The sequence below is a fragment of the Pseudomarimonas salicorniae genome, from assembly GCF_023156535.1.
Taxonomy (GTDB): Bacteria; Pseudomonadota; Gammaproteobacteria; order Xanthomonadales; family Xanthomonadaceae; genus Pseudomarimonas; species Pseudomarimonas salicorniae.
The window spans coordinates 111456-169126 of the sequence record NZ_JALNMH010000009.1 but is presented as its reverse complement, the minus strand read 5'-3'; the positions used below and the strand labels follow the sequence as shown (position 1 = coordinate 169126).

Sequence of the window (57671 nt, the reverse complement as noted above, 5' to 3'; positions counted from 1 at the left end):
AGAGCCGGACCCGAACCTGCTCTGCGGCGCCCGCGCCCCGGCGCACGGCGAGGGCTACGCGACGGCCTATGCCGGGCATCAGTTCGGCCACTTCGTGCCACAGCTCGGCGACGGACGGGCCCTGCTGCTGGGCGACCTGCAGCTGCCCGCAGGCCGGGCCGAGCTGCAGCTCAAGGGCAGCGGGCGGACGCCTTTCTCGCGCGGTGGCGACGGCAAGGCGGCGCTGGGGCCGGTCCTGCGCGAGGTGATCGTGGCCGAGTCCATGCATGCGCTGGGCGTGCCGAGCACGCGCTCCCTGGCCGCTGTGGCGACCGGCGACCACGTCATGCGCGAGGCCGGACCCCAGCCGGCCGCGGTGCTGGCCAGGGTGGCGCGAAGCCATGTCCGGGTCGGCACCTTCGAGTACTTTGCCGCCCGCCGGGACCTGCCCTCGCTGCGCGCGCTGACCGACTGGGTGATCGATCGCCACGATCCGGACTGCCGCCAGGCCGAGATTCCCCCGCTGGCGCTGCTGGAGCGGGTCTGCGCCCGCCAGGCCGACCTCGTCGCGCGCTGGCTTTCGATCGGCTTCGTCCACGGGGTGATGAACACGGACAATATGGCCCTCTCCGGCGAGACCATCGACTACGGCCCCTGCGCCTTCCTTGACGAGTACCAGTCGAACAAGGTGTTCAGCTCGATCGATCGCGGCGGCCGGTATGCCTTCAGCAACCAGCCGGCCATCGCGCAGTGGAACCTGGCCCGGCTGGCCGAATGCCTGTTGCCCCTTATCGACGCCGACGAGGAACGCGCCATCGCCCTCGGACGCGCGCCGATCGACGACTTTCCGCGGCAGTTCCAGCAAGCCTGGCTGGTCCACATTGGCCTCAAGCTCGGCTTTCAATCGCCTGTCGACGACGACCAGGCGCTGATCCAGGACCTGCTGGCCACGCTGGAGCGCGAGCAGCTCGACTACACGCTTTCCTTCAGGCAGCTCGCCCACCTGCTCGACAGCGCCCATTGGCCCGAGGCGCTGCCCCCGCTGCCCGCCGATGTCCTTGAAGCCTGGCTGCCACGCTGGCGGCAGCGGCTGGCCGCGCAGGGGACCACGCCGGAAGCGGCGGCCCGCAGGATGCGCTCGAGCAACCCAGCGGTGATTCCGCGTAATCATCGCATCGAGGCCGCGATCGCCGCGGCGACCGGCGGCGACTTCCAGTCCTTCAACAATCTGCTGGCCGCCTGTCTGCGGCCCTTCGACGACGGCCCCGAGCAGCTCGACTGGATGCGCCCGCCCAAGCCCGCCGAACGCGTCCTGCAGACCTTTTGCGGCACCTGAGCGCGGCGGCCGCGCCGTCCGGGTGGACCGGTCCGCAGCGTGTCCTCGCGCCCCGCTTGCCGACATCCAGGGCGCTTGAATAGCTAGCCCGACTGCCGCGAGTAGAAGTGGAAACCCAGCATGCCGAGGCCAGCCGAGCCGATCAGGAAGCCGTAGGTGGCCGGATCGTCAGGGCCGAGGCCGAGCAGGTCGATCAAGCCGAAGGCGAACCCGACCAGGGTCAGTACAATTCCCCACTTGAGGGCGCCCGTCCTGCGACCCTGTTCGTCGGCCACGAGCATGGCACGGACCAGATCCTCCGAGGCGTGGGTTTCCGCCAACCGGCGGCGGAAGCGGTACTCCATCACGAACTTGATCGACGCTGCGATGGCGATGAACAAGACGATCGGGATCAGGAATTCGAACTGCATGGGGCGGCCTCGCTTGTTGGGGTTTGGCCAGTCAGATACGTCCAGTGCGGTTTCGGTTGCAGGCTCCCGACCGCGGGTGCGCCGACGGGCGGGATGCAACCGGAATCGCGGTTGCCGGCTCAAACGCTGAATGGACGAAGACCGGTCGATCATCGAAGCTGTCTTGGCGCGGCGCCCCCAGGCCTTCGAGCGTCTGGTCACGCGCCATCAGCGCATGGTCTGGAGCCTGGTCTACCGGATGGTGCAGAACCGCCAGGACTGCGAGGACCTGTGCCAGGAGGTCTTTCTTCGCGTACACCGCTACCTCGGCGGATTCCGCTACGACGCGAGCCTCTCCACCTGGATTGGCCAGATCGCCTTTTCGGTCGCCGGCCGCCATCTGGAGCGCAGAAAGATCGCCATTGCCGAGCACGGCGATGACCAGGTCGACCCGCTCGATCACATCGCCGCCCCCGGCGATCTCGAAGCCGACCTGATGCGCGCCGACCTCGGCCAGCGCATCGAGGCGGCGCTCGTGCGCCTCTCACCGATCCAGCGCACGCTCATCACCCTCTATCACCTCGAGGAGCTGAGCATCACGGAGATCGCCGAGATCACCGGCCAGCCGCCGGGCACCGTCAAGAACTATCTGTTCCGCGCGCGCGCCGCGCTGCGTGGGTACATCAACCAGGACATGGGAGTGGCCGCATGAACGCTTTCCGAGATCCTCATGGGGCCGAGCACGGCCAGGACCCCCAGCATTCCTATTTCCATCGCCTGCTGCAGCAGGCGCCGTCGCCGTCGCCGCCGGCGGATTTCGCCCGGCGGATGCAGGCCCGGGTCGATGCCCGCGAATCCGGCGGCGCGCTGGACGCCTGGTTGGTGGGCCTGCTGCTCACCGCCATGCTGCTGGCCGGCCTTGGCAGCGCCACGCCCATCCTCGGCAAGGCGCTGGCCGGATGGGCCGTCCCCCCATTGAACGAACTGGCCTGGCCGGCCCTCACCCTTGCCGGCCTTGCTGGCGCCTGGATTATCGACCTCGCCCTCAGACCGCGCCTGCCGCAGGCGCTGTGAGGCGGCGGCCGGACTCGGGTTCGGGAAGGGGCCGTTCGGGTGCAAAGAAGACCTTCCACAACACCCGAATGTAGGAGCCAGCTTGCTGGCGATCGTCCCATCCGGGGCGACTATCGCCAGCAAGCTGGCTCCTACAGCGGGACCGGGGCGAATGCGAACTTCGCGCCCCTTGCTACCGTTCGGATCAGGCAAACAGCGGCAGGTACGGGTCGCTGCCGCCAAACCGACCGATGTTCGGAACCACGGTGCTGCGGATCTCGGTGTCGGAGGCGCCGAGCCAGCGGGCGAGGGTGCCGGCGTACTGGTCGACCGAGGTGGTCGGGATGATCTGGCCCCAGGCCGCATCGTCCGGGCCGTCCGACTGCAGGTTCGGCATGGTGCCGAGGAAGCGGCGACCCTGGACGCCGCCGCCGATGACGAAGTGGTGGCCGCCCCAGCCGTGATCGGTGCCGTCGCCGTTGACGCTGACCGTCCGACCGAAGTCACTGGCGGTAAAGCTGGTCACCGAATTTGCAACGCCAAGTTCCACCGTCGCGTCGTAGAAGGCGCGCAGACTGGCCGACAGGTTGGGCAGCAGGGCGGCATGATCCTCGAGCTGGTTGTCATGCGTGTCGTAGCCGCCGTCGCTGACAAAGAAGACCTGGCGGCTGACCCCTATCCGTTCGCGGGCGGCGATCATCCGCGCCACCATCGCGAGCTGCCGGCCGAGGCGCGAGGCCGGGAATGCGGTGGCCGGTGCCGGGGTCGCGTCCAGCGCGGCGGAGAGCAGGGCATGGGTGTCGCGGGCACGGCGCATGACCGACGCGTACTGGCGCTCGAAACGATGAGCGGTCGGCCGCTCGGCCAACTGCTGGAGTGCCTCGAAGCTGGCCAGGCGGTGCGCGTTCCAGCTGTTCTCGATGAAATCGATCGATTCGGTGCCCTGCACGCCCATGAAGTAGGGCTGCACGTCGCGGCCCACCTGCATGCCGTTGGCGCCGCTGAGGGAGATGCAGGTGGACAGCCTCTGCTCGGCGTTGGCGAACCTCAAAAGGTCGGCTGCGCGGCCGGCCCAGCCGGTGCGCTCGGTGGAGTCGGGCAGGGAGGTCTCCCACATGACGATCTGGTCGTTGTGCGAGAACAGCTGCGGCGGCACCGGTACGCTGCCGTTGCGGAACTGGCTGCGCGTGGTTGGCACGGTCAGCGGCCCGACATTGGCCACCACCGCGCACTGCCCGCCATTGAAAAGCTGTTGCAGGCCCTGCATGCCGGGATGCAGGCCGTACTCTCCGCCCCCCGCGGGGGCTGCCAGCGGGTTCAGCGGCAGGGCCTGCGCATCGGCGCGAGGGATCACCAGGCTGCCGCCGCGCGAGGCGGTGTAGACCGCGTGGGTGGCGGCATCACGCGGGACGATGGTGTTGAAGCTGTCGTTGCCGCCGTAGAGGAACACGCAGACCAGGGCGCGGTAGTCCGCTGCGCCCTTGTTGGCGGCCTGGGCGGCGCCGGAGATCAGCCGCAGCTGGCCCAGCGGCCCGAGCAGGGAACCCGCGCCGGCGCCGGCCAGCAGCGAAGACTTCAGCCATTCGCGTCGGTTCATGGCGGTTTCCTAGCGTTGTACCGCGTACTGCGCGGAGGTGAGGATCAGGGCGAGCGTGTCGCGCACGCGGTCGAGTCGCCAGTTGGCGTTGTACTGCGAACCGATTCCCTCGATGTGGTCGATCAGCACCTGGCGCATGGCCGGTGGCATCCGCCCATGCATGAACAGCAGGTTGTAGCGATCGACCAGGCGCGCCGGCTGGTCGGCCAGCGCCAGGTCCGCCGACAGGTCGATCAGCATGTCATCGTCCTCGGCGTAGGGATTGCCCTGGTAGGCGTAGAACACCCGCCCGGCCAGGTCATTGCTGATCGCGACGATCGCGGTATCGGTCGTGATCTGGAACTCGGGGGCGACCTGGCCGGCATCGGCGATCTCGCCCGGCGGGCTGTGGTGGGGAAAGTAGAAGTTGAAGACCGAGGGCGCGCCGAGCGGCGCCTGGCCGAAGCGTTCCTGCAGGCCCCACTCGTTGTAGCGACCGCTGGGTGAGACGGCGCCCATCGCCCGCCATAGATGGGTGCGGCGCAGCAGCGGCTCGCGCAGCTTGCCGTAGCCGGCTTGCGCGGCAGCCGCCGGATCGCGGGCCTCTGGATCGAGGAGGATCGCCCGCAGCACGGCGCCGAGGTTGCCGTAGCCGCCCGCACCGTCGTCGTTGAACACCGCGCTGATGCGCCCGATGTAGGCCGGACTGGGGTTGCTGGTGACCAGGCGCTGGATCAGCTGGCGCGAGATGAACGGGGCGACGTTCGGATGCATGGCGAGGGTGTCCAGCGCATCGTCGAGATCGCTGCGCGCGTCACCGTCGGCGGGGATCCGCAGCACGCTCCCCCTCCCGACCCCCTGATAGGAGAGCAGGTCCTTGGCGGCGCGGTCGTGCTGGTATTCGACCGGGCGCATCGGGCTCATCCAGCCGCTGCCGGCCTGTGTCTCCGGTTCCGGCCCGCAGTACTGCCATTCCCACGGATGGGTCTCGCGCGATCCCTCGCACTCCAGCCACTTCCAGCCGGTGAACACATGGGCGAAGCCGCGGATGGCGTCCTGGTCGTAGGTCGGGATGGGCTGGATGCCGGGCGTGCCCGGGTCGCCATCGCGCACGCTGCCGTCGGCCTCCAGCATCACCAGCCCGATCGAGAACAGCTGCATGATCTCGCGGGCGTAGTTCTCGTCCGGGCGGATGTTCGATGCCGGGTCGGGCTTCTGGTTGCCCATCATCGACAGGTAGACGCCCATGGTGGGATGCAGGGTGACCGCCTCGAGCAGGTCGCGGTAGTTGCCGAAGGCGTGGTCGAGCAGCAGGTCGTAGTACTGGGCCAGGGCGAACTCGCGCCCGCCGAGGCCACCCGAGGCGTCGGAGACGACGAAGATCTGCGAGAGGGCGAAGGCCATGCGCTGGCGCAGCTGGTCCGGGGCGTAGAGGGCGCGGCGGAACCAGGCATCGGTTCGCACGTTCTGATAGACCGGCTGGCCGCCGGCGCGGACTTCCTGCAGCACCGGCAGGTGAAAGGTCGGGGGCAGGCCCAGCTGGTGCTCGACCCAGCCTGCGACACCGCGCTGGCGCACCTCGTCGAGGGCCGCGGGCGAAGGGCCGAAGGTGGCCTGGCTCAGCAGCCGGGCGGCGTCGATGTCGGTGGCCGGGAAGCCTCCTTCGAAGCCGTCGCCGAACACCGACTGGGCCTCGCTGGCGGACAGCGGCAGAAGTCCCATGAGCAGGACCAGCAGGCAGCGCAGCAGAAGTGGTTTCACGTTGTCTCCCCGTCGCGACGGGCGCTCCGCAGCGGGGCGCTCGCCGATGGCGGAAGAAGTTAACGCGCCTGTGGTGGTGCGTGGGCGGTCCGGGAGGTCACACGTGCGTCCACATCGACCGTCGGTCGGCGAGATGCGGCAGGCCGTTCCAGCTGCGCAGCTGGATGCCGGTCTCTCCGGCATGAAGTTCGCACAGGGCGCTGTTGCGCAGGCTCATGTTGAGATCGATGCTGCGATGGTCAGGCAGTTCCAGCGATTCGGCGGCGAGCTGCGCGATCACCCCGGCCGAGGACACCAGCAGCACCGACTGCCGCTCGCCCGAGGCCAGCTCGGTCAGCACCGAGCGCGTGCGCTGGCGGAAGGTGGCCCAGCTCTCCGCGGCCTCGGGCAGTTCGTCACGGGTCCAGCTGAGCAGCGCCTCGCGCAGAAGGCGCAACAGAGCGGTGAGGTCGCGCGAGCGTCCCTGTTTGGCGCCCAGCGAAACGGGGTGCTGAGGAAAGGCACGAACGAAGGCGACCGCCAGCTGGCGGTGGTCGAACTCGTCCAGCCGCGGGTCGATCCGGGTCGGTGGCAGCGCGTGGCCCGAGCGGCCCAGCGCCGCGGCGATGCCGTCGAGGGTCTGGGCGTGGCGGCGCAGGCGGCCGCAGAGGACACGGTCGAAGCGTGGCTCGTGATCGGCCAGCCAGCTGCCCAATGCCTCGGCCTGGGCGCTGCCCAGTTCGGACAGCTGGTCGTAGTCCTCGGCCGAGAACGAAGCCTGGCCGTGGCGCACCGCCAGCAGGCGCAGGCTCACCTGAAGAACGGACGCGAGAAGCGCACGCTGATTGGCTGCGTGCTGCCCTCGGGGGTGACCACAAGATCGAAGCGCAGGGTGTCGCCCGGGCGCATGCGTGGCTCGGCGAGGTAGTAGATGGCATCGCCCTCGCGGATCTCGCGCACGGTGACGCGCTGCGCCTGTCCGGCATCGTTCTGCACGCTGCCGCTGATCGCGGCGCGCACCGCCACGTTGCCCGCCTCCGTATCACGGCGGATCGAAATGTTCAGCAGGGCGCGCTGCTCCGACCGCGTGATGGCGTAGCCCCGGGCCACCTCGGGGGTCAGGTCGAGGGTCGGGATGGCGCTGTAATAGACGGTGTAGCCATCGCGGGTCAGGCTGTCCTGGGCGAAGGCTTGGGAAGCGATGAACAGCAGGCAGGTGAGCAGGATGCGCATTGTCTTCAGCCTCGTGCGAGTGCCATGCCCAGGTCGGTCAGCGGTGCCACCAGCAGCGCCTGTGCCAGCAGGATGCCCAGCGTCGCGACCAGGGGTGACAGGTCGAAGGGGCCGAGCGCGGGCAGCGCCCGGCGCAGCGGCGCCAGCACCGGCTCGGTGAGCTGGGTCAGGGGCGGGATGATCGGATGGTAGCTGTCGGTGGCGAAGAAGCTCGCCACGATACGGATGATGATCAGCCAGAAATACAGGGTCAGGACGAAGTCGATCAGGCCGGCAAGCGCCAGCACCGCCAGCGCTCCGGGCGACAGCCCGAAGCCGGACAGCGCCGCCAGAAGCCAGACCTTGATCGCGCACAGCACGAGCGCGACCAGCAGGCCGGCAGTGTCCAGCGCTCGCCAGGGCTTGAACACGCGGCGCATCGGCATCAGGACCGGGTTGGTCGCTTTATAGAAGAACTGGCAGATCGGGTTGTAGAAGTTTGCCCGCACCAGCTGCAGCAGCACGCGCAGCACGAAGAGGCCGATCAACAGCCCGAACAGGACGTGGATGAGGATGGCACCGGCGTTGGCGACGTAGCCCATGGCTCAGCCCTCCGCCGCGGCGGACAGCTCGGCGCCGCGCCGCCGGGCGGCAGCGATCGCCCGGCCGACCAGGGCTTCGAAGCCGTCGGCCTGCAGCGACTCGACCGCCGCCTGGGTGGTGCCGTTCGGCGAGGTGACCCGGCGTCGCTGTTCACCCGCCTCGGTCTCGTCGGCGACCAGCATGGCCGCGGCGCCGGCCACGGTCTGCCTTGCCAGCCGGCGGGCGACGTCGGCGGGCAGGCCCTCGCGCTCGCCGGCTGCCTGCATCGCCTCGGCAAGCAGGAACAGATAGGCGGGGCCGCTGCCGGACAGCGCGGTGACCGCGTCCATCTGCGACTCCTCCTCGACCCAGGCGCAGGCGCCGACCGCGCCGAGCAGGGCCTCGGCCCGGTCACGGTCGGCCTCGTCGCAGGCTGCAGAGGCGAACAGTCCGGTGGCGCCCTGGCCGATCAGGGCCGGCGTGTTCGGCATGGCGCGCACTACGCGGCGTCCGCCGCCTGCCCAGCGGTCGATCTGGCTGCTGGTCAGGCCGGCGGCGATCGAAACCAGCAGGGCGCCGTCAGGAAGCGACGCGGCCAGATCGCCCAGCGCCTCGCGCATCACCTGCGGTTTCACTGCCAGCAGCACCACGTCGGCGTCGGCCACCGCCTCGGTGCCCGACGCGGTGGCGACAACGCCGAAGTCGGCCTTGAGCCCCTCGCGGAGTGCGGCCTGGGGTTCGGCGACCCGGATCCGCCCGGGCTCGGCGCCGCGCCGGCACAGCCCGCCGATCAGGGCGCGCGCCATGTTGCCGCCGCCGATGAAGGCGATGCGGATATCGCGGGGCAGGGCGGAGGCGGCTTCACTCATACGCGGCAGGTCCTGGTAAATCGCCCAAGCATAGCAACCGCCGGTGAGCGCCCGCCGGGTCCTGCTCAGGACTTGCCGGGGCGCGGCCCGAACAGCGCCGTGCCGATGCGGACCTGGGTGGCGCCCTCGGCGATCGCCAGCTCGAAGTCGTCGCTCATGCCCATCGACAGCGTGTCGGCGTCCCGGTGCGTGGCACGCAGCCGCTCGAACAGCTGGCGCATCGCGGCGAAGGCGCGACGCAGCGAGGCCGGGTCGCCGGGGGCCGGGATCGCCATCAGGCCGCGCAGCTTCAGCCGCGATTCGGCAGCGATCGCGGCGGCCAGCGCCTCGATCTGGTCGGGGCGGCAGCCGGACTTGCTGTCCTCATCATCGATATTGACCTGGATCAGCAGGTTCAGAGGTGCCCGATCGGCCGGCCGGAAGCGCGCCAGCGGAGCGATCAGCTTGGCGCGGTCGATGGAATCGATCCAGTCGAAGGTCTCGGCCGCCTCGCGGCACTTGTTGCTCTGCAGGTGGCCGATCAGGTGCCAGACCGGGCCGAGGTCGGCCAGCGCCTCGCGCTTGGCCATGGCCTCCTGCACATAGTTCTCGCCAAAGGCGCGCTGCCCGCTGGACTCGGCAAGCGCCCGGACCTCGATGTCGCTGCGGGTCTTGCTGACAGCGAGCAGGTCGACCTGGCGGCCGTCCGCGGCCTGGGAGATACGCTCCCGGATGCGGTCGATGGGTTGTGCGCTGGAACTCATGGATGGAGGGTTTTCGCTGCTTCCGCGACGGTGGTGGTTCGGCGCTATACTCGACAACAGCTTAACCACCGGACGGCATCCTGCCATCCGCGGGCGTGAAGGCCTTCGTCATTTTTTGGGGGTGGGCATGGATATCGCTGAGCTGTTGGCCTTCTCGGTCAAGAACAAGGCCTCGGACCTGCATCTCTCGGCCGGCCTGCCGCCGATGATCCGCGTCGATGGCGACGTCCGCCGGATCAACATCCCGGCGCTGGACCACAAGCAGGTCCACACGCTGGTCTACGACATCATGTCGGACAAGCAAAGGCGCGACTACGAGGAGTTCCTCGAGTGCGACTTCAGCTTCGAGATCGCCGGGCTCGCCCGCTTCCGCGTCAATGCCTTCAACCAGAATCGCGGCGCCGGCGCGGTGTTCCGGACGATTCCCTCCGAGGTGCTCTCGCTTGAGGACCTGGCCGCGCCGAAGGTGTTCAAGGAGCTGATCGAGCAGCCGCAGGGCCTGATCCTGGTCACCGGCCCGACCGGCTCGGGCAAGTCGACCACGCTTGCGGCGATGGTCGACCACGTCAACAAGAACGAGTATGGCCACATCCTCACCGTCGAGGATCCGATCGAGTTCGTGCACACCTCGAACAAGTGTCTGATCAACCAGCGCGAGGTGCACCGCGACACCCACGGCTTCAACGAAGCCCTGCGTTCCGCGCTGCGCGAGGATCCCGACTACATCCTCGTCGGCGAGCTGCGTGACCTCGAGACCATCCGCCTCGCGCTGACCGCGGCGGAGACCGGGCATCTGGTGTTCGGCACCCTGCATACCAGCTCGGCGGCCAAGACGATCGACCGCATCATCGACGTGTTCCCCGCCGGCGAGAAGCCGATGGTCCGCTCGATGCTGTCGGAGTCGCTGCGCGCGGTGATCTCGCAGTCGCTGCTGAAGAAGGTCGGCGGCGGGCGCATCGCTGCGCACGAGATCATGGTCGCCATCCCCGCCATCCGCAACCTGATCCGAGAGGACAAGGTGGCGCAGATGTACTCGTCCATCCAGACCGGCCAGCAGTACGGCATGCAGACCCTCGACCAGTGCCTGCAGGACCTGGTCAAGCGCGGCCAGATCATCCGCCAGCAGGCGCGTGAGTACGCCAAGGACAAGCGCTTGTTCGATTGATCGAACAAGCGGGTGATTCGTGATTCGTGATTCGTGATTCGTAAGAGCTTGGCCTCGCACGATCATGCTTTTACGAATCACGAATCACGAATCACCAATCACGGGCTTCTGACATGAGCAGCATCGACTTCACCAGCTTCCTGAAACTGATGGCGCACAAGAAGGCGTCGGACCTGTTCATCACCGCCGGCGTGCCGCCGTCGATGAAGGTCTCGGGGAGGGTGCAGCCGATCACGCAGAATCCGCTGACGCCGCAGCAGTCCCGCGACCTGGTGCTCAACGTGATGACGCCGAGCCAGCGCGAGGAGTTCGAGAAGACCCACGAGTGCAACTTCGCCATCGGCGTCTCCGGCGTCGGCCGCTTCCGCGTGTCCTGCTTCTACCAGCGCAACCAAGTCGGCATGGTGCTGCGCCGGATCGAGACCAAGATCCCCACCGTCGAAGAGCTCAACCTGCCGCCGATCATCAAGACGCTGGCGATGACCAAGCGCGGCATCATCATCTTCGTCGGCGCCACGGGCACGGGTAAGTCGACCTCGCTGGCGGCGATGATCGGCTACCGGAACCAGAACAGTTCGGGCCACATCATCACCATCGAGGACCCGATCGAGTTCGTGCACAAGCACGAGGGCTGCATCATCACCCAGCGCGAGGTCGGCATCGACACCGACAGCTGGGAGGCGGCGCTGAAGAACACCCTGCGCCAGGCGCCCGACGTGATCATGATCGGCGAGGTGCGCACCCGCGAAGGCATGGACCACGCCATCGCCTTCGCCGAAACCGGCCATCTCGTGCTCTGCACCCTGCACGCCAACAACGCCAACCAGGCGCTGGACCGCATCATCAACTTCTTCCCCGAGGACCGTCGCAGCCAGCTGCTGATGGACCTGTCGCTGAACCTCAAGGGTATCGTCGCCCAGCAGCTGGTGCCGACGCCGGATGGCAAGGCCCGCCGCTGCGCGATGGAGATCATGCTCGGCACGCCGCTGATCCAGGACTACATCCGCGACGGCGAGGTGCACAAGATCAAGGAAGTGATGAAGGAGTCGACCAACCTCGGCATGAAGACCTTCGACCAGGCCCTGTTCGAGCTGTATCAGGCCGGCGAGATCAGCTACGAGGACGCCCTGCGCCACGCCGACTCCAGCAACGAGGTCCGCCTGCGAATCAAGCTCGCCCAGGGCGGCGACGCGCACACCCTGTCGCAGGGTCTGGATGGCGTCGAGGTGATGGAGACGCGTTAGAAGCCGTGATCGGTGATTCGTGATTGGTGATTCGTCAAAGCGGGCACCGGCCCACTGAGGCGACTCTGCTCTTGCGAATCACCAATCACGAATCACGAATCACTGAAGCGTTGGCTCAAGCCAACGCTTCAAGCACCGCCATCCTCACTGCCACCCCATTGCTGACCTGCTCGCGAATCACCGACTGCGGGCCGTCGGCGACGGCATCGGCGATCTCCACGCCGCGGTTCATCGGGCCGGGATGCATGACGATGGCGTCGGGCTTGGCGAGGGCGAGGCGCTCGGGGGTGATGCCCCAGTCGCGGAAATAGGCCTCGAGCGAGGTCACCAGGCCTTCCTCCATGCGTTCGCGCTGCAGGCGCAGGGTCATCACCACGTCGGCGCCCTCCACGGCCTCGTCGGCGCTGGTGCAGAGTCGGCAGCCTTCCTGCACCGAGGACTCCGGTAGCAGCGACTCCGGCGCGGCGATGCGGATCTCGCCGGTGTTCAACAGGCGTAGCGCGCGCAGGTCCGAGCGGGCGACGCGCGAGTGGCGGATATCGCCGATCAGGGCGACGCTCAGGGTCGAGAAGTCCTGGCCCTTGTGCTGGCGGATGGTCAGCATGTCGAGCAGGCCCTGGGTCGGGTGATGGCTGCGGCCGTCGCCCGCATTGACCAGCCGGGAACGCGGCGCGCAGATCGAGGCCAGCTGGGCGACCACGCCGTCGGTGCCGTGGCGGACGACGAAGACGTCGGCGCCCATGGCCTCCAGCGTGTAGAGGGTGTCGGCCAGGGTCTCGCCCTTGCGCGTGGACGAGTTCGCCATGTCGAAGTTCAGTACGGTGGCGCCGAGCCGCTTGGCGGCCAGTTCGAAGGAGCTGCGGGTGCGGGTCGAGGGCTCGAAGAACAGGTTGACCACGGTCTTGCCGGCGAGCGGGGCCTCGGGCAGCGGCGCGCCGAGCGCGCGCTCGCGCAGCGACTGGGCACGCTGCAGCAGGCGATCGAGCTCGCTGGCACTGAGGTCGGCAAGGCTGAGCAGGTGGCGGAGCGTGGCGTGGGTCATGGCGTGGGGGCTTCCTGGGGACTGGACGGGGCGCCGGCATCCAGCCAGCGCTGCAGGATGGCGGCTGCGGCATGGGCATCGATCTGCGCGGCGTCGCGACGGCGGGCGGCGCCGCGGCTGCGTGCCCGGGCGAACTGCTCGCTGGCCTCGCGGGAGCTGTGGCGTTCGTCGACCAGGCTGACCGGCAGGCCGAGGCGGCCCTCCAGCTGACGGGCAAAGCGGCGGGCGACCAGGGTCGCTTCCTGTTCCGCGCCGTCGAGGGTCAAGGGGTCGCCCACGACCAGGGACGAGGGCCGCCATTCGTGCAGCAGGCGGGCCAGGACGGCCCAGACATCCTCGCGCTCGCGGTCGATCACGCAGAGCGGCCGGGCGCTGCCGGTGAGGCGATTGCCGATGGCCACGCCGATCCAGCGGCTGCCGACATCGAAGCCGAGCGCCGGACCAGCCTGTCCGCTCATGCGTGGCCGGAATACGGGGCGAGCTGGGAGAGATCGAGGCCGATCAGCTTGGCGGCCGCCATCCAGCGCTGGTCGATGCCGGTGTGGAAGAGCACGGTGAGATCGGCGCGCACGGTCAGCCAGGAATCCTCCTGCAGCTCGGACTCGAGCTGGCCGGCATTCCATCCGGCGTAGCCCAGCGCCACCACCGCGTGCTGCGGACCCTTGCCCTCGGCCATCGCGACCAGGATGTCCCGCGAGGTCGTCAGGCACAGCTCGCCCGAGATGCGGTAGCTGGAGTCCCACTGGTCACGATCGGGTGAGTGCAGGACGAAGCCGCGCTCGCGCTGGATCGGGCCGCCGAACAGGACCGGCGAAGCCGACAGGGCCTCGTCGCTGCATTGGATGTCCATCTGCCCGAGGATGTCGCCGAGGGTGAAGTCGGAGGCGCGATTGATCATGATCCCCATGGCGCCCTCCTCGTTGTGCTGGCACAGCAAGGTCACCCCGCGCGAGAAGTTCGGGTCGTCGAGCGCGGGCAGCGCGATCAGGAAGTGGTTGGCCAGGGAATCGGGGCTGTCCATGGCCGCATTGTAAGGCCAGCGGCCCCCACGCTGACGGGGCAGGGCGGCGACGGTTCAGCCGGCCGGCTCAGCGGTTGCGCAGCACGCCCCCCTCGAGGAACTGCCAGGTGCGGGTGATATGCAGCACGTCGACCCCCTCCCCGGCCTGCGGCAGGGCCGGGAACGGCTCGGCCAGGCGCACGGTGCGCATGGCTGCGTCGTCCAGCACGGGAAAGCCCGATGGCTGGATGATGTCGATTCTCTCGACGCTGCCGTCGCGGCGCACGGCGACGGTCATCACCAGCTGGCCATGGACATTCCGCCGCTTGGCCTCTTCCGGGTAGTTGAGGTTGCCGATCCGCTCGACCCGGGCCACCCAGGCGCGCATGTAGGCGGCGTACTCGTATTCCTTGGTGTTGGCGGAGATGAACTTGCGCTTCGGCCGTTTGGCGTAGGCCTGGCTCTGGCGTTCGATCTCGGCCGCCAGCCGGGCCATCTCGAGCGAGCGCTCCATCAGCTGCCGGCGGTCGGGCAGGGGCAGGTCGGGACGGTCCTGGGTGTTCAGGGCCACCTCGGGGCGTTCGGCGCGGGCGGTCAGCACCGGCTGGGTCGAGGCCTCGCGCGGGGCCGGAGCGCCGACCGGTTGTTCGACCGCGGCCACGCCCGGCGTCGCCTTGGGCACGTCGGCCGAGGTCGGCTCGCTCGGCCGCTTGGCCTCCTCGCTCTCGCCGCCGCCCTGCTGGCTGCTGGCGGCCAGGAAATCGGCCTTTTCCGGCGGCGTCTCGCTGCGGGTTTCGGTGAGAATGATGTCCAGCGTCGGGACCAGCGGCGCCGGATCGTCGACGGCGAAGCCGATGCCGAAGACCAGCATCGCGTGGACCAGCAGGGAGAACAGGACGGTGGCGCGCAGGCGGTCGCCCGGGGTGATGCGCGGCGCGGCACTCACCCGGTTGCGGCCTCGATGTGGTCGAAGAGCATGGTGGCGACGTTGAAGCCGGTCTGGGCGGCGATCTCGCGGATGCAGGTCGGGCTGGTGACGTTGACCTCGGTCAGCCGGTCGCCGATCACGTCGAGGCCGACGAAGACCATGCCGCGGGCACGCAGGGTCGGCCCGACCGCCTCGGCGATGGCCCGGTCGGCGTCCGAGATCGGTCGCGCCTCGCCCCGACCGCCCACCGCCAGGTTGCCGCGGAAATCCTCGCCCTGCGGGATCCGGGCGAGGCAATAGGGCGCGGGTTCGCCGTCGACCAGCAGCACGCGCTTGTCACCCTCGCTGATGGCCGGCAGGAACTGCTGGGCCATGACCAGCTCGCTGCCGCCCTGGGCCAGGGTCTCGAGGATCACGTTGAGATTGGGGTCGCCGCGACGGACCCGGAAGATCGAGCGGCCGCCCATGCCGTCCAGCGGCTTGAGCACGCACTCGCCATGCTCGGCGACGAAGGCCCTGAGAGCCACCGCGTCACGGCTGACCAGGGTGCGCGGGCAGAGCGCCGGAAAGTGCAGCGCGAACAGCTTCTCGTTCATGTCGCGCAGGCCGGTCGGGTCGTTCAGCACGCGCACGCCCAGGGTCTGGGCCTGGCTGAGGATCTGCGTCTCGTGCAGATAGCTGGCGTCGACCGGCGGGTCGCGGCGCATCAGCACCACGTCGGCCTCGGAGAGCGGCTGGCGACGGTATTCGTCCCGACGGAAGTGGCTCCCGGCCTCGTCGGCCACGGCAAGCCCGGCCAGCTCGGCCGTGGGCGTGCCCTGGTCGAGCCCGAGACTGCCGGGACGGACGTAGAGCAGCCGGTGGCCACGCCGCTGGGCTTCCAGCAGCATGGCGAAGGTCGAGTCCTTGGCGATCTTCACCGACTCGATCGGATCCATCACCACCGCGATGTTGAGCGCCATCCTTTGGTTGCTCTCGAAGGTCCTGATCGGGTCGTTGGCCGGCCACGCGCCGCGGCGCTCCGCTGCCGGCAGACAAAGGCCGCGGCTATACTAGCAAAGCATTAACGCTCGCTTGACAGCTAGAGGTAACGCTGGGATATAGCGGGGACGGGCGCGCTTTTGCGCGCAGAGCCGGGATCACCCTCGTAGGGGAAGCTGGATGGAAGATTCGGGAAGCGCAGGAAGCCTGTCCGGGCTCAAGGTCATGGTCATCGATGATTCGAAGACCATTCGCCGGACGGCCGAGACCCTGCTCAAGAAGGAAGGCTGTGACGTGGTCACCGCCACCGACGGATTCGAGGCGCTTGCCAAGATCGCCGATCACCAGCCGCAGGTGATCTTCGTCGACATCATGATGCCGCGCCTGGACGGCTACCAGACCTGCGCGCTGATCAAGAACAACCAGATGTTCAAGGGCACGCCGGTGATCATGCTCTCGAGCAAGGACGGCCTGTTCGACAAGGCCAAGGGCCGCATCGTGGGCTCCGAGGAATACCTCACCAAGCCCTTCACGCGCGACGAACTGCTGTCGGCGATCCGCCGCCACGTCGAGCGTTGAGCCGGACCGGCAAGGAACCCATGGCCACCATCCTGATCGTCGACGACTCTCCCACCGATACCCGCGTGTTCAGCAACGTGCTGGAGCGCAATGGCTTTACCGTGATCACCGCCGACAACGCGGAGGACGGCGTCGCGACCGCCAAGGCGCAACTGCCCGACCTTGTGCTGATGGATGTGATCCTGCCCGGCATGAACGGGTTCCAGGCGACCCGGGCCCTGGCCCGTGACCCCGCCACCCAGCACATCCCGGTGATCATCGTCAGCACCAAGAACATGGAAACCGATCGCGTCTGGGGCCTGCGTCAGGGCGCCAAGGATTACCTGGTCAAGCCGCCCAGCGAGCGCGAGCTGGTCAACCGGATCCGAGCATTGCTACCCGAGGGGGTCGAGTAGGTCCATGAGCAATTCGCCGCTTCCGCCGTTCGCCATCCTGGCCGATTACGAGCGCCGCAGCCTCGACCACACGCCGGGCACGCCCGAGCAGATCGATGCCGCCGGCCTCTGGCGCGGGGTCGGCTACCGGCTCGGCGACCGCCGTCTGGCCTCGATGTTCGGCGAGGTCATGGAGATCATCACCCTGCCCGGGGTCACCCCGGTGCCGGGCGGCCAGAACTGGCTGCTTGGGGTGGCCAACGTGCGCGGCACCCTGCTGCCGGTGGCCGACCTCAAGCTGTTTCTCGAGGGGGAGCGCACCGTACTGCACGAGAGCCAGCGTGCGCTGGTGGTGCGCCAGCCGGGTGGCAATGTCGCCATCCTGATTGACGAACTGCTCGGCCAGCGGCACTTCACCGACGAGCAGCGCTGCGATCCGGGTGAGATCGCGCAGGGGCGTTACGAGCAGTACGTGACGCAGGGCTACAACGTGGGCGGCGTGACCTACGGCGTGTTCAACATGGCCGTACTGGCGCGTTCCGCGGAATTCCGACAGGCCGCGGCGGCCTGATCATTCATTTCTGGGGCGAGGTTAGACAATGAGCAGTGCAGCAGCAGCCGTCGGAGGGCGCGAGCGTCGTAGCGCCTATGGTCTCTGGGTCATCATCCTGCTGGTCGGGTTGGGTGTGCTTCTGGCCAACTTCTTCCTGACCGCGCGCTACAACACGCAGGAAACCAACGCGCGCGCCATCGTCTCCGACATCCGCGTGCTCTCGCAGCAGGTGGCCAAGTTCGCCCAGGGCGCCGGCAACGGTGACCTCGACGCGTTCGACGAGCTGCAGGCGACCCGCGAGCAGGTCCGGCGCAATCTCGCCGCGCTGCAGGGGGGCGACAGCGAGCGCGGCGTGCCGGCCTACGAGGGGGTCTCCGGCGTAAGCGAGCAGCTGACCAGCCTCAATCAGACCTGGCAGCCGATCAGCGCCAATGCGCAGCGCATCCTCGACGCGCGGGACCTGATTCTCGACCTGTTCGACACTGCCTCGGCCTTCTCCGCCGCGGTGCCGCAGATGCAGACCCAGATGGATGCCGCGGTGCAGGCCATGATCGAGTCCGGCGCGCCCAGCCAGCAGATCTACATCGCCGCCCGCCAGAACCTGTTTGCCGACCGCATGATCCGCCGCGTGACGCAGATCCTGCAGGGTGGCGCCGGTGCCATCTCGGCCGCCGATGCGCTGTCCCGCGAGGCCAGCTTCTACGGCCAGATCCTCAACGCGCTGACCTCCGGCGCTTCCGATCTCAACATCCGCCGCGTTGACAGCGCCGCCGCCCGCCAGCGCCTCGAAGAGGTCGCCGAGGTGTTCAGTGGCGTGCAGAGTGACGTCGAGGCGATCATGGGCGGCAGCACCCAGCTGCTCGAGGTCAAGGAAGCCTCCGACGAGATCTTCGTGTCCTCCGAGGATCTGCTGCGCTCAGCCGAGAACCTCGACGCCGCCTTTGCCCGGCTGCCGGGCAGCCGCGCCTTCCCCTCGGTCCAGCTCGGCCTGATCGCCGGCGCCCTGACCCTGCTCGGCATCGTCGGCCTGCTGTTCACCCTGTACCGCGACCAGACCCGCCGCTTCCAGGTCACCCAGGAGCTGAACCAGCGTAACCAGGAAGCGATTCTGCGACTGCTGGACGAAATGGGCTCGCTGGCCGAAGGCGACCTGACCGTCCGCGCCACCGTCACCGAGGACATCACAGGCGCGATCGCCGACTCGATCAACTTCGCCATCGAGGCGCTGCGATCCCTCGTTACCACGATCAACGAGACCGCCGTGCAGGTGGCCGCCGCCGCCCAGGAGACCCAGGCCACCGCCATGCATCTGGCGGAAGCCGCCGAGCACCAGGCCCAGCAGATCACCTCGGCTTCGGCCGCGATCAACGAGATCGCGGTGTCCATCGACGAGGTGTCGAAGAACTCCGCCGAGTCGGCCGACGTTGCGCAGCGCTCGGTGCAGATCGCCGCCAAGGGCGCCGAGGTCGTGCGGCAGACGATTCAGGGCATGGACTCGATCCGTGACCAGATCCAGGAAACCTCGAAGCGAATCAAGCGACTGGGTGAAAGCTCGCAGGAAATCGGCTCGATCGTCGAACTGATCAACGACATCGCCGAGCAGACCAACATCCTGGCGCTGAACGCCGCCATCCAGGCGGCCTCGGCCGGTGAAGCGGGCCGCGGATTCGCGGTCGTGGCCGACGAAGTGCAGCGCCTTGCGGAACGCGCCTCGAACGCCACCAAGCGAATCGAAACCCTGGTCCAGACCATTCAGGCCGACACCAACGAAGCGGTGTCCTCGATGGAGCAGACGACGGCCGAGGTGGTCGCGGGTGCGCGTCTGGCCGAGGACGCCGGCCTCGCCCTGGGCGAGATCGAAAAGGTGTCGAACGACCTCGCCGACCTGATTCAGAACATCTCCGAGGCGGCCCGCCAGCAGTCGGCGGCGGCGACCAACATCTCCGCCACCATGAACGTGATTCAGGAGATCACCTCGCAGACCTCGATGGGCGCCAGCCAGACGGCGGAGTCGATCGGCAACCTGGCGCAGCTCGCTGCCGACCTGCGCCGCTCGGTCGCCGACTTCAAGCTGCCCGGCTGATTCGGAACGGATAGCTAAAGGAACGCGACCCGAAGCATGGGCATGGCCGCCAAATCCAGCAGCCGCGGAAGCACGCCGCCTCCGCCGATGGACGACCTTGAGTTCGCCCGTTGGGTTCGGCTGCTCGAAACGCGGACCGGGGTCACCGTGCCGCCGGAGCGCAAGCCGTTCCTGGTTACCGGCCTGCGCCGGCGGATGCGCGAGACCGGGCATACCGACTACTCGCGCTACTACGAGGAGCTGCTGGATGGCGCCCGCGGCGCGGTGGAGTGGGCGGCCCTGGTCGACCACCTCACCGTGCACGAGACCCACTTCTTCCGCCATCTGCCCTCGCTCGAGCTGATCCGCAAGGAGTGGCTGCCGCTGTGGGCGCAGGACGTGGCCGGCGACCAGCCCGTCCACGCGCTGTCGGTGGGTTGCTCCACCGGTGAGGAGGCCTACACGCTGGCCCTGGTGCTCGATCGGGCGCTGGGTGAGCACGGCGGCTACCGGCGTTTCGGCATCACTGCCACCGATGTCAGCCAGTCGGCGCTGTCGATGGCGCGCTCGGCGACCTATCCGCTGTCGCGGCTGGAGGAGATTCCGGCCGCCTACCGTGCCGAGGGCATCGAACCCGACGGCGAGGACCAGTTCCGCATCGCCGAGCGCCTGCGCAAGCGCGTCGGCTTTGCCTGCGTCAACCTGATGCATGCCTCGCGTGCGCCGTTGCGCCAGCTGGACCTGATCTACTGTCAGAACGTGCTCATCTATTTCGCTCGCGAGCGACGCGGTGAGCTGCTCGATGGCCTTGCCCGGTTGCTGCGGCCCAATGGGCTGCTGGTGCTGGGGCCGGGTGAAGTCACCGGCTGGAGCCATCCCCAACTGATGCGTTTCGGAGGCCGCCAGACCCTGGCCTTCCTCCGTCAATCGAAAGAGACCCAGGCATGAGGCTGCAAGACGACATCGATTTCACCACGCTGACCTGGGTCAAGGGCGAGCTCGACGAGACGCTGAAGCAGGCCCGCCAGGCGCTGGAGGCCTACGTCGAGGATCCGACCGACGTCAGCCAGATGCGTTTCTGCGCCACCTACCTGCACCAGGTGCAGGGCACGTTGCGCATGGTCGAGTTGTACGGCGCGGCGATGGTCACCGAGGAGATGGAGCGCCTCGCCGACGCGCTGATGCACGATGTCATCGGCAATCGCGACGAGGCCTACACCGTGCTCATGCGCGGCATCGTCCAGCTGCCCGACTACCTCGAGCGGCTGCAGTCGGGCCACAAGGACATCCCCATCGTCCTGCTGCCCCTGCTCAATGACCTGCGCGCGGCGCGTGGTGAGAAGGGGCTGTCCGAGAGCGTGCTGTTCACGCCCGACCTTGGCCGGTCCCTGCCGGGCTCGGCCAAGGGCCCCGAGCGCACCGTCGACAGCGCCGTGCTCGGCCGCCTGGCAGAGCAGTTGCGCGTCCAGTTCCAGCTGTCGCTGCTGAAGTGGTTCAAGAACGAGGACCCCGCCACCCACGTCGCGCGGCTCGCCGCGGTCTGCGACAAGCTGGTCAGCCTGATTGCCCAAGAGGACGCGCGTCGCCTGTTCTGGATCAGCGCCGGCCTGCTCACCGCGCTGCGCGAGCGCGCCTTCGATCCGCCGGTGCCGCTCAAGCAGGCCTTCGGCAAGGTCGAGCGCGAGATCAAGCGCCTGGCCGACCAGGGCGAGGCGGCCTTCCGTGTCGACCCGCCGCGCGAACTGACCCGCACCCTGCTGTACTTTGCCGCGCATGCACCGACCCAGCACGGTCGGATCGCCGAGCTGCGCCAGACCTTCGACCTCGACCGGCTGCTGCCCAGCGAGGATGAGATCCGCCATGCCCAGGGGTCGATCAGCGGTCACAACCGCGCCCTGCTCGACACCGTGGCCGCGGCGATCAAGGAGGACCTGCTGCGGGTCAAGGACGCGCTTGACCTGCATCTGCGCACGCAGAGCGACGACGTCGCCTCGCTGGCCGCCCAGGCCGAGGTCCTCGGCCGGGTTGCCGACACCCTCGGCATGCTTGGCCTCGGGGTTCCCCGGGGCGTGGTGCTCGAACAGCGCCAGGCGGTCGAGGAGGTTGCCCAGGGCAAGCGACCGGCCGATGAGTCGACCCTGCTCGACATCGCCGGCGCCCTGCTCTACGTCGAATCCTCGCTGGACGACCAGGTCCAGCACCTCGGCAGCGGCGGCGGCATCCGCGACGCCGCCCAGGCCGACTCTCGCAAGGTGCTCGATGCACTGGTCAAGGAGGCACAGGCCAATTTCGCCCAGGCCAAGCAGTGCTTCGTGGCCTTTGTGGAGAGCAGCTGGGACCACACCCAGCTGCAGGATGTGCCGCGCCTGCTCGGCGAGGTCGGCGGCGCGCTGCGTATCCTCGAGCTGGACGAGCCGCCGCGCTATCTGACCGCCATCGCACGCTTCACCGAGGTCGAGCTGCTGACCCGGCACCGCGTGCCCAACGGCCAGCAGCTGGACACCCTGGCCGACGCCCTGGCCAGCCTCGAGTACTACCTCGAGGCGCTGCGCGAGCATCGCGCCGGGCGCGAGAAGATCCTCGATGTCGCCCGTCAGCGCCTCGAAGCGCTGGGATACTGGCCGATTCCGGACAGCGCCCTGGAGGGTGTTGCGGACGGTGTGCCGGTGGCAGCGCGCGACGCCGAACTGGAGAGCGTGGTCGAGCCGCCGCGCGAAGCACCCGCGCTGGCCGCCGAGCCGGAAGCCAGCGGCGCGGATGCCGCGGCAAGCCCCGAAGTGGGTACAGAGCCCGGGCCGGAGACTGCTGAGTCCGATGCTGCCGAGCCCGCGCCCCCGATCGAGGCTTCTCCCGCTGCTCCACCTGCGCCGGTCCCGGCCGCAGCAGCGGCGCAGGCGCCGGTTGAAGGGTTCGATATCGCCGGCGAGGATATCGACGAGGAGATCCGAGAGGTCTTCATCGAGGAGGTTCAGGAGGAGATCAACAACCTCGGCGAGCTGTTCCCGGCGTGGAAAGCCAATCCCGAGTCCGCCGAGCTGCTCAAGCCGATCCGACGCGTGTTCCACACCCTCAAGGGGAGCGGACGCCTGGTCGGCGCGCTGACCCTCGGCGAGTTCAGCTGGAAGATCGAGAACATGCTCAACCGCGTGCTCGATCAGACCATCCGCCCGGACGCAGGCGTGGTGGCCATCATCGGCGCTGCCCACGAGGCGCTGCCGGGCCTGCTCGAAGCCCTGAAGGGCGAGGGCCGCATCAGCAGCAACCTGGAGGGCATCAAGCAGGCCGCCGACCGTATCGCCGCGGGCGAGTTGCTCAGCCCGCAGCAGGTCCGCGAGGCTTCTCGCTTCGAGGAATCCGCCCCGACCGAAGTCGCCGAGCAGGGGGCCGCGCCGGTCGAGCCGACGACGGAAAGTGGGCACGCCGAGGAAGCGCCGCAGGGCGAGGGGGCTCTGCTCGCCGAGACGCCTTCGGAATCCATCGAGGAGGCCCTGCAGGAGCTCGACGAGCATGCCGAGGCGGTCGAGGAAGCCGCCCCTGACCAGATCGAGGCTGGCGTCGAGGACGAGACCCTGCCTGAAGAAACCATCGATGTCTCCGACCTGGTCGACGAAGACACGCTTGCCGCGATCGAAGGCGAAGCCGAAGTGCCATCCGGCAGCCTCGACGATCTGGGCGAGGAGCTGGAGCGCGAGCTGGCCGGGCTCGAGGACGAGCTGGCCGAAGCGCCGTCCGCGGACGAGGACATCGAGCCGATCGATATCGAGTCCATGGATCTGGTCGGAGACGAGGCGGAACTGGATGCCGCGCTGGCAGCCGACGAGACGCTGGCGATGGGCGAAGACGCGGCGCGCGATGGCTCGGTGTTCGCCATCGACGCCGTACTGTTCGACATCCTGAAGGCAGAGGTGGCCGGTCATCTCGAGACCGTGGACGAGTACGTCTCGGCCAGCAGCGAACAGCCGCAGATGGTCAGCGACCCGCTGCTGCGCGCCGTGCACACCATGAGCGGCGCCTTCGCGATGACCGAAGTGCCGCACATCACCGAGGTGGTCAGCCCGCTCGAGGGCTACATCAAGCGCCTGATCGCCCAGCGCGCCGCGCCGACCGCAGAAGGCGTGACCCTGATGGGCGAGGCCGCGGAAGCCATCCGCAAGTTGATGCGCTCGCTCGAGCAGGAGCCCCCGTTCGCTCCCGCTTTCCACCCGTTGGCCGAGCGCCTTGCGGCGTTGCGCGACACCCTGCCCGAGCCGAGCGGCCCGCTGCTGCCGCTGCACACCGAGATGGACGAGCTGGCCGCGGAGGAGGACGAAGCCGCCACCGAGGTCGCGGCCGAAGCCGAGTCCCTGGACGAGGCCCCGGTCATGGCCGAGGCCGATCAGCACCCCGCGGAAGCCGAGGCAGCGGCGCAAGATGACGCCGCCGCCGAGGACGCCGCCGAGGCCGATTCCGAAGCTGCCCTGGGCGCTGGAATCGCGCAGCAGGCGCTGGAAAGCGCAGAAGCGCGGCCCGAGGAGATCGAGCTGGCCGACCCGGACGACGGCCTCATCGCGTTGGACGAAGTCCCGGAAGACGGCGCCCAAGCGCTGACCGAGGCGGACGCTGCTGACGACACCCTGGATAGCGAGTCCCTGAGCTTCGACGACCTGATGCCCGAAGCCCGGGCCGGGGAAGCCGGAGAGGACGGAGATCGCCCGACCGAAGCCGGATTCGACATCATCGAAGACGACTTCGCGTCCGAGAGCGAAGCGGAGGCCGAGACTCGGGCAGAAGCCGAGTCCGGTGCCGACACGCCGTCCGAGCCGCTGCCCGCCGCAGAAGACGATGCGGCCCTGGTCGCCCTGCTGCTTTCCGATGCGCCGGCCGAGGCCGAGGCCGGGGAGGCGGAGGTCGCCGAAGGGACCGAGCCGGGGCTTGGCGAAATGGACGAAGCCGCCATCGAGGCTGCGCTGGCCGGCGCACCTTTCGACAGTGGCGAGATCGAGAGCATTGCCGTCGAGGCCGACGACTCTCCTGCGGAGTCCTTCGAGCCCGAAGCCGACGAGGCCGTGGAAGTCGAGGCCATCGAACTGGAGTCTTCGGAAGGGATCGAACTGGAAGCGCCGACCGACGTGGCCGAGGGTGGGACCACAGAGGCCGAGGCCGAAGCGGTCGAGCCGGAGGCGGTGGAAGTTGCCGAGGTTCCGGATGAGGCCGTGGCCATCGCCGACGACCAGCCCGGCAGCGATTCCGTCGAGGCGGTCGAACCGGTGATCGAGGCAGAACCGGAATCCGAGGAGCTCGTCGAGGAGTCAGCCGAGACCGAAGCCGAGACGGAAGCCGAGACCGAAGCCGAGACCGAAGCCGAGACCGAAGCCGAGACCGAAGCCGAGACCGAAGCCGAGACGGAAGCCGAGACCGAAGCCGAGACCGAAGCCGAGACCGAAGCCGAGACGGAAGCCGAGACCGAAGCCGAGACCGAAGCCGAGACCGAAGCCGAGACCGAAGCCGAGACCGAAGCCGAAGCCGATTCGCGCGCGGCAGCGGTGGCTGCCAGCGGTCTGGCCGCGGCGCTGGCGAACGCCGACCCCGATCCGGACGGTCCGCTGCAGCTGCCGGACATGGATGAGGAGCTGCTGGACATCTTCCTTGAGGAAGGTGTCGACATCCTCGACCACAGCGACGGAATGCTGGCCCGCCTGCGCGAGAACCCGACCGACCGTGAGTTGGTGGTCGGACTGCAGCGCGACCTGCACACACTGAAGGGCGGCGCACGCATGGCCGGCCTGGTGCCGATCGGTGACCTCGGCCACGCCGCCGAATCGCTGCTCGAAGCGGTGGCCGACGGTCGCCGTGACCTGGGTGGCGCCGGCATGGAAGTGCTCGAGCGGGTGTTCGACCGCCTGCACGGCATGGTCACCCGCATTGGCGAGCGCAAGGCGCTGGCCATGCCGACGACCCTGCTCGGCTACGTCGAGGCCCTGGTCCGCGGCGAGCAGCTCGAGTTCGCGGACGCCGAGGCCGAGGTCGAGGTCGATGCGGCACCGAAGTCCCCCGCGCCGGCAGCGGCCCGTCCGGCCGAGCTGGCCAGCGTGGCCAAGCCGACCGCGCTCGATACCGCCCTGGACGAAGACGAGTCGATCACCCGCGCCCCGCAGGAGCAGATCCGCATCCGCGCCGACCTGCTCGACCGCCTGGTCAATTACGCCGGCGAGGTCGCCATCTACCGCGCCCGCCTGGAACAGCAGGTCGGTGCCTTCCGCGGCGGTCTGGTGGAGATGGACGCCACCACCAATCGTTTGCGCGAACAGCTGCGTCGCCTGGAGATCGAGACCGAGGCGCAGATCATCGCCCGCTACCAGCGCGAGCAGGACGAGGGCGAGGCGGCGAACTTCGATCCGCTCGAGCTGGATCGCTTCTCCACCCTGCAGCAGCTCTCGCGCGCCCTGGCCGAGTCGGCTGCCGACCTGACCAACCTGCAGGGCACCCTGGACGATCTGACCAGGCAGTACGAAACGCTGCTGCTGCAGCAGTCGCGGGTCAGCTCCGAGCTGCAGGAAGGGCTGATGCGCACGCGCATGGTGCCCTTCGATGCACTGGTCCCGCGGCTGCGCAGGATCCTGCGCCAAACCGCCAGCGAGCTGGGCAAGAAGGCCCAGCTCAAGGTGGAAGGTGCGCAGGGCGAAATGGACCGCAACGTCCTTGATCGCATGACCGCGCCGCTAGAGCACATGCTGCGCAACGCGCTGGCACATGGTCTTGAGTCGCCCGATACCCGCGAAGCCGCGGGCAAGCCGGCCGAGGGCACGGTCCGCATCCATGTCTCCCGCGAAGCCTCGGAAGTCGTCATCCGGGTCTCAGACGACGGCAGTGGCATGGACCGTGACGCGATCCGCCGCAAGGCGATCGAGCGCGGACTGCTCGATCCGGACGCCCAGCTGTCCGATCGCGAGCTGTTCGGCTTCGTGCTCGAGTCGGGCTTCTCCACCGCGCAGTCGGTCAGCAAGATCGCTGGCCGCGGCGTCGGCATGGACGTGGTCCACAGCGAGATCAAGCAGCTGGGCGGCTCGCTGTACATCGAGTCCGAATTCGGCAAGGGCACCGAGTTCGTGGTCCGCCTGCCGTTCACGCTCGCCGTCACCCAGGCCGTCTTCGTCAAGCTCGGCGAGACCTCCTACGCGATCCCGATCACTTCGGTGCAGGGCGTGGCGCGCATCGCCCCGGACGTGCTCGAGGCAAAGCTCGCCGAAGGCGACGCCAGTTTCGAGTATGCCGGCGAGCGCTACTCGATCCACGATCTCGGGCTGCTGCTTGGCCATGGCCAGGTCAAGGCCAGCGAGTCGCTTCAGGTGCCGCTGCTGCTCGCCCGTTCGGGCGATCTGCGCGCGGCGATCTCCATCGATCAGGTCATCGGCAGCCGCGAGATCGTGGTCAAGCCCACCGGCCCGCAGGTCAACTCCATTCCGGGCATCTTCGGTGCCACGGTGATGGGTGACGGCTCGGTGGTGATCATCCTTGACGTTGCGCCGCTGGTTCGCCGGGCCGCGGCCCTGCATGCGGTGGGAGAGGCGCCGGCGCAGGGTGTGCCGGTCGAGGCGCGCAAGATTCCCCTGGTCATGGTCGTCGACGACTCGATCACCATGCGCAAGGTGTCCTCGCGCGTGCTGGAGCGCGCCGGCTACGAGGTGCTCACAGCAAAGGACGGCGTCGACGCGATCGAGAAGATGCAGGAGCGCGTCCCGGACGCCATGCTGCTCGACATCGAAATGCCGCGCATGGACGGCTACGAGCTGGCCACCCACATGCGCAACGATGTCCGCCTGCGCGGCGTACCGATCATCATGATCACCTCGCGCACCGGCGAGAAGCATCGCCAGCGCGCGTTCGAGATCGGCGTCGACCGCTACCTCGGCAAGCCCTACCAGGAGGCCGAGCTGATGCGCAACGTGCAGGAACTGCTGAAGGTGGGCCGTGGCGGCGCAGGTTGACAGCGCGGCGCCGGAGCGGGTCGCCCTGCTGGGCCGCGATGACGAGGTCCGGGCCCAGCTTCGCGCTGCCCTGAGCGAGGTCGGCGCCGAGATCGTCCACGAGGGCGATCCTCGCGAGGTCGACACCGAGGCGCTGCGCGGGCTCGACGCAGGCACCCTCATCGTCAACCTGGACGCAGGGCTCGAGGACGCCATCGATCATCTCGACGCGCTGTTCGACGACCCCGCGGTGCAGGTCATCTTCAACGAGTCCGAGGTCACCCAGAAGCTCTCCGGCTGGGACCTTGCCCGCTGGGCGAGGCACCTGGTGGCCAAGGTGCTGCGCTGCAGCGACGCCACGCCGCCGCCGCCGCCCGGGTCGGAGTCCCTTCCGCTGCGAGACCTGCAGCCGCAGCCCCGCGGTCGGGCGCCGGACGCCGAGGCCGACGACCAGAGTGGGGCCTTCAACGACATCGCCGAGGAAGCCCGGCTCAGCGGCGAAGTGGTGCCGGCCAGCCGGCAGCTGGTTGACGAGGATGTTCCGCGGGTGGAGCTCGAAACCTCCGAGCCCGAGCAGGTCGAGCATGAGCCCCTGATCACGATCGAACTTGAGCGCGAAGCGGCAGAGGACGACACGGACTTCGAGCTTTCCGGCGTGTCGCTCGAGCGCCCCGTGCCGCAGACCGCGTCCGAGCAGTACCTCGATCCAAACGAGGTGCTTGAGATAGACGACTTCGAGCTGGTACCGCATGACGAGCTCGAAGCGACCGGCCGACGGCTGGGGCCGGACGAGCCCACCGTCGTGCTTTCCCGCGACGAACTTCACGCGGAGCTCTCCATCAAGGGCGATGATGCACAGGGCGACGAACCGCTTGCCCCGCGGCGCGGCAGCGACGACCCCACGGTGGTCATCGACCTCGCCGATATCGAGGCCGGACTGGAGGCCTTGAACGAGGAGCCGGACGCTGTGGACGTCGCCCCGGCCAGCAGTGCCTACGTCGACCAGGACGAGGGCGAGCCCCGGCTGGAAGGCGAGGACTTCGAGGCGCTGCTGCAGGGCTTCGACGCCGATGCCCCGCCCGCGCCGCTGCCGCGCGAGACCGATGAGGAGGTCGACCTCAGTCTTGATGAAGACGTCGCCGCCCTGGCGGCGCAGCTGGATGCATTGTCCGGCGGCGATGGCGGGGACGAGGAGGTCACCGGATCCGGACCGGCGTCCGGCGCGATTGAGGATGCCGGCTTCGATATCGACTTCGAACTGCCCGAGCCGGGGGAATCCCCCACCGCTCAGCTCGGGTCCGGAGAAGAATCCGTTGAGCCTGCGTCGCCGGCGGCACCGGCTGCTGCCGCCTCCGGCGGGTTCGGCGAGCTCAGCCTGCTGGACATCGATGCCGATCCGTCGGCGCCGGCTGGCGAGGCGGCGCCCAAGTCCGGCGCGAGCTTCGACTTCGATTCGATCGGGCTCAGTCTCGAGCCGATGCCCGGCGAGTCGCCGGCGACGACGCCCGATTCGGCGGCCGTCGAAGGCCAGATCCGCCGGGTGGTCGTGCTCGGCGCCTCGATCGGCGGCCCCGATGCCCTGCGCAGCTTCCTCGGCGCGATTCCGGCCGGATTCCCGGCCCTGCTGGTCCTGGTCCAGCATCTCGACAATGGATTCTTCGGTCGCCTCGCCCAGCAGCTGCAGAAGGCCTCGGCGCTCAACGTCCGCGTGGCCGGGGAGGACCCGTCCCCCGCGCGAATGGGCGAAGTGCTCATCCTGCCCTCGGACGGTCGCTACACGATCCGCCGCGACGGCAGCATCGAGCGCTCCGACTATCCCGAGCCGCCGCGCTACAAGCCCTGCATCAATGACGCCTTCCGCGCCATCGCCGACGAGTTCGGGCGCGACACCCTGGCGATCATCTTCAGCGGCATGGCCGGCGATGCAGTCGACGGCGCCAGCCACGTCACTGCCATGGGCGGCGAAGTCTGGGGACAGGATCCGGACAGCTGCGTGGTCAGCTCGATGATCGACGGCGCCCGTGCCCGCGGCCTGCTCGAGACCGTCGCCAGCCCGCGCGAACTCGGCGAGAAGCTGGTCGCCCGTTACGGGCGCGGCTGAGCCGGCAACCGACCCCCACCACCGCCCCGCGACGGCCCACGAGGAACCCGCCCAGACCATGGATACACCCACCAGCGACATCCGCGGCGTCATGATCTCGGTCACCAACGGCCGCCTGCTCCTGCCCAACGCGACCGTCGCCGAGGTCATCACCTATTCGGACCCCGAGCCGGTTCCCGGGGCGCCGGACTGGCTGCTTGGACGGATCCGCTGGCGCGGCTGGCGGATCCCCATGGTGTCGTTTGCCCGGCTGGCCGGCTTCTCCGCCACCGAAGGCGAACGCGGCGCCAAGGTTGCCGTACTCAAGGCGCTCTCCGGCCATCCGCGCCTGCCGTATTTCTGCATGATCACCCAGGGCTTCCCGCGCCTGACCACGGTCTCCCAGGATGCCCTTCTCGAACGCGCCGACAGCGCGCCGCTGCGCCAGGGCACCCTGATGCGCGTGATGCTGCGCGATGACGAGGCGGTCATCCCCGACCTTGAGGACATCGAAGGCCGTCTGGTCGACGCCCTCGAAGCGGCCTAGCGCCCAGGGGCAGGAGAGGGCGCGAAGTTCGCATTCGCCCCGGTCCCGCTGTAGGAGCCAGCTTGCTGGCGATAGGCACCCCGGACCGGACGATCGCCAGCAAGCTGGCTCCTACACACGCAACGGCGTTGCCAGGTCCGGTTGGCGCCGCAAAGCAGGCCCTGCCGAAGTCAAACTGTGGGAGTGCCCTTGGGCGCGACCGCGGAGGCGCGCTCTGGCCTCGGTCTGTGGTGAATCCGAAACGCCGCGGTCGCGCCCATGTGCGCTCCTACAGTCGGGCTTCGCTGCGCGTTGGTGAAGCCCCATAGGGTGCGTCTTGGACGCACCGATACGGGCGTTCGGACGGTACGCCCGGTGCGGCCAGCCGCACCCTATGAACGTCTTCTCGGCGCCTCGGACGCGCTTTCGTGCCGCCTTGCTACCTGGCGCTGAACCAGGCGATGAGGATCCCTGAGGCGACCCACAGCGCGTCCATCCAGCCCACCTGGCCTCCCAGCCAGAGCGGCACCATCTCGGGGCTGATCCGGGACAGGGCGGCCATCGGCTTCATGCCCACCACCATGCCGATCTTGGCCGCGGCGACCATGATCGCCGAGCAGGCGATGGTCGCCGCGGTGATCACAACGCCCAGCGCCGCCCGTCGTCGGCCCGGTGGGTGGCCCGCCAGGCGCAGCAGCAAGGCGGAGTCGAGCGCGGCGACGACGGCCATCCAGCTGGCGTTGCTGCCGCTGAGCGCCGCCACGCCCGCCCACACCGCCGAGAGTCCGGCGGTGATGGCAAGGGTGACGATCAGCAGCAGGAGCCAGCCCCGCGTGGAGAGGGCGGCGGGGGCGGTGGGGCGTGAATTCATGGGCGCTCCATCGGGGGCGGCTAGAATAGCGGCTCGGGCGCCGGCTGTCGGCGCCAGCGTGATGGACTCCATGGGCTACAGCCGAACCAGCGAACCGATCAGCTTCGAACGCGACTGCGAGGTCGTCATGGTGCCGCAGGGCGAAAAGGTGACCCTGCCGGCCGGTTCGGTCGGCTATATCACCCAGGCGCTCGGCGGCAGCTTCACCGTCTTCGTCGAGGGCAACCTGTTCCGCGTTGCCGGCACCGATGCCGACGCCATCGGCAAGGAACCGATGACTCCGCCGGAACTGCCCGATGGCGCCTCCGACGACGATGTCGAGGTCCTCGCCTGGCACCAGCTACGCTCCTGCTTCGATCCCGAGATCCCGATCAATATCGTTGACCTTGGGCTGGTCTACCGCTGCGAGGTCTCGCGGCTGGCCGGCGGCGACCGCCGGATCGAGGTCGACATGACCCTGACCGCGCCGGGCTGCGGCATGGGCGAGGTACTGGTCGACGACGTCCGCAGCAAGCTGGAACTGATTCCGACGGTCTCCGAGGCCGAGGTCGAGCTGGTCTTCGACCCGCCGTGGAACCAGAGCATGATGAGCGAAGCCGCGCGGCTCGAGACCGGCATGCTCTGATCCATCCGGGGTGGTGCAAGGCCATCCCGTTTGTGGTGCAGCGCACGATTGACGTGCTTCTGAACCAGGCTTAAGTTACCTGAGCACTGCATGAACATGCAGACGCCGATTCCGCCAGATGGCGGGATCCGGCGGCGTGGCTGGAGGCCGCGCGAACCGACAGGAAGTCCCGTGCCCGCAGCGCCTCCCGCCGGGCATGGCAGTCCCGCGATGCGCCGGACCAGCGCCTTCGAGCCTGCGCCGCATCGATCTCCCGGCTGCTTCCACTCGCAAGTCCGATTCCGCCGAGCGCCCAGCGATCGACGGTCTATCTATATTCGTATCTGGAGATCCGAAATGCGTGTAGTGCTGTCCCCGCTGGCCGCCGCGCTGTGCCTGGCCTTCGTCGCTCCGTCCTTCGCCCAGGTTTCGCCGCAGGACGACGCCTTCCTGCTCGGCGACGCCCTGGTCCTGCCCAGCCCCGATCTGACCAGGATCCTCGCCGAGGACGCCAAGGCCGTGGGCGGCGCCTACCGCTACGGCGTCAGCGTAGCGGTGCCGCAGGCCAAGGCCGGTGGCCACTGGGAGCGCACCGCCAAAGGCGACTGGGTGTGGTCGCTGGAGCTGGTCTCGCCGGCCGCCAAGTCGCTGGACTTCCACTTCTCGCGCCTGTTCCTTCCGGAGTCGGCGCAGCTGCGCATCATCGGCGAGGGCAAGGGCAACCAGCGCGTCATCCAGCCCCACGAAGTGGCCGGCGGCGCCTGGTACTCACCCTACGTGGCCGGTGAGCGCGCGCGCATCGAAATCACCGTCTCCGCCCGCGACAAGCACCGCGTGCAGGCCGAGCTGGCCTCGGTGACCCACGGCTACCGCGGCCTGTTCGAGGGTGTCGAGGGCCAGGCCAAGTCGGGCAGCTGCAACGTCGACACCGCCTGCCCGGCGGGCGATGCCTGGCGCGACCAGATCGACTCGGTCGGCCACTACACCTTCAGTCAGGGCAGCAGCTCCTACGTCTGCACCGGCACCCTGCTGGCCAACACCGCCAACACCACCACGCCCTACTTCCTGACCGCCAACCACTGCCTGAGCACCCAGACCATCGCCAGCACCGTGGTTGTGTACTGGAACTACCAGAGCAGCACCTGCCGAACGCCGGGTTCCTCGTCCAGCGGCACGCCGCTCTCCAAGACCATTGCCAGCCACAGCCAGTCGGGCTCGACCCTGCGCGCCACCAATGCCGCCAGCGACTTCACCCTGCTGCAGCTGAGCAGCGCCGTGCCGACGGCGGCCAACCCCTACTTCTCCGGCTGGGACCGTGGCACCGCCACCCCGACCTCGGCGGTGGGCATCCATCATCCGTCGGGTCACGAGAAGCGAATCGCGGTCGAGAACCAGGCGCTGCAGATCAGCGCCTATGGCGGCGGCAGCGGCACCACCCACTGGCGCGTGGTCGACTGGGATCAGGGCACCACCGAGGGCGGCTCCTCGGGCTCGGGCCTGTGGAACCAGAACAAGCTGCTGGTTGGCCAGCTGCACGGCGGCTCGGCGGCCTGCGGCAATGACCTGTCGGACTACTACGGTCGCCTCTCGGTGTCCTGGACCGGCGGCGGCACCAGCAGCACCCGGCTGTCCAACTGGCTGGATGCCGGCTCCACCGGCGTCACCACCAAGGCCGGCTACCGCGCGGGCGGCAGCACGCTGATCAAGTACGAGAACACCGCCGACTACCAGATCCGCGACAACGCCACGGTGGACAGCCCGGTCACGGTCAGCGGCCGCAGCGGCAACATGCCGAGCACGCTGAAGGTGAACGTGCGGATCATCCACACCTATATCGGTGACCTGATCGTGCGCCTGGTGGCTCCGGACGGCAGCCTGTACACCCTGCACAACCGCACCGGCGGCAGCGCCGACAACATCATCACCACCTACACGGTGAATGCCAGCAGCGAGCTGGCCAATGGCACCTGGAAACTGCGGGTGCAGGATGCGGCAACCGGTGACACCGGCTACATCGACAGCTGGAGCCTCGAGTTCTAAGCGTGTCGGCAGTGCGACAACGAGAAAGCCCGGCCGAAGCCGGGCTTTTTCGTTGCCTCCGAGGGGGCTGTGAGGCGAGCTACTCCAGGCCGTTCTTGAAGATGCCGGTGCCGCCGGTGGATTCGATCAGCACGCGGCGGTCGTCGTCGCGGAACACCGCATTGACCCCCGGGGGCAGGGTGGCCTGCGCGCTGATCTCGACGAAGGGCAGGCTGTTGTCGATCGAGCCGCTGAGGCTCAGCTGCAGCGTGCCGCCGGCGCCGAGGTTGAGCGTAGTGTCGACCGTCCCGCTGCCGTTCGGCGGGGTGCAGGGCAGGTCGCAGCTCCATAACACGTTGTTCAGTCCGATGATCGGGCTGATGCGCAGCCGCACGTCGCTGGCGTCGAGGTTGCCGAGGTTGCGCACCTCGATGGCGTAGCTCGCCAGCGAGCCACCCTTGGCCAGCGCCTCGGCGAGGTGCTTGGTGGTCGGCTGCTCGCGACGGATCGAGACGCTGAGGTCGATGGCCTCGCCGACGATGATGCGTCGGGTCACCAGATCGCCGCGATCACGGCCGCCATTGTCGGTGCCGCCATTGTCGACCGCCTGCAGCAGCAGGCGCGCGACGCCCGGGTTGCCGGTGAGCGTATAGCGCAGGGTGCCGTTGGGTTCGAGGTCGACGCTGCCCGGTAGCAGTACCCCGTCCGGGGGGCTGTCGACGGCCAGCTCGATACTCACGCTCTGCGCGGCTTCGTTGGCCGCGCCGGCGAACAGGGCGCTGGCGAAGCTCGCGGCCTGCTTCTCGCCGGATTCGCCGGCCGGCCAGACCTGACTGGGCCCGAACTGTGCGCTCGGCGGGTCGTTGACCGGTAGCACGCTCAGCGCCAGTTCGGCCTCGATCGCGCCGCGCATGCTGTCGGTGACGGTGACCGTGACCAGCGCGCTGCCGCTCGCATCCGCTATCGGGTTGAAGGCCAGGCTGCGGTTGGCGCCGCTGCCGCCGAGCCCCGCGCTGAGGGCCGCATCGGTGATCAGCCCGGCGTTGTCGCCGGATACCTCCACGCTGAGTTCCGCCGTCGGGGTGTAGTCATCGCTGAGGGTGAAGGCGACGCTGCCGCTGCCGTCCTCCAGCATCTCGATGCTGGCCGGCAGGCTGATCGAGGGCGGCTGGTTCGGGGCCAGGCTGTTCGAGGGCGCCGAGGCCGGGCCGGTGCCCAGCGCGTTGGTTGCGGTCACGGTGAAGGTGTAGGCGGTGCTGTCGCTCAGCCCGGAGACCGTGCAGGGCGAGGCGGTGCAGCCGCTGCTGCTGAATCCGCCCGGCTCGCTGGTCGCCGTGTAGCCGGTGATGGCGCTATTGCCGTCGCTCAGCGGCGCGCCGAAGCTCACCGTGGCCGATGCCGGGGCGCGGCTGGCGGTGCCGATGATCGGCGCGCCGGGCGCATTGAGGATGCCATTGAAGATATAGGCCGCGCCCTCCTCGGGATTGCCGAAGGGCTTGGTCCCTCCGGCCTGATGGGCGCCGATCAGGGCATTGCCGCCGTCGATCGCCACCGCAACGCCGAACCGGTCTTCGGCCGCGCCATCGCTGGCGACCAGCTTGCCCTGCTGGCTCCAGCTGCTGCCGCTGCGGGTGAAGGCATAGGCCGCGCCCTGATCCGTGGCAGAAGGATCCGCCTGGACGGCCCCGACCAGGGCCGTCAGCCCGGAGATCGCAACCGAATGGCCGAGGTGGTCTTCGAGCGCGGCGTCGCTGGCGACCAGCTTGGCCTGCTCGGTCCAGCTGCCGTTGCTGCGCAGGAAGACATAGGCGGCGCCCGCGGCCTCGTGGGGCCCGCTGGCCACGCAGTGCCGGGGCGCGCCGACGATGGCGTAGTCCCCCTGCAGCGCGACGGACTCGCCAAAGTGGTCGGACGAGCCGCTGTCGCTGCCGCTCAGCTTGGCCTGCTGGGTCCAGCTGGTGCCGCTGCCGGTGAACACGTAGACCGCGCCCTGGTTGAAGCTGCCCGGCGTGCAGCCGAATCCTTTTGACGCCGGGTTCGGGTCAGGCGAAACCTTGATCGAGGGTGACATGGCCGACACCGTGTCCCGGTTCGCAGCCACCAGGATCGTGTCGCCGTCGATCGCCACCGAGTAGCCGAATTGCTCGTCCAGGCCGGCGTCGCCACTGGGTGCCCCGAGTTTGACCTGCTGGGTCCAGACTCCGGCACTCCGGGCGAACACATAGGCCGAGCCTGCATTGGGAGAGGAGGTGTCATCCAGATGGGCGCCAATCACGGCGGTGTCCCCGGCCAGCGCCACCGACCAGCCGAAATTGTCGCCGCTGCTGCCATCGTCTGCGATCAGTTTGGCCTGCTGGGACCAGCTGCTGCCGCTGCCGGTGAATACATAGACCGCGCCCTGGCCGTTGCCGGGCGCATCGTGACCGTAGGCGCCGATCAGGGCGGTGTTGCCGAACAGGGCCACCGAGTGGCCGAAGTAGTCCTTTCGCCCCCCGTCCAGGGCAGTGAGCCGGGCCAGCTGGGTCCAGCCGCCGCTGTCACGGCCGAACAGTAGGGCCGAACCCTGCTCTTTGTTGCCGGGGCTGTCATCGTTGGGCAGGCCGACCAGGGCCAGGTCACCCTCGAGGGCGACCGAAAAGCCCAGCTGAGCTGAGCCCGGGCCGAGGCCGGCCGTGAGCGCGGACTCCTCGGTCCAGCTGGCGCCGCTGCCGGTGAACACGAAACCCGCGCCCTGCTGGACATCTTCAAAGTTGCCAGGGCCAAAGTCACGCGCACCGACCGCGAGGCTCCCGCCGGAGAGGGCAACCGAATAGCCGAAGAAGTCGTCCGCATCGCCGTCGCTGGCGCCCAGCTGCGCCTGCTCGGACCAGCTGGCGCCGCTGCGGGTGAACACGTAGGCCGCGCCCTGCTCGTCGTTGTGCCGATAGGCACCGATCACCGCGGTATCGCCTTCCAGCGCCACCGACCAGCCGAACCGGTCGCTGCTGCCGCTGTTGCTGGAGGTAAGCAGCGCCTGCTCGCTCCAGATGCCGGCGCTGCGGGTGAAGACGACCGCGGCGCCGTTCGTGGCCGAGCCGTCAGGGGCGCCCCAGGCGCCGATCAGGGCGGTGTCGCCGGACAGCGCGACTGCGGCGCCGAAGTTGTCACTGGCGGCGGACGCGCTGCTGAGCAGCTTCTGCGCCTGCGACCACGCGCCGCCGCCATCGCGGGCGAAGACATAGGCAGCGCCCTGCCTGGGATTGGCACCCTCGTCTTTCTCCGGGGCACCGACCAGCGCCGTGTCGCCCTCCAGCGCCACGGCGTTGCCAAACCGGTCCGAGGTGATCAGGTCGTTGGACTGCAGTAGCGCCGTCTGCGACCACATGGCCCCGCTGCGGGTGAACACGTACGCGCCGCCGCCGAAAGTGCCGATGAACTGCCCATCAGCGCCGACGAGTGCGGTGTCGCCGTCCAGCGCCACGGACGTGCCGAACTGGTGGAAGGAGGCTCCGTCGCTGGCCGACAGCTTGGCCTGCTGGCTCCAGCTGCCGCCGCTGCGGGTGAATACATAGGCCGCGCCCTGGCGGTCGTTGCCGCCAATCACGGCCCTCTGGGCACCGATCAGCGCGGTGTCCCCTTCAAGGGCCACGGCGGCGCCGAAGAAGTCCCCTGACGCACCGTCGTCGGCGGTCAGCTTGGCCTGCAGGCTCCAGGTGCCGCCGCTGCGGCTGAACACATAGGCCGATCCCTGGTTCGCGTCGCGGCCGACATCGTCCCCTCGTGCGCCCACCAGCGCGGTGTCGCCGTCAAGGGCGATGGCCCAGCCGAGCTGGTCGCGGTCCGCGCCATCCGCGCCGAGCACCGAGGAAACGGCGAGACGTGCCTCCTGGCTGATCGCCTTGGCGACCGCGCCCTTCAGCGACTGCCAGGTTGCTTCGTCGAGTTCGGCAGGTTTCTCGGCCGCGGCCGGGCCCGCGCGCGCGACTTGGGTGGAACAGAGCAGGACGGCGCCGAGGATCAGCGTGAGCAGGACGCTGGGCTTGAGCAGCAGGTTCGGGTGCATGGCAAGACTCCTTGATCCGCCGGGAAGGGCCGCGGCGGTCGAATCCGGGAGGGGAGGGCAGGTGTGCGCCGTCGGCGCAGCGATACATGGTCCGGCACCTGCCAGTGATGCAGCACGTGAGCGCGGTGCAGGCAGCACCGAAGTCACTCCGGTCTCCGCGGATTCCCCTGTATGGAGCCGGCCAGTGCTCCGCGTGACAGCCGGCTCCGCGATGCGACGCGACGGCACTCGGCCCTCGGAACGCTTGCCCGAGCCTATAGTGTCAACACGTGAAGGGTCAAACCGCGATCTTCACATTACACATGGCGATCCATCGATACCCGGGCGCTGGGTGAATCGATATGTTGTGAGGATCGACCGCGGTGAGTGGTCGCGAAGGGGGGTTGCTCCGGGCAGAGCCCCTCCGGGGCAGGCCCTTTCCATTTTGGTGCAGGGCAAGATTGACCGGAACCTGAACGGTTGCTAACTTCGAGTCGTCCCGCGGCCTGTAGGGGAGGCGGCGGGGCTCCCGTTCCCGGTCCGGATGCCGCGTGCGTCCAGGCCTGGTCATTGCCCGGCAGCGTGGAGCGCTCGGGGGAGCGGGATGGCCACGAAGGCCCGCCGCGTCGTCTGCCAGGCGGCGTTCCACTGCCAGCGATTCCGTGCGCCACGCATGCCTGCCCGGGTCGTAGGTAAATCGATACTTTTGCCTTTGAGCTGAAGGCGGTTCCTGTCCATCGACCCGCCAAGGCCATGCTTAGGAGAGACCGTACATGCGAGTAGTCATCGCGCCGCTGGCTGCGGCGATGCTGTTGGGGATGTCGACGTTGGCGGCCGCCAAGGCCGCGCCCGGGGAGACCGGTTTCGCGCTGGGTCAGGCCACCCTTCTGCCGGCGCCGGACCTGGCCAAGCTGGAGATGGAGGACAGCAAGCGGGTCGGGGGCCCGTTCCGCTATGGCGTGGCGATTCCTGCCAGCCAGTACCGACTCGGCGACAAGGGCTTCGGCCAGTGGAGCGAGGAGGGCGACATCGCGGTGTGGCGCTGGGAGGTGGTCTCGCCTGCGGCCAAGACGCTGGATTTCCACTTCGAGCGCCTGCAGCTTCCGCTCGGCGCCAGCCTGACCATCAGCGGCGAAGGTGCGGACAATGAGCGCCGCATCGAGTCCAAGGACATCACCGGCACCGCCTATGCCTCGCCCTACGTGCTCGGCGAGCGCGCAAGCTTCGAGCTGCGCGTGCCCGCAGCCAAACGCGGCGAGGTCGAGCTGGCCCTGTCCAGCGTGACCCACGGCTACCGCGGCCTCTGGGAGGCCATCGAGCCGGGCCAGAAGTCGGGCTCGTGCAATGTCGACACCGCCTGCCCGGCGGGCGATGCCTGGCGCGACCAGATCGATGCCGTCGGCCACTACACCTTCAGCCAGGGCAGCAGCAGCTATGTCTGCACCGGCACCCTGCTGGGCAATACCTCGAGTTCCACCACGCCTTACTTCCTGACCGCCAACCACTGCATGAGCACGCAGACGGTGGTCAGCAGCATCGTCGTCTACTGGAACTACCAGAGCAGCACCTGCCGCACCCCGGGCTCCTCGTCCAGCGGTACGCCGCTCTCGCGCAGCATCGCCAGCCACAGCCAGTCCGGCGCCACCCTGCGCGCGACCAACTCGGCCAGCGACTTCACCCTGATCGAGCTGAACACCGCGGTGCCGGGCGCCGCCAATCCCTACTTCTCCGGCTGGGACCGCAGCGGCAGCACGCCGTCTTCGGCGGTGGGTATCCACCATCCGGCCGGCCACGAGAAGCGCATTGCAGTCGAGAACGACGCCCTGGTCGTCAGCGGCTACGGCGGCGGCAGCGGTACCACCCACTGGCGCGTCATCGACTGGGACCAGGGCACCACCGAGGGCGGTTCCTCGGGCTCCGGCCTGTGGGACCAGAACAAGCGTCTGGTCGGCCAGCTGCATGGCGGTTCGGCCGCCTGCGGCAACAACCTGTCCGACTACTACGGCCGCCTCTCGGTGTCCTGGACCGGCGGCGGCAGCAGCAGCTCGCGGCTGTCCAACTGGCTCGACCCGACCAGTTCGGGCGTCTCGACGCTGAACGGCTATCGCCCGGGCGGCGGTGGCGGCGGTGACACCACCCCGCCCAGCACGCCGTCCAACTTCAGCGCGACGGCGAGCAGCAGCAGTGCGATCGGCCTCACCTGGTCGGCCTCGACCGACACCGGTGGCTCCGGTCTTGCCGGCTATCGCGTCGAGCGTTGCACCGGGTCCTCGTGCACGAACTTCGCCCAGATCGGCACCACCGCCTCGACCAGCTACAGCGATTCCGGGCTGACTGCGTCGACCACCTACCGCTACCGCGTGCGGGCCTATGACGGCGCCGGCAACACCAGCAGCTACAGCAGCATCGCCTCGGCCACCACCCAATCGGGCGGCGGCGGTGGCGGCAACGTGCTGCAGAACGGCGTGCCGGTCACCGGCCTGTCGGGCAGCTCGGGCACCGAACTGCGCTACACCCTCGACGTGCCTGCCGGCGCCAGCAATCTGAACATCGCGATTGCCGGCGGCAGCGGTGACGCCGACCTCTACGTGCGTTTCGGTTCGGCCCCGACCACCGGCACCTGGGACTGCCGTCCCTACGCCGGCGGCAACAACGAGAGCTGCCCGGTGGCCAGTCCGCAGGCCGGCACCTACCACGTGATGGTCCGCGGCTACTCGGCGTTCTCGGGCGTCAGCCTGACCGGCAGCTACACCGCGGGTGGCGGCGGTGGCGGGGCGACGTATTTCGAGAACACCTCGAACGTGTCGATCCCGGACAACAACAGCACCGGCGTGACCAGCTCGATCACGGTCAGCGGGCGCAGCGGCAACGCACCGAGCAATCTGAAGGTGGGGGTCAACATCGTCCACACCTACATCGGCGACCTCATCGTCGACCTGATTGCCCCGGACGGCAGCGTCTACAACCTGCACAACCGCAGCGGCGGTAGCGCGGACAACATCAACCAGACCTACACGGTGAATGCGTCCAGCGAAACCGCCAATGGCACCTGGAAGCTTCGCGTCCGCGATCGCGCGCGGGCCGATACCGGCTACATCGATGCCTGGAGTCTGCAGTTCTGAGCATCACCCTGCACTGAGCGTCAAACCTCGGAACCCGGCTTCGGCCGGGTTCCGTTTTTGCAGCTTCTGCGCCGAGGGGCAGTCTGCTAGCGTGGCGCCCCTGTCGACACAGCGGGAAGTGCGGAATGGATGCGGACACAAGCCTTGCGGCGGCGCAGCAGGATATGCGCCACGGTTTCATGGAGGGCGGGCCGGGCGTGCTCGCCTCGGCCATCGTCTGGCTGGTGGCCGGCGGCTTCGCCCTCTACCACTCGCCGCAGGCAGGGGTGATCGCCCTCTTCGTCGGCGGCATGCTGATCCATCCGCTGGGGATGCTCGGCTGCAGGCTGCTGGGGCGGCCCGGCGCGCAGTCGACGGGCAATCCGCTGACCTCGCTGGCCCTGGCGAGCACGGCATGGATGCTGCTCTGCCTGCCGCTGGCCTATGCCGCCTTCCTGGTCCGGCCGGAGTGGTTCTTCCCGGCCATGCTGCTGCTGATCGGCGGCCGCTACCTCTGCTTCCACACGCTGTATGGGCGGCGTGGATACCTGGTGCTCGGCGCCGCCCTGGGCGCGGCGGGTTGGCTGTTGGCGGCCACTGGGGCATCGCCATCCACCGGGGCCTGGGCCGGCGGCGCAATCGAGGCCGCCTTCGGGATTTACCTGCTGGCGCGACCGGCCCGGCTGGCGGCCGCCTGACCGGCCGACCGTGCGGCCCGGTCGTGCCCGGGCTCCGGGCTCGGGTCGCCAGGGCCGAGGTTCCTGCGCGGCAGGCGCGGCTCAGGCCTCGCGGCCGATCTCCGGCGCGACCAGCGGCAGCAGGAAGTGGAATCCCGTGCCGCCGTCCGGCGGGCTCTCCAGCTGCACCTCGCCGCCGAGTACGTGGCAGGTCAGGTTATGGACAAGATGCAGGCCGAGGCCCGATCCGCCCTGGCCGAGACGGGTGGAGAAGAACGGCTCGAAGGCGTGGGCGGCGACATCGTCCGACATGCCGTGTCCGTTGTCGCGGAACGTCAGTTCCACGCGGTCGCCGGACTGCCGGGCGGTGATCCGCATCTCCCCGCGCTGGCGGGATGCGAAGCCGTGGATCACCGAGTTCATCACCAGATTGGACACGATCTGGAACAGGGCGCCGGGATAGCTGTCCATCACGATCCCTTCCGGACAGTCGATCCGCACCCGATGCTCGCCAAGCCGATACGCCGGCTGCATGGCGGTGCGGATCTCCTCCAGCGTGCGGGCCAGATCCATCCGGCGGCGCTGCTCGCTGGACTGGTCGGCGGCGACCTGCTTGAAGCTGGCAATCAGCTTGCTGGCGCGCTCGAGGCTGCCGCAGATCAGGCTGGCCCCCTCCCGGATGTCCTCGCGCCATTCCTCGAAATCGGAACGCCGCAGCTGGCCCGAGTCGGCCTTCCCATCCACTTCCCGGGACACCGCCACCAGGTGGGAGGCGGCGGTCAGCGCCACCCCGATCGGGGTGTTGACCTCATGCGAGACCCCGGCGACCAGCCGCCCGAGCGAGGCCAGGTGCTCGCTGTCGACCAGCCGGCGCTGGGTGAGCCGGAGCTCCACGAGCGCCTCTTCGGCCGAGTCCTTGGCGAGTTTCAGCTCCCGGGTTCTGCCCTCGACCATGCGCTTCAGCCGGTCGGCCCGCCGCTGGACCATCCGCGTGCGCAGCCTGATGAAGAGCAGGACGCTGCCGCCGAAGCTCAGCAGGGCGAAGGTGGCGAACCAGCCGGTCTGCCAGAAGCTGGGACGGATCTCGACCGGCAGCTCCAGGCGATTGCCCGACCAGGCGCCAATCCGGTTGGTGCCTTCCACCTCCAGGCGATAGGCCCCGGGCCAGAGATTGCTGTAGGCGGCGATCCGGCTGTCAGGCAACGCCGGACGCCAGGCGGTCTCGTAGCCATGCAGCCGATAGCGATAGCGCAGCGAGCCGGGGTCGGACAGGTCCAGTGCCGCGAACTGGATGCTGAAGCCGCGATCCGCAGGGTTCAGCCGCAGCGTGTCGCCCTGCATAGCGCGGGGGAGGCCGTCGATCCACACGTCGGTGGCGATCACCGGCGGCTGGAACGACCAGGGCCTGAACTGATCCGGCTTGATCACCAGCAGACCCTTGCTGCCGCCGAACAGGAAGTCCCCGTTCGCGCGCCGCGCATAGGCGCGGAACCAGCTGGTCCCGAAGCGCACGCCGTCGGCCGCGCTCAGTGGATAGACCGTGTTCGAGCCGGGGTCGATGACGTACTGGGGCGTCCAGATCCTGCCCGCGCCATCATCCAGCACGTTGGCCCCCAGCGACTCCGCGGACAGGCCCAGTCGCGCGTTCAGGGGCTGGAACTGGAGGTCATTCCCATGACGGGTGCCGTGGAGCAGGCCTTCGCTGGTGTCCACCCAGATCCCGCCCGAGCGGTCGACCAGCATGCCCACCACGGAGGGCTGCTGTCCGCCGCCGGCCACCAGCCCAATCCGCTCCGCGTGAGCCCCCGCTTCCTGCGAACTGAACAGGCCGTTTCGCCCGCCGACCAGCACCCGGCCGTCAGCGTCCAGCGCGATGGCGTTGACATCGCCGGTGAGTGCGGCCCCGGCGGCTCGGATGCGGGTGGCTTCAAGGCTTTCGCGGTGGACCCTGAACGCGCCATCGTCAGTGCCCGCCCAGACCTCATCGCCCACCTTGCGAACCACGCGCACGTACGGCGTCGCCACGCCGGGTACGGCGCTCAGCCGGAACACGCCCGGTGCCTCGCGCAGGGCGCGGAACAGCCCGTCCCTGCTTCCCAGCCAGAACTCGTCGGGAGCGGCCTGTTCCAGCGCGGTCAGGGAGCGCAGCACGCGCGAGGCGAGATCCGCCGGCTCGAAAGCCGGCGCAGGCAGGGGATCGAACTTCTGATCCAGCACCACCAGACGACTGCGCCGGATCGCCAGCCAGACCTCGCCGTCCAGCGTTTCAAGGACTGCGGCGATGTTGGCATCCGATTCGTCGCGGCCCGTGCCGAGCCGTGACACGACGCGCACCGCATCCTGGGCGGGGAAGTGCCGGAGCAGCCCGGTGCCGAAACCGGTCAGCCAGAGCAGGCCGGAGCGATCGAGCATGATCGCCCGCACGTCGACGATCCGCGGGTCGTCGACGCGGGCAAGCAGCTGTCCCGAGGGTGCCCGCAGCTCGAGCCCGCTGGCGCGCCCCACCCAGATCTCCCCGCTGGGCATCTGTCGCAGGACGAAGACCGATTCCGCACCGCCGACCCTTGCCTGGTCGCTGGCATCGACGTTGGTTGCGACCATGGACGTCGGATCGACGCGCAGTACTTCGCCATGATGGGTGCCGGCCCAGAGGGTTCCGTCATCGGCCTGGGTCAGGGCATAGACCCGCGAGCGACCCGCCGCCGTGGAATGCACCGGCAGCGGGATGGAGACATAGCTGCCGTCCGCGGCGCTGCGCCGGGCCAGGCCGAGGTCATGCCCGATCCACAGGTCTCCGACCCGATCCACCAGCAAGGCGTTGACTTCCTGGCTCGGCAGCCCGGTCATCGGCACGCTGTCCAGCGTTCCGCTGTGCAGGTCCAGTCGCGAGATGCCGTCTCCCTGGCTGCCCACCCAGAGCTGGCCTGCGGGTCCTTCGGCCAGCGCGTAGATCGACCCGGAGATCGCTGTTCCGGCCGGGCGCTGGAAGCGTCCGCTGTCCGTATCGAGAAGCCCGAGGCCGTGGCGATCGGTGCCCACGGCGATGCGTCCATCGGAGAGGGCGAGCAGCGAGCGGATCACGCTGCCGGGAAGTGCATTCGGATCTCCGGGCTCCCGGACGATGCGACGGAACTGGTAGCCGTCGAAGCTGATCAGGCCCCCACTGCTGCCGATCCACAGCCTGCCGTCGGCGTCCTGCGCCAGCGATCCCGCCACCGCATCGGGAATGGCGGTCTCGTCGCCGACCAGGTCGAAGGCCGGAAGCCCGGTGGCGCCGGCCAGGGCGCAGAGGCTGCAGGCGATTCCGGCGACGAAGGCGAGGGCGACGCGACGCCGCGTGCCGCACGATCGGCGGGAGGTAACCGGCGGACGCTGGCGGCGGGGTTGGCTCAACAGGAGGTCCGTCAACACGGCTCCGACCGAGTCTAGCGCGCGGGAGCCCGCCCCCGGAGTCGTGATAAACCCTAGCCGTTGCCGCTGTCGGCGTAGGCCTCGTTGTGCACTGCCTGCACCGAGCGGCCCGAGGGATCGACGATGTTCTTCAGGCTCGGATCCCACTCCAGCGCCGCCGCCGTCGAGCAGGCCACGCTTGGCCCACCCGGCACGCACTCGGCGGCCCAGCTCTGCGGGAAGTGGCGGTGGAACAGCTCGCGATAGAAGTAGGCTTCCTTGGTCTGCGGCGTGTTGTAGGGAAAGCGGAACTTCGCGCTCTGCAGCTGCTGGTCGCTGACCTGGGCCTCGGCGTGGGCCTTCAGCGAGTCGATCCAGGAGTAGCCGACGCCGTCGCTGAACTGCTCCTTCTGCCGCCAGAGCACGGCATCCGGCAGGTAGCCGGCAAAGCTCTCGCGCAGGAACTGCTTCTCGATCCGGCCGCGCTGCTTGCCGCTCAGTTTCACTTCCGGGTCGAGGTTCATCGCCACGTCGATGAAGCTCCGGTCGAGGAAGGGCACGCGGGCCTCGACGCCCCAGGCCGACATCGCCTTATTGGCGCGCAGGCAGTCGAACAGGTGCAGCTTGTCGAGCTTGCGCACCGTCTCCTCGTGCAGGGCGCGGGCGTCCGGAGCCTTGTGGAAATACAGATAGCCGCCGAACAGCTCGTCCGAGCCCTCGCCCGAGAGCACCATCTTGATGCCCATGGCGCGGATCCGCCGCGCCATCAGGTACATCGGCGTCGAGGCACGCACCGTGGTGACGTCATAGGTCTCGAGGTGGTGGATCACGTCGGAGAGCGCGTCCAGGCCCTCCTGGATGGTGAAGGTGAGCGTGTGGTGCACGGTGCCGATGTGGTTGGCCACCTGCTGCGCCGCCTTCAGGTCGGGCGAGCCTTCAAGGCCGATGGCGAAGCTGTGCAGCTGCGGCCACCAGGCCTCGGTCTTCTCGTCCTCCTCGACGCGGCGTGCGGCGTACTTCTTGGCGATCGCCGCGACCAGGGAGGAGTCCAGCCCGCCGGAGAGCAGCACGCCGTAGGGCACGTCACTCATCATGTGGCTCTTCACCGCCGACTCCAGCGCCCGGCGCAGGGTGGTGCGGTCGGCATCGTTGCCGGCGACCGCGCCGTACTCGCGCCAGCCCGGCGTGTAGTAGCGCACCGGCTCGGCCTGCTCGCTGCGCCAGTAGTGCCCGGGCGGGAACTCGCGGGCGTCGACGCAGACCGGCGCCAGCGCCTTCAGCTCGGAGGCGACGAACAGGTTGCCGTGCTCGTCGTGGCCGAAGTAGAGCGGAATGATGCCGATCGGGTCGCGGGCGATCAGCCACTCGCCGCGGGCCGCATCCCAGAGCACGAAGGCGAACATGCCTTCCAGCTCGTTGAGCCAGCTGCCGGGGTCGCTGCCGGAGCGGTACAGCGGCAGGATCGTCTCGCAGTCGGAGTGGGTCTGGAAGGCGTAGCCCTCCTCGAAGCGCGCACGCAGGGCGCGGTGGTTGTAGATCTCGCCGTTGACCGCCAGCACCTGGGCCTCGTCCGGGGTGCGCAGCGGCTGGGCGCCCGAGTCGACGCCGACGATAGCCAGGCGCTCGTGGGCAAGGATGGCGCGCTCGTCGGAATAGATGCCCGACCAGTCCGGGCCGCGGTGGCGCATCCGCCGCGACAGGTCCAGCGCCTGCGCGCGCAGCGCGAGCGGGTCGGACTTCAGGGACAGGATGCCGAGGATGGAGCACATGGCGGACGCGTTCCGGAAGCGGGGGGAAGCCCGATTCTGTCAGGAAATCCGGCCCCGTGCTGCACTGCGCAAGAATATGCTCAGGGCCGCTCGGAGGGGCGCCGGGCGGGCGTCGCCGGGCCGCGGTCGGGGCGTCGCGGGCGGGCCAGCTCCGCGATCCGGGCCGGCCGGGCATCCTTCGGGAGCCCAAGGTTTGGCATCATGGCGCGCCCTCCTCCAGGTCCTTCCCGATGACTGCCGACGCCGACAACCGGATCGACCCCGTACGCCTCATCATCGCCCTGCTTTTCGTGCTGCTCTCCAGCGGCTACGTCTGGTGGCAGTACGGCCACGTCAGCCTCACCCTGGTGATCGCCGCCGCGTTCGGCGCCTACATGGCGATGAACATCGGTGCCAACGACGTCGCCAACAACGTGGGCCCGGCGGTCGGCGCGCGGGCGATGAGCCTGGCGGTGGCCATCGGTATCGCCGCGGTGTTCGAGGCGGCGGGCGCGATCATCGCAGGCGGCGAGGTGGTCGGCACGATCAAGGGCGGGATCATCGACCCGTCGCGCATCGACGATGCCCGCGCCTTCGTCTGGGTGATGATGGCGGCCCTGCTGGCGGCTGCGCTATGGCTGAACCTCGCCACGGCCATCGGCGCCCCGGTCTCCACCACCCATTCCATCGTCGGCGCGGTGCTCGGCTCGGGCATCGCCGCCGCGGGCTGGGACATCGCCAACTGGGGCACGGTGGGCAGCATCGCAGCCAGCTGGGTGGTGTCCCCCTTGCTCGGCGGGTTGATTGCCGCGCTCCTGCTCTACGTGATCAAGCAGCGGATCACCTACCAGACGGATCTTGTCGAGGCGGCGCGCAAGACGGTGCCGGTGCTGCTGGCCCTGATGGCCTGGTCCTTCGTCACCTACCTGTGCATCAAGGGCCTCGGCGCCCTGGTCAAGATGGATATCGGCCCCGCCCTTGGCGTGGGCGCGGTCGGTGCGGTGCTGACCTATGCCTGGACCCGCATGTGGGTTGTCCGTCGCGCCCACGGCCTGGTCAACGACCGTGACTCGGTCAATGGCCTGTTCACCCTGCCGCTGCTGGCCGCCGCCGCCCTGCTCAGCTTTGCCCACGGATCCAACGACGTGGCCAATGCCATCGGTCCGCTCGCGGCAATCCACGATGCCCTGACCAGTCAGGGCGTGCATGGCAAGGTGGCGGTGCCGACCTGGGTAATGCTGCTCGGTGCCCTCGGCCTGTCGGTGGGCCTTGCGCTCTACGGCCCGCGGCTGATCCGCACGGTGGGCAGCGAGATCACCGAGATCGATCCGATGCGCGCCTGGTGCATCGCCATGGCCGCCACCCTGACGGTGATCGTCGCCTCGCAGCTCGGTCTGCCGATCTCGACCACCCACGTCACCATCGGCGCGGTGTTCGGCGTCGGCTTCCTGCGCGAGTACCTGAAGGCCAACTACCAGCGGATCATTGCCGAGATCGCCGCGCACCACGCCGCGCAGGAGACCGAGAAGCACGAGGTCGAGGCCTTCTTCGCCCGCTTCGAGGCCGCCTCGCGGGAGGAGAAATCGCGCATGCTCAAGGAGCTCAAGCGCCAGGGCAAGGCCGGCCTCACGCCGATCTCCAAGCCCGAGCGCAAGGAGCTGCGCCGCTTCCACAAGCAGGCCCTGGTCAAGCGTTCGATCATGCTCAAGGTGGTCGCCGCCTGGATCATCACCGTCCCCGCCTCGGCCCTGATGGCCGCCGCCATCTTCCTGATGATCCGCGGCGCCCAAGGCTGAGCCCCCGCGCGCATCCCGATCACAACGTTCCATCGAAGCCCCTGAATGTGGGCGCGAAAGATGGGCGCCAAGAAGACATGCATAGGGTGCGCCTAGCCGCACCGGGCGTACCGTCCGAACGCCCGTATCGGTGCGGCTAGCAGCACCCTATGGGCTTCGCTGATGCGCGACCAAGCCCGACTGTGGGAGCGCCCTCGGGCGCGACCGCGGAGATCCGCTCTGGCCGCGGTCCGTGGTGAATCCGTAGCGCTGCGGTCGCGCCCAGGGGCACTCCCACAGTCCTACTGCGGCAAGGTCTGCTTTGCGGCGCAAGCCGGACCCTGTGGCACCGTTGAACGTAGGAGCCAGCTTGCTGGCGATCGTCCCGTCCGGGGCGTCGGTCGCCAGCAAGCTGGCTCCTACATTCGGGTTCTGCGGAGGGTCTGCTTCGCGCCCGAACCGGCCCTCGGCCCTGGCCGCTTTGACGGCATGCGGGGGCGCCTCTCCCTGACCTTGCCGCGCGGCGGCCGGGTTGCTACTGCCGGCACCTCGGCTGGGCACTGTCGAAACGCGCCGTGGCCACAGCGCCGTCCACACCCAACCCGGATGCGAAACCGCAAAACGCCGATCACCGCAGCCCGATCGCTACGGCGCCTCGAAACCGCCGAGGAAGATCCGGAACGGCTGGCCCTCGACCCGGAACAGCGCGCTCTGCGGCGCGGCGCGCACGGTGCAGTCGATAGGCGTGGCCAGGCCCAGCCGACCAACGTGGGCGAAGGCCGCCGACATCCGCACGGTGCCATCGCCCTCCGTTTGCCGGGTGGTCGGCAGGACGGGAACCAGCTGTGCTGCGTCGGGGCCGGTCGGCGCGGGACAGGTCAAGATCACCGGCACGCCGGGCATGGCGTCTCCAAAGGCGTCGTTCACCCGCACGTAGACCTCGATCTCGCCGCCGAACACCTGCTGCTCGGCATCGAGGAAGATGCTCGCCGGAGTGAGGACCAACTCCGCAGGCAGCACGGGGGCGATGGTGACGCTCCGGCTGACGCCGTCGGCGGCCACCGAGCAGGTGACCTGATCGACGAACGCCTCGCCGCCGGCGGTCGATGCCTCAACCGTCAGCGTCGCCACGCCGCTTCCATCCACCGCGACCGGCAGCACCGGCGTGAACTGCACCTGGTTGCCCGCAGGGGCATCGCAGCTCGCAGTCAGCTCGCGGCCCTGCGCCAACGGCTGGCCCAGCTGGTCCAGCGTGCTGAAAGCGAACGCCTCCTGCTGACCGTTCATGACCGTCCGCAGGGTCACCTGCGTGCGGTCAGGCGTCAGGCTCGCCAGCACCTGGTCGGTGGTGATGGTCATGAAGCCCTCGATCTGCGGGCCAGAGGTTGGCTCATAGAGATAGCGGCATAGTGCTTCGTACTGAACCGGGTCACCCGAGCCATCCGCACCATACTCCAGCTCGAAACGGGCCCCACCCATCGCGTCAGTGGTGTCATCGCGACGAAAGATGGCGCGGTCAGCAATGCCCTGGCGACGGGTGTTGCGACAGAAGTTTAGGTCGCCGGGACCCTGCGAATAGCTGATATCGCCACGAATCACGGCCCCCTGAACCGGGGTGTTGGAAGACGATGTGCGGAGGCGCGCCACCCACTGCTCCGTGGTGTAGGGCTCGCTATTGGCGATATTCGGCAGCCCGGTGGTTCGCAGCTGCACTCGCGAAGGCACGAAGTCCAGAACCAGGGTTTCGGCGAGGTCGACGACCGTGATCCGGCCGCGCGCCACGTCGCGGTTCGGCATGAACACGTTGATGAAGATGGCCCCGGACGAAGGCGTACCGTCACCGTCCACGGTCACCGTGGCGTTGAACACCGTCTTGCCGCCCAGGTCGAACTGGGTCGCGCAGCGGCCTTCCGAGGACGCGCAGGACACCACGCCGTTGCTGTGGGTCAGGCTCAGCTGCGTGCCGGCCGGGAAGGCCTCCCCACCCTGCCGCGCCACCTGAAACGCCACCTCCTCGGCGACGCCCTGGTTCACCTCGATCTGACTCGGCGCCGTGAACACCACGTCCGGGGCCGCCAGCGGCACGTAGTCCGCTTCACCGTTGGAGGTGTCGGTCGCCGGGTAGTGCCAGGTGTATCGCGTGTTGAACTCGATGGCGGACTGGCGGACGCACAGCTTCGATCCGAAACAGGTGTAGACCGCGGACTCAAGCCAGGGGACGAGATATCGAGTCTGAGCCAGCGCCGACGAGGAAAGCGAAACCATGGAGACCGTGAGGCAGTTGGGAGGCCGCTCATTCGCAGGGGCCGAGGGCGCCACCACGTAGAAGAACAGATCGTAGTCGTCCTCGCTCGACGCGACACCATCCGCGCCAGACTCAAGCCACTTCAGAAGCGTCAGCTCATCAGGACTCAGGCGCGTGGTGACCTGCGGCACCACGGTCATCATGACTGATTGCGTGTCAGGCAGCCCCAACAGTCGGGAAACACCCACCCAAGGGACAAGAGGCCACGTTCCCGGCCGCACCCGTCGTGCCCGATCAGAGGTCATCTCCAGGTCGTCCACGATCGAAGGGACGGCGAACGGAGAGTTGTTGCCGCTAAGGGGGAACGGGGTCAGGCTGACGTCATCGCCCCGCAGATCGTCTTCGGACCCGTAGACGCCATCCGGACCGGGCTCCGCATCTAGGCTGCCATTCATACCCCAATTCGACGGCGCAATGCCGGTGTGTTGAGCCTGGCCTCCGGCAGCCACCACCTCCTCAGAGGGGTGGCCAAGGCCAACGGCGTGTCCCAGTTCGTGGAGCAGGACGCTCTCAACACTAAACGCCCCCGACGGCGGGAACTCCGGATCTCCGAACTGGGCGATGTTGCCGAGACCATTGCTTCGACGATTGAACTTCGCTGCGACGTTGCGAGTCGCGGTGTGAAGTGCCTCGCTTGGACAAAGGGGGATGTCCACACGACCGCCCACGCCCTGGTAAGCGTAGCCGGCGTGGATCGGCCGGTCGCGCTGGCCGAGGTAGACGCCCGCTGTCGCCGGCACCGTCACCGCGGCGGCCATCAGCACCACCGCCCACTTGCAGCTCGAAGTCAGCATCTTGGCTTCCTTGCGCATCATCGGTTCAACGTCCTTCGATCTGGTCGGCCGGCTGCCCGTGGAGGGGCCGGGTGGCGGCAAGGCCGAGCTGGTCCACGATGCGGACGATGTCCTGCACCGTGCCGAGCGTCATCATCGCCTTGGGAAGCGTCAGGGCGTGCAGGGCTTCGACACGGATCGGCTCGCTGACCTGGCCGGACTGCGGATTGCGGAAGCGGACCACGGTGACCGGCGCGTCGGTGACGTGGTCGGCCCCGAGGCGGCCGAGGTCGGTCTCGCCGGCGCGCTTCATTTCGATGGCGATGCTGTCGGCCTTCAGGGAGTGCAGGCCGCCCTCCTCCACCACCGCACGCAGGCCGTCGAGGTGCGCGGCGGGGATCTCCCACTCCGTGCGTCCGCCGCCGATGCGCAGCGTGGCGGGAGCCTCCACGACCAGACAGCCGGCATCATGCACGGTCAACCGTGTATTCCACTCGGCGCCGACCGGATAGGTGGAGAGGTGCTCGACCTTCACGAGCCAGTCCTTCTGGCTCGGCGGCTGGGCGCATTCGGCCTTAGCCGCGCCGCTGCAGAATGCAGCGATGAGGACGGACAGCACGGCAAGGGCAGGGCGGGACAGGGGCGACATGGCGGCTCCGGAATGGAAGAGGCGCCGCGTCCGTGCATCGCCGTGGGGAATCTGCCTCGCGGATGACGCCCCGGCGGCACGGCGGCCCGCGGTGGGGCGGCGCGATTATTCCAGAGGCACCGGGCGCTGCCCATCGGGCGGGCGTCGCCTGAGGGCGCCAAGAAGCCATTCATAGGGTGCGGCTGGCCGCACCGGGCGTACCGTCCGAACGCCCGTATCGGTGCGGCCAGCCGCACCCTATGGGCTTCGCTGATGCGCGACCAAGCCCGACTGTGGGAGCGCCCTCGGGCGCGACCGCGGAGTCACCGCGCTGTCCCGGTCTGTGGTGAATCCGTAGCGCTGCGGTCGCGCCCAAGGGCACTCCCACAATCCGACTGCGGCAAGGTCTGCCTTGCGGCGCAAGCCGGACCCTGCGGCACCGTTGCGCGTAGGAGCCAGCTTGCTGGCGATAGGCGCCCCGGAAGGGATGATCGCCAGCAAGCTGGCTCCTACATTCGGGTTCTGCGGAGGGTCCGCTTCGCGTCCGAACCGGGCGTCGCGCTGGTTCCGGCGGATTGCGGCGGTGTGCGCCACCATCCGGATGTCGATAGCCGGGATCGCGAGGATGCCCAGTCTCGCCGCGGGGAGTGGAGCCGGCCTTGCGCCGGGCGCGCCGCGGTTCACCGCATGCTGTTCCACCGCCACGCGGGTTGGGTCAGGCGCTGAGCTCGTCCGGGGGCGTCCAGCCCTTGAGCCAGTCATGGAACTCGGGATTGCCCATCGGCTTTGCGAAGAGGTAGCCCTGCACCTCGTCGCAGCCGAGCTGGCGGAGCATGTCCAGGGCGGGCAGGTCCTCGACGCCCTCGGCGACGACGGCCATGCCGAAGCGGTGGGCAAGGTCGATGATCAGCGCGGTGATGTCGGCCGAGGCGGCGTCGTGGGGCAGGTTGCGGACGAAGGAGCGGTCGATCTTCAGTTCGTCGGCGGGGATGTCCTTGAAGTAGGCCAGGCAGGAATAGCCGGTGCCGAAGTCGTCGAGGGCGATGCGTACGCCCATGGCGCGCAGCTCGGAGAGCACGCGGAAGCTGCGCTGCGGATCGGCGAGCAGGGATCGCTCGGTGATCTCGACGGTGAGCTGGACGTACTCATGCCCCCAGAGCTCGAGACTGCTGGCGATCAGGTCGGGCAGGTCGTCCTGGGCGACCATTTCCGCCGGCACGTTGACCGCGATGCCGAGGCGCTCGGTCTGGTGCGGCCAGGCGTTGGCCTGGCGCAGGGCGACATTCAGGGCCCAGAGGGTGAGCTGCTTGATCTGGCCGCCGCGCTCGGCCACCGGGATGAAGCGGTCCGGCGGGATGAAGCCGCGTCCCGGCAGGTGCCAGCGCATCAGGGCCTCGGCGCCGCAGACCCGGAGATTCCCGGCGCAGAGCTTGGGCTGGTAGTGCAGGGACAGCTCGTCGCGCTGCTGGGCGCCGGACAGCTCGACCTCGATGTCCCAGTGCTCGGACAGCTCCCACTCGTTGCTGGAATCGGCAGCGAAGCGGATGCGCTGGCCGGTCTGCCGGCCCTGGGCGAGCGCGCGCTCGGCGAGGCGGAACAGGTGGTCGGGTTGGGTGGCGTGCTCGGGGGACAGGGCGACGCCGCAGGACAGCGCGACCTTGATCCGGTGGTCGCCGATGTCGAAGGGCGGCTCCATCAGGCGCTGCAGCTTCTCCGCGGCCAGTTCGACATGGCCGGGATTCATCACCCGCGGCAGGAGCACGGCGAAGCGGTTGTCGCCGATGCGCGCGGCGACGTCCTGCGGCCGCAGCAGCTGGCCCAGGCGCTGGGCGACCTCGCGCAGCAGCTCATCGCCGAAACCATAGCCGTGGCCGGCATTGATCAGGGCGAAGCGGTCGATGTCGACGATCATCAGGGCCAGGCGGCCGCGCTGGTCGTTGGCGATCTGCAGCAGGCGGCGCAGGCTGCCCAGAAAGCTGTGCCGGTTGGGCAGGCCGGTCAGCGCATCCTCGACGGGCACATGACCCATCTCAATCGATGAACAGCTGGTGCGGGTCGATGCCGTGCGCGCCGCTGGGCAGGCCCTGGCGGATGTTCAGCGGCCGACCCTCGGGGTCCTGCATGACCTCGCTGAGGTCGAGGCGCTGGAAGCGCGGCAGGGGCTTCTTGTCCGAATCGAGCAGGACCATCAGGGCCGGACGCAGGCGCTTGAGGCTGTTCACGGCGGTGATCACCCCGACCCGGCCGTCGCTCAGCTCGACCAGGGAGCCGGTCGGGTAGATGCCGCAGGCCTGGATGAACTGCTCGACCATCTCCGGCTGGAAGGCGGTGCCGCGCCGGTTGTAGAGCTCGGACACCGCCTTGTGCGGGGCCAGGCTCACGGCATAGGGGCGCTCGCTGGTCATCGCGTCGTAGCTGTCGACGATGCCGCCGATGCGACCGAAGATCGGGATGTCGTTGCCGGCCAGGCCCTGCGGATAGCCGCTGCCGTCGTGGCGTTCGTGGTGGGTGGCGACCATCTCGATCACGATGCTGCTGATGCCCGGGGTCTCGCCGAGGATCTCGAGACCGTGGCGCACGTGCAGCTTGACCAGCCTCTGCGCCTCCTCGTCCAGCGGCCCCTTCTGGGCCAGCAGCTCGGCGGGAACCCGGGTCTTGCCGACGTCGCAGAGCAGGCCGCCGAGCGCCAGCTCCTCGAGTTCGGTGCGCTCCATGCCGAGGTGGCGGCCGAAGCTGGCGGCCCAGATCGAGCTGCCCATGGCGTGCAGGTAGTCGTACTCGCTGCTGCGGCGCATCTCGCGCAGCCAGGCGAAGGCGTTGGGGTTGCGCAGCATGGAGTCAACCATGGCGTCGACGCCGGCTTTCAGGCGGGCGGTATCCAGCTTGCGCCCGGCGCGCAGTTCGTCCAGCGCGCCGCGCAGGCCGGCTTCGAGCTGGTCGAAGACCGGGGTGGCTTTTTCGACCTCGGTGTCGAAATCCTGCGCGACCGCCCAGGTGGTCTTGCGCAAGGCGTCGATCTGCCGCTTGGCCTGGCCGGGGTCGGCGAGATCGAGGTAGCGGGGGTCGGGCGACTTGCCGCGCAGCGGGTCGACCCAGACGAAGCTGCACAGGCCGCGCAGGGCGTCCCGCTGCCCGGTGTCCTGGATGGTCAGGCCGTGCAACGGAAAGGGGGTTTCGATCCACGGCCGGTCGAGCCGTGAGACGAACATGCCGACTTCGAGGCCGGCGACACTGATGCGCAGGTCCTGATCGGAGGCCTGATCCAAGTGCGACTCCTGGGGCTGCGATTGAAACTGCTGCCGTCCCGATGCACTGTAGCGTGGTTCCACCGCGGCTCACCAGACCATGGCCGAGGCCACCGACATCCTCAGACGCCTTGAAACGCTCAACGAGATCGGTCGAGCGCTGTCCTCGGAGCGCGACATCCGCTCCCTGCTCGAGCGCATCCTGGAGGCGGCCCAGGGCTTTGCCAACTCGGACGGCGGCACCCTGTATCTGGTCGAGAACCAGCAGCTGGTGTTCGAGGTGATCCGCAACGAGACGCTGGGCTACCGCCTCGGCGGACGCAGCGGCGGCGCGCTCAGCTTTCCGCCGGTGCGGCTGTACGACGACGAGGGCAAGCCGGTGCAGGGCACGGTCGTCGCCCATGCTGCACTGACCGGTGAGACGGTCAACATCGAGGATGCCTACCGGGTCGAGGGCTACGACTTCTCCGGCACGCGCCGATTCGACGAGAAGAACGGCTACCGCTCGCAGAGCTTCCTCACCGTGCCGATGAAGAACCACGGCGGCGCGGTGATCGGCGTGCTGCAGCTGATCAATGCCCGCAGCGCGGATGGCACGGTGCGGGCGTTCACCGACGAGGACCAGCAGCTGGTCGAGTCGCTGGCCTCGCAGGCGGCCATCGCGCTGAACAATCGGCAGCTGATCGGGCAGATGGAGAACCTGTTCGAATCGCTGATCAACCTGATCAACAGCGCCATCGACGAGAAGTCGCCCTACACCGGAGGCCACTGCGAGCGCGTGCCGGTGCTGACCATGATGCTGGCCGAGGCCACCGAGCGCACCCGGGTCGGGCCGCTGGCCGACTTCCGGATGAATGAGCGCGACCGCTACGAGCTGAAGATTGCCGGCCTGCTTCACGACTGCGGCAAGATCACCACGCCTGTGCACGTGGTCGACAAGGCGACCAAGCTGGAAACCCTGTTCGACCGCATCCACCTGCTGGAAACCCGCTGGGAGGTCTTCTACCGCGACGCCAGGATCGACCTGATCGAGGGGCGCATCGACCAGGAACAATACGAGGCGCGCTGCCGGCAGCTGGGCAAGGACTTCGAGATGATCCGGCGCAGCAATATCGGCGGCGAGTTCTTCGAGGACGAGAAGGTCGCCCGGGTGAAGGAGATCGCAAACGGGCGCTGGACCAGCCACGCCGGCGAGGAGCGCCCGGCCCTGTCCGAGGACGAGGCGCAGAACCTGTGCATCCGCCGCGGCACGCTGAACCGGAAGGAACGCGACATCATCAACCACCACATCGTGGTGACCATCGACATGCTCGAGGCGCTGCCCTGGCCCGCCCACCTGACCCGGGTGCCGGAGTTCGCCGGTGGCCACCACGAGCGGATGGACGGCAAGGGGTATCCGAAGGGGCTGACCCGCGACCAGATGAGCGTGCAGGCCCGGGTCATGGGCATCGCCGACATCTTCGAGGCGCTGACCGCTGCCGACCGGCCGTACAAGACCGGCAAGAAGCTGTCCGAGGCGATCGGCATTCTCGGCCGGATGAAGATGGACCACCACATCGATCCGGACCTGTTCGAGGTCTTCCTGCGCGAGCGGGTCTACCTGCGCTATGCCAAGCGCTTCCTGCCGCCCGAGCAGATCGACCAGATCGACTGGGCACGCATCCCCGGGATCAGCGCGGAGCTGGCCCGCGAGCTGTCCGGCGAGGCGGGCTGACGGGGGCCTGGCAGGCGCGGGCAGCCGTGCGCGGGCGGGGCGCCGCTCTGGCGGCGCTCAGAACAGGCCGCGCAGCCAGTCGAGGGCGCCCTCGCCGAGGATGATGAACAGGGCGCTGACGCCGGTGCCCAGCACCCAGGCGATGATCATCAGCACGCCATCCCGTTCGATCAGTGCCACGGCGTAGGTGATCACCAGCAGGGCCAGCGGATAGTTGGTCAGCGGGATCGGCAGCGAGAGCAGGATGCCCAGCGCGAGCAGCAGCAGGCCACTGATGACGTGGCAGACGATGTGCTGGGTGAAACCGGCAAGCCGCGGCTTGACCAGCTTCTCGATGCGCTGCAGCCAGGGGCCGATCCGCTCGGAAAAGCGCTGGAAGCGGCGCCGGGCCACGCCCCGCTGACGCAGCCGCGCCGGCAGCCAGGGGTAGCGCTTGCCGAACATCATCTGCGCGCCGAACACCGCGATCAGCGGCCCGCTGATCGCCCCGGCGCCCGCCGGCAGCGGCAGGAAGGCGGGCAGGGTGGCGACCAGGACCAGCACGCCGAAGGCGCGCCGGCCGAAGCGATCCAGGATCTCGTCGAAGGTGACCTTGTCGGAGGGCGGGTAGTCTTCAGCGCGTTCGCCCGCACTGATCTGCGCCAACAATCCGCTGGTGGTGGCTTCTCGTTCGGCTGGGGACATGGTCAGGGTGTGTCGGCGCTGTCACCGGGCAGTCGCTGCAGGAGCAGCTTGTCGATGCGGGCGCCGTCGAGGTCGACCACCTCGAAACGCCAGCCTCCATGGTCGAAGAACTCGCCGGGCTGGGGAATACGCCCGAAGTGGGCGATCACCAGGCCGGCGA

42 protein-coding genes (2 of these 42 cut by a window edge) are annotated in these 57671 nt (G+C 68.8%); 19 read left to right on the top strand and 23 right to left on the bottom strand.

Annotation, left to right across the window (positions count from 1 at the left end; genetic code table 11):
* A protein-coding gene (locus M0G41_RS11940) for a protein adenylyltransferase SelO (protein ID WP_248209480.1) crosses the window boundary here: on the top strand, window positions 1-1315 show its 3' portion. The gene continues 152 nt to the left of window position 1, outside the view; 1315 of the gene's 1467 nt are visible here — the last part of the coding sequence; its start codon lies beyond the left edge, outside the window; the stop codon is at window positions 1313-1315.
* Window positions 1316-1398: 83 nt separating this feature from the next.
* Here the strand turns inward: M0G41_RS11940 and M0G41_RS11935 are convergent, their stop codons facing one another.
* On the bottom strand, window positions 1399-1725 hold the full coding sequence (locus M0G41_RS11935) for a hypothetical protein (protein WP_248209477.1): 327 nt from the start codon (window positions 1723-1725) through the stop codon (window positions 1399-1401).
* 163 nt (window positions 1726-1888) lie between these two features.
* On the opposite strand from M0G41_RS11935, the gene M0G41_RS11930 reads away from it, so the two are divergent.
* Together M0G41_RS11930 and M0G41_RS11925 are read left to right on the top strand one after the other, a co-directional pair.
* Window positions 1889-2416 carry an RNA polymerase sigma factor gene (locus tag M0G41_RS11930; protein WP_248209472.1) on the top strand — a complete coding sequence of 176 codons (528 nt, stop codon included), beginning with the start codon at window positions 1889-1891 and terminating at the stop codon, window positions 2414-2416.
* Window positions 2413-2778, top strand: a complete 366-nt coding sequence (locus M0G41_RS11925; RefSeq protein WP_248209471.1) for a hypothetical protein — start codon at window positions 2413-2415, stop codon at window positions 2776-2778. The genes M0G41_RS11930 and M0G41_RS11925 overlap by 4 nt, the downstream gene beginning before the upstream one ends.
* A 184-nt stretch (window positions 2779-2962) precedes the next feature.
* Here M0G41_RS11925 and M0G41_RS11920 read toward each other — a convergent pair whose 3' ends face one another.
* From M0G41_RS11920 to M0G41_RS11890, 7 genes are all read right to left on the bottom strand, one after another.
* Window positions 2963-4354 (bottom strand): DUF1501 domain-containing protein, encoded by a 1392-nt coding sequence (locus M0G41_RS11920; protein ID WP_248209467.1) that lies wholly within the window; start codon window positions 4352-4354, stop codon window positions 2963-2965.
* Between the two features lie 9 nt (window positions 4355-4363).
* A complete protein-coding gene (locus M0G41_RS11915; protein WP_248209465.1) occupies window positions 4364-6094 on the bottom strand; it encodes a DUF1800 domain-containing protein in 1731 nt (576 codons plus the stop codon).
* A gap of 97 nt (window positions 6095-6191) precedes the next feature.
* Window positions 6192-6887, bottom strand: a complete 696-nt coding sequence (locus M0G41_RS11910) for a histidine phosphatase family protein (RefSeq protein ID WP_248209462.1) — start codon at window positions 6885-6887, stop codon at window positions 6192-6194.
* Window positions 6884-7306 carry a DUF4426 domain-containing protein gene (locus tag M0G41_RS11905; RefSeq protein ID WP_248209458.1) on the bottom strand — a complete coding sequence of 141 codons (423 nt, stop codon included), beginning with the start codon at window positions 7304-7306 and terminating at the stop codon, window positions 6884-6886. The genes M0G41_RS11910 and M0G41_RS11905 overlap by 4 nt, the downstream gene beginning before the upstream one ends.
* 5 nt (window positions 7307-7311) lie before the next feature.
* Window positions 7312-7887 carry a YggT family protein gene (locus tag M0G41_RS11900; RefSeq protein ID WP_248209454.1) on the bottom strand — a complete coding sequence of 192 codons (576 nt, stop codon included), beginning with the start codon at window positions 7885-7887 and terminating at the stop codon, window positions 7312-7314.
* Window positions 7888-7890: 3 nt separating this feature from the next.
* The gene (gene proC / locus M0G41_RS11895; RefSeq protein ID WP_248209453.1) at window positions 7891-8736 is read right to left on the bottom strand and encodes a pyrroline-5-carboxylate reductase; all 846 of its coding nucleotides are present in this window, start codon (window positions 8734-8736) and stop codon (window positions 7891-7893) included.
* A gap of 65 nt (window positions 8737-8801) precedes the next feature.
* Window positions 8802-9479 (bottom strand): YggS family pyridoxal phosphate-dependent enzyme, encoded by a 678-nt coding sequence (locus M0G41_RS11890; protein WP_248209450.1) that lies wholly within the window; start codon window positions 9477-9479, stop codon window positions 8802-8804.
* Window positions 9480-9606: 127 nt separating this feature from the next.
* Here M0G41_RS11890 and M0G41_RS11885 point away from each other — a divergent pair, with 127 nt between their 5' ends.
* Both M0G41_RS11885 and M0G41_RS11880 read left to right on the top strand, forming a co-directional pair.
* Complete coding sequence (locus M0G41_RS11885) at window positions 9607-10644, top strand: type IV pilus twitching motility protein PilT (RefSeq protein ID WP_248209448.1); 1038 nt, start codon at window positions 9607-9609, stop codon at window positions 10642-10644.
* Between the two features lie 113 nt (window positions 10645-10757).
* On the top strand, window positions 10758-11888 hold the full coding sequence (locus M0G41_RS11880) for a PilT/PilU family type 4a pilus ATPase (protein ID WP_248209446.1): 1131 nt from the start codon (window positions 10758-10760) through the stop codon (window positions 11886-11888).
* Window positions 11889-12003: 115 nt separating this feature from the next.
* On the opposite strand, the gene M0G41_RS11875 is transcribed toward M0G41_RS11880, so the two are convergent.
* The 5 genes from M0G41_RS11875 to gshB all read right to left on the bottom strand — a co-directional run bounded on the left by M0G41_RS11875 (window position 12004) and on the right by gshB (window position 15820).
* Window positions 12004-12930 carry an aspartate carbamoyltransferase catalytic subunit gene (locus M0G41_RS11875; protein WP_248209445.1) on the bottom strand — a complete coding sequence of 309 codons (927 nt, stop codon included), beginning with the start codon at window positions 12928-12930 and terminating at the stop codon, window positions 12004-12006.
* Window positions 12927-13388: a Holliday junction resolvase RuvX gene (gene ruvX, locus M0G41_RS11870; protein ID WP_248209443.1), complete on the bottom strand. Its 462-nt coding sequence runs from the start codon at window positions 13386-13388 to the stop codon at window positions 12927-12929. The genes M0G41_RS11875 and ruvX overlap by 4 nt, the downstream gene beginning before the upstream one ends.
* Window positions 13385-13951, bottom strand: a complete 567-nt coding sequence (locus M0G41_RS11865) for a YqgE/AlgH family protein (RefSeq protein WP_248209441.1) — start codon at window positions 13949-13951, stop codon at window positions 13385-13387. Before M0G41_RS11865 ends, ruvX begins: the two co-directional genes overlap by 4 nt.
* Window positions 13952-14018: 67 nt before the next feature.
* Window positions 14019-14876: an energy transducer TonB gene (locus M0G41_RS11860; RefSeq protein WP_248209437.1), complete on the bottom strand. Its 858-nt coding sequence runs from the start codon at window positions 14874-14876 to the stop codon at window positions 14019-14021.
* The gene (gene gshB / locus M0G41_RS11855; RefSeq protein ID WP_248209436.1) at window positions 14873-15820 is read right to left on the bottom strand and encodes a glutathione synthase; all 948 of its coding nucleotides are present in this window, start codon (window positions 15818-15820) and stop codon (window positions 14873-14875) included. The genes M0G41_RS11860 and gshB overlap by 4 nt, the downstream gene beginning before the upstream one ends.
* A gap of 199 nt (window positions 15821-16019) precedes the next feature.
* Here gshB and pilG point away from each other — a divergent pair, with 199 nt between their 5' ends.
* The 8 genes from pilG to M0G41_RS11815 are packed head-to-tail and all read left to right on the top strand — an operon-like array spanning window position 16020 to window position 29977.
* Window positions 16020-16418, top strand: coding sequence for a response regulator (pilG, locus tag M0G41_RS11850; RefSeq protein ID WP_248209434.1), 399 nt, complete (start codon window positions 16020-16022; stop codon window positions 16416-16418).
* A 20-nt stretch (window positions 16419-16438) separates the two neighbouring features.
* On the top strand, window positions 16439-16813 hold the full coding sequence (locus M0G41_RS11845) for a response regulator transcription factor (RefSeq protein ID WP_248209433.1): 375 nt from the start codon (window positions 16439-16441) through the stop codon (window positions 16811-16813).
* A 4-nt stretch (window positions 16814-16817) separates the two neighbouring features.
* Window positions 16818-17363 (top strand): chemotaxis protein CheW, encoded by a 546-nt coding sequence (locus tag M0G41_RS11840; protein WP_248209432.1) that lies wholly within the window; start codon window positions 16818-16820, stop codon window positions 17361-17363.
* A 28-nt stretch (window positions 17364-17391) separates the two neighbouring features.
* Window positions 17392-19428, top strand: coding sequence for a methyl-accepting chemotaxis protein (locus M0G41_RS11835; protein ID WP_248209431.1), 2037 nt, complete (start codon window positions 17392-17394; stop codon window positions 19426-19428).
* Between the two features lie 42 nt (window positions 19429-19470).
* On the top strand, window positions 19471-20355 hold the full coding sequence (locus tag M0G41_RS11830; RefSeq protein WP_248209430.1) for a CheR family methyltransferase: 885 nt from the start codon (window positions 19471-19473) through the stop codon (window positions 20353-20355).
* Window positions 20352-27371, top strand: coding sequence for a hybrid sensor histidine kinase/response regulator (locus tag M0G41_RS11825; RefSeq protein ID WP_248209429.1), 7020 nt, complete (start codon window positions 20352-20354; stop codon window positions 27369-27371). Before M0G41_RS11830 ends, M0G41_RS11825 begins: the two co-directional genes overlap by 4 nt.
* The gene (locus M0G41_RS18845; RefSeq protein WP_248209427.1) at window positions 27355-29451 is read left to right on the top strand and encodes a chemotaxis protein CheB; all 2097 of its coding nucleotides are present in this window, start codon (window positions 27355-27357) and stop codon (window positions 29449-29451) included. Before M0G41_RS11825 ends, M0G41_RS18845 begins: the two co-directional genes overlap by 17 nt.
* Window positions 29452-29509: 58 nt before the next feature.
* Window positions 29510-29977 carry a chemotaxis protein CheW gene (locus M0G41_RS11815; protein WP_248209425.1) on the top strand — a complete coding sequence of 156 codons (468 nt, stop codon included), beginning with the start codon at window positions 29510-29512 and terminating at the stop codon, window positions 29975-29977.
* A 418-nt stretch (window positions 29978-30395) separates the two neighbouring features.
* Here M0G41_RS11815 and M0G41_RS11810 read toward each other — a convergent pair whose 3' ends face one another.
* Window positions 30396-30827: a hypothetical protein gene (locus tag M0G41_RS11810; protein ID WP_248209423.1), complete on the bottom strand. Its 432-nt coding sequence runs from the start codon at window positions 30825-30827 to the stop codon at window positions 30396-30398.
* 70 nt (window positions 30828-30897) lie between these two features.
* Here M0G41_RS11810 and sufT point away from each other — a divergent pair, with 70 nt between their 5' ends.
* On the top strand, window positions 30898-31452 hold the full coding sequence (sufT, locus tag M0G41_RS11805) for a putative Fe-S cluster assembly protein SufT (RefSeq protein ID WP_248209420.1): 555 nt from the start codon (window positions 30898-30900) through the stop codon (window positions 31450-31452).
* Between the two features lie 336 nt (window positions 31453-31788).
* Window positions 31789-33471, top strand: coding sequence for a proprotein convertase P-domain-containing protein (locus M0G41_RS11800; RefSeq protein ID WP_248209418.1), 1683 nt, complete (start codon window positions 31789-31791; stop codon window positions 33469-33471).
* Window positions 33472-33550: 79 nt separating this feature from the next.
* Here M0G41_RS11800 and M0G41_RS11795 read toward each other — a convergent pair whose 3' ends face one another.
* Window positions 33551-37492, bottom strand: a complete 3942-nt coding sequence (locus M0G41_RS11795; protein ID WP_248209416.1) for a fibronectin type III domain-containing protein — start codon at window positions 37490-37492, stop codon at window positions 33551-33553.
* A gap of 752 nt (window positions 37493-38244) precedes the next feature.
* On the opposite strand from M0G41_RS11795, the gene M0G41_RS11790 reads away from it, so the two are divergent.
* Together M0G41_RS11790 and M0G41_RS11785 are read left to right on the top strand one after the other, a co-directional pair.
* Entirely contained in the window at window positions 38245-40593 is a 2349-nt protein-coding gene (locus tag M0G41_RS11790; RefSeq protein WP_248209415.1) for a proprotein convertase P-domain-containing protein, read from the top strand.
* Window positions 40594-40718: 125 nt separating this feature from the next.
* The gene (locus M0G41_RS11785) at window positions 40719-41270 is read left to right on the top strand and encodes a DUF7010 family protein (protein WP_248209414.1); all 552 of its coding nucleotides are present in this window, start codon (window positions 40719-40721) and stop codon (window positions 41268-41270) included.
* Between the two features lie 81 nt (window positions 41271-41351).
* Here the strand turns inward: M0G41_RS11785 and M0G41_RS11780 are convergent, their stop codons facing one another.
* Window positions 41352-44642, bottom strand: a complete 3291-nt coding sequence (locus M0G41_RS11780) for a sensor histidine kinase (protein WP_248209413.1) — start codon at window positions 44640-44642, stop codon at window positions 41352-41354.
* A gap of 71 nt (window positions 44643-44713) precedes the next feature.
* Window positions 44714-46408 (bottom strand): asparagine synthase B, encoded by a 1695-nt coding sequence (gene asnB / locus M0G41_RS11775; RefSeq protein WP_248209411.1) that lies wholly within the window; start codon window positions 46406-46408, stop codon window positions 44714-44716.
* 230 nt (window positions 46409-46638) lie between these two features.
* Here asnB and M0G41_RS11770 point away from each other — a divergent pair, with 230 nt between their 5' ends.
* Window positions 46639-48183: an inorganic phosphate transporter gene (locus M0G41_RS11770; protein WP_248209409.1), complete on the top strand. Its 1545-nt coding sequence runs from the start codon at window positions 46639-46641 to the stop codon at window positions 48181-48183.
* A gap of 624 nt (window positions 48184-48807) precedes the next feature.
* Here the strand turns inward: M0G41_RS11770 and M0G41_RS11765 are convergent.
* From M0G41_RS11765 to M0G41_RS11750, 4 genes are all read right to left on the bottom strand, one after another.
* Window positions 48808-51282: a M10 family metallopeptidase domain-containing protein gene (locus M0G41_RS11765; protein ID WP_248209407.1), complete on the bottom strand. Its 2475-nt coding sequence runs from the start codon at window positions 51280-51282 to the stop codon at window positions 48808-48810.
* A gap of 4 nt (window positions 51283-51286) precedes the next feature.
* Window positions 51287-51889 (bottom strand): hypothetical protein, encoded by a 603-nt coding sequence (locus tag M0G41_RS11760; protein WP_248209405.1) that lies wholly within the window; start codon window positions 51887-51889, stop codon window positions 51287-51289.
* Window positions 51890-52583: 694 nt separating this feature from the next.
* A complete protein-coding gene (locus M0G41_RS11755; RefSeq protein WP_248209404.1) occupies window positions 52584-53897 on the bottom strand; it encodes a putative bifunctional diguanylate cyclase/phosphodiesterase in 1314 nt (437 codons plus the stop codon).
* 1 nt (window position 53898) lies between these two features.
* Window positions 53899-55134, bottom strand: a complete 1236-nt coding sequence (locus M0G41_RS11750) for a cyclic di-GMP phosphodiesterase (protein ID WP_248209403.1) — start codon at window positions 55132-55134, stop codon at window positions 53899-53901.
* 79 nt (window positions 55135-55213) lie between these two features.
* On the opposite strand from M0G41_RS11750, the gene M0G41_RS11745 reads away from it, so the two are divergent.
* Window positions 55214-56827 carry an HD family phosphohydrolase gene (locus M0G41_RS11745; RefSeq protein ID WP_248209401.1) on the top strand — a complete coding sequence of 538 codons (1614 nt, stop codon included), beginning with the start codon at window positions 55214-55216 and terminating at the stop codon, window positions 56825-56827.
* A gap of 57 nt (window positions 56828-56884) precedes the next feature.
* On the opposite strand, the gene M0G41_RS11740 is transcribed toward M0G41_RS11745, so the two are convergent.
* Together M0G41_RS11740 and M0G41_RS11735 are read right to left on the bottom strand one after the other, a co-directional pair.
* Window positions 56885-57511 carry an exopolysaccharide biosynthesis protein gene (locus M0G41_RS11740; RefSeq protein WP_248209399.1) on the bottom strand — a complete coding sequence of 209 codons (627 nt, stop codon included), beginning with the start codon at window positions 57509-57511 and terminating at the stop codon, window positions 56885-56887.
* Window positions 57512-57513: 2 nt separating this feature from the next.
* Window positions 57514-57671, bottom strand: partial view of a hemolysin family protein gene (locus tag M0G41_RS11735; RefSeq protein ID WP_248209398.1) — the 3' end only. It continues 1153 nt past the right edge of the window; the window shows 158 of its 1311 coding nt (coding positions 1154-1311); the start codon falls outside the window, past its right edge; its stop codon occupies window positions 57514-57516.

What these genes read in the sequence shown, in the direction of transcription:
- M0G41_RS11830 (WP_248209430.1), top strand. Translation starts at nt 19,471, where the DNA reads ATGGCCGCCAAATCCAGCAGCCGCGGAAGCACGCCGCCTCCGCCGATG.
- M0G41_RS11935 (WP_248209477.1), bottom strand. Translation starts at nt 1,725, where the DNA reads ATGCAGTTCGAATTCCTGATCCCGATCGTCTTGTTCATCGCCATCGCA.
- M0G41_RS11815 (WP_248209425.1), top strand. Translation starts at nt 29,510, where the DNA reads ATGGATACACCCACCAGCGACATCCGCGGCGTCATGATCTCGGTCACC.
- M0G41_RS11845 (WP_248209433.1), top strand. Translation starts at nt 16,439, where the DNA reads ATGGCCACCATCCTGATCGTCGACGACTCTCCCACCGATACCCGCGTG.
- M0G41_RS11835 (WP_248209431.1), top strand. Translation starts at nt 17,392, where the DNA reads ATGAGCAGTGCAGCAGCAGCCGTCGGAGGGCGCGAGCGTCGTAGCGCC.
- M0G41_RS11920 (WP_248209467.1), bottom strand. Translation starts at nt 4,354, where the DNA reads ATGAACCGACGCGAATGGCTGAAGTCTTCGCTGCTGGCCGGCGCCGGC.
- M0G41_RS11790 (WP_248209415.1), top strand. Translation starts at nt 38,245, where the DNA reads ATGCGAGTAGTCATCGCGCCGCTGGCTGCGGCGATGCTGTTGGGGATG.
- M0G41_RS11810 (WP_248209423.1), bottom strand. Translation starts at nt 30,827, where the DNA reads ATGAATTCACGCCCCACCGCCCCCGCCGCCCTCTCCACGCGGGGCTGG.
- M0G41_RS11825 (WP_248209429.1), top strand. Translation starts at nt 20,352, where the DNA reads ATGAGGCTGCAAGACGACATCGATTTCACCACGCTGACCTGGGTCAAG.
- M0G41_RS11890 (WP_248209450.1), bottom strand. Translation starts at nt 9,479, where the DNA reads ATGAGTTCCAGCGCACAACCCATCGACCGCATCCGGGAGCGTATCTCC.
- asnB (WP_248209411.1), bottom strand. Translation starts at nt 46,408, where the DNA reads ATGTGCTCCATCCTCGGCATCCTGTCCCTGAAGTCCGACCCGCTCGCG.
- M0G41_RS11840 (WP_248209432.1), top strand. Translation starts at nt 16,818, where the DNA reads ATGAGCAATTCGCCGCTTCCGCCGTTCGCCATCCTGGCCGATTACGAG.
- M0G41_RS11765 (WP_248209407.1), bottom strand. Translation starts at nt 51,282, where the DNA reads ATGATGCGCAAGGAAGCCAAGATGCTGACTTCGAGCTGCAAGTGGGCG.
- M0G41_RS11785 (WP_248209414.1), top strand. Translation starts at nt 40,719, where the DNA reads ATGGATGCGGACACAAGCCTTGCGGCGGCGCAGCAGGATATGCGCCAC.
- M0G41_RS11745 (WP_248209401.1), top strand. Translation starts at nt 55,214, where the DNA reads ATGGCCGAGGCCACCGACATCCTCAGACGCCTTGAAACGCTCAACGAG.
- M0G41_RS11770 (WP_248209409.1), top strand. Translation starts at nt 46,639, where the DNA reads ATGACTGCCGACGCCGACAACCGGATCGACCCCGTACGCCTCATCATC.
- M0G41_RS11900 (WP_248209454.1), bottom strand. Translation starts at nt 7,887, where the DNA reads ATGGGCTACGTCGCCAACGCCGGTGCCATCCTCATCCACGTCCTGTTC.
- M0G41_RS11755 (WP_248209404.1), bottom strand. Translation starts at nt 53,897, where the DNA reads ATGGGTCATGTGCCCGTCGAGGATGCGCTGACCGGCCTGCCCAACCGG.
- M0G41_RS11885 (WP_248209448.1), top strand. Translation starts at nt 9,607, where the DNA reads ATGGATATCGCTGAGCTGTTGGCCTTCTCGGTCAAGAACAAGGCCTCG.
- M0G41_RS11800 (WP_248209418.1), top strand. Translation starts at nt 31,789, where the DNA reads ATGCGTGTAGTGCTGTCCCCGCTGGCCGCCGCGCTGTGCCTGGCCTTC.
- ruvX (WP_248209443.1), bottom strand. Translation starts at nt 13,388, where the DNA reads ATGAGCGGACAGGCTGGTCCGGCGCTCGGCTTCGATGTCGGCAGCCGC.
- M0G41_RS11740 (WP_248209399.1), bottom strand. Translation starts at nt 57,511, where the DNA reads ATGTCCCCAGCCGAACGAGAAGCCACCACCAGCGGATTGTTGGCGCAG.
- M0G41_RS11875 (WP_248209445.1), bottom strand. Translation starts at nt 12,930, where the DNA reads ATGACCCACGCCACGCTCCGCCACCTGCTCAGCCTTGCCGACCTCAGT.
- M0G41_RS11880 (WP_248209446.1), top strand. Translation starts at nt 10,758, where the DNA reads ATGAGCAGCATCGACTTCACCAGCTTCCTGAAACTGATGGCGCACAAG.
- M0G41_RS11925 (WP_248209471.1), top strand. Translation starts at nt 2,413, where the DNA reads ATGAACGCTTTCCGAGATCCTCATGGGGCCGAGCACGGCCAGGACCCC.
- gshB (WP_248209436.1), bottom strand. Translation starts at nt 15,820, where the DNA reads ATGGCGCTCAACATCGCGGTGGTGATGGATCCGATCGAGTCGGTGAAG.
- proC (WP_248209453.1), bottom strand. Translation starts at nt 8,736, where the DNA reads ATGAGTGAAGCCGCCTCCGCCCTGCCCCGCGATATCCGCATCGCCTTC.
- M0G41_RS11795 (WP_248209416.1), bottom strand. Translation starts at nt 37,492, where the DNA reads ATGCACCCGAACCTGCTGCTCAAGCCCAGCGTCCTGCTCACGCTGATC.
- M0G41_RS11905 (WP_248209458.1), bottom strand. Translation starts at nt 7,306, where the DNA reads ATGCGCATCCTGCTCACCTGCCTGCTGTTCATCGCTTCCCAAGCCTTC.
- pilG (WP_248209434.1), top strand. Translation starts at nt 16,020, where the DNA reads ATGGAAGATTCGGGAAGCGCAGGAAGCCTGTCCGGGCTCAAGGTCATG.
- sufT (WP_248209420.1), top strand. Translation starts at nt 30,898, where the DNA reads ATGGGCTACAGCCGAACCAGCGAACCGATCAGCTTCGAACGCGACTGC.
- M0G41_RS11760 (WP_248209405.1), bottom strand. Translation starts at nt 51,889, where the DNA reads ATGTCGCCCCTGTCCCGCCCTGCCCTTGCCGTGCTGTCCGTCCTCATC.
- M0G41_RS11865 (WP_248209441.1), bottom strand. Translation starts at nt 13,951, where the DNA reads ATGGACAGCCCCGATTCCCTGGCCAACCACTTCCTGATCGCGCTGCCC.